The sequence below is a fragment of the Janthinobacterium sp. HH104 genome (assembly GCF_001758715.1).
GTDB classification, from domain to species: Bacteria; Pseudomonadota; Gammaproteobacteria; order Burkholderiales; family Burkholderiaceae_D; genus Janthinobacterium; species Janthinobacterium aestuarii.
On record NZ_LRIB01000052.1, the window covers coordinates 1 to 57,671 of the forward strand.

Sequence of the window (57,671 nt, forward strand, 5' to 3'; positions counted from 1 at the left end):
AGATGTGTATAAGAGCCCCCTCCCTGCCACCGCGCTTCCAGCTACCGCGTCTGCGCCTGGCTATGCGGCTGGCCGCTCCTGCTCAGCCTGCTGTTCAGCCTGCTGGGCATGGCGGGCGCGGCGCAGGCAACTCCCATTCCCCTGGGCAAGCAAGGCATCCACCATTTGGGCATAGGTGGGCAACTATTTCTCGCCGACAACGAAGCCGCGCCTGCCGATGCCGCCGCCCTGCCCGCCTGGCTGGCGCGCCAGCGTCCGGCCAGCCAGGTCGACCTGTTCGGCGGCGCCTACTGGCTGCATGCGCAGGTGCGCAACGACAGCGCTGAAACCGCCTGGGTCATCGACCCGAACGACACGCTGATCGACCTGGTAGACGTGCACGTGTATGGCCCCGGGCAGCACACGGCGCCGCAGACCTTGCTGACGGGCTACCAGCGGCCGCACGAGTATTTATTGCACTACGGCGGGAACGTGCAGCTGGCGCCGGGCGCCACCTACAATATCCTGATGCGCTTTTCCAGCCCGTATTACGCGCGCGCGCCCATGTTCGGCGTGAAGACGCAGCGCGATTACCGCAAGCTGGTGGGCAAGGAAAACTTCCTGATGGTGGCGTCCATCGGCGCCCTGCTGGCGCTGGGCCTGTTCAATTTCTTCATTTTTTCCATCACCCTGGAAAAAGCCTCGGCCTATTACACGCTGTACGTGCTGACGTACGGCCTAGCCTGGGCCATGACTTTCCACGTGTTTGCCGACCTGTTCGACTGGCATCAGTTGCAGCTCCATTACGTGCCGTTTTTCCTGCTGCCTGTCTTCAGCACGCTGTTCTACATGCATTTCCTGCGCCTGCGCGACTACTCGCCCCGGCTGCACAGCATCAGCAAGATCAACCTGGTGCTGCCCTTGCTGCTGCTGCCGAGCTGCTTCTTCGCCCTGTCGTATGCGCATACCTTGGCCACCATCGCCATCAGCATCTGGATGCTGCTGGCGCTCATCTGCGGCATCGTCGTCTGGCGCCGCGGCTACCAGCCGGCGCGCTTCTTCGTGCTGGCCTTCGTCGCCCTGATGCTGCCCGGCTTTCTGATCCTGCCGGCCAACCTGGGCCTGATGCCGGCCATGGTGGCCAACGCCCAGCTGGTGACCCTGCTCGGCGGCACGCTCGACGGTTTGCTGCTGGCCTTTGCCCTGGCCGACCAGATCCGATTGCTGCGCAATAACCTGGAACAGCGCGTGCAGGAACGCACCCTGGCGCTCACCCTCAGCAACGACGCCCTGCTGAAGGCCAAGGAGCACGCGGAAGTGGTCAGCCGCCACCGCATCGATTTTCTGTCGGCCATGAGCCACGACATCCGCACGCCGCTGGCCGGCGTGATCGGCATGCTGAAATTCGCGCTGCGCGACCAGTCCGTGCGCGGGCGCACGCAGGAATACCTGCGCATCGGCTTGCACAACGGCGTGTCGCTCTTGACCATCCTCAATGACATCCTCGATTTCTCGAAGATCGACGCGGGCAAGCTTACCCTGGAAACCGTGGACTTCGACCTGCTGGCGCTGATCGGCGACGCGGCCGGCATCGTGCAGGGCCAGGCCGACGCCAAAAGCCTGCTGCTGCGCCGCGAACTGGCGCTGGACCTGCCGCGCTACGTGCGCGCCGACCCCACGCGGCTGCGGCAAATCCTCATCAACCTGCTGGGGAACGCGCTGAAATTCACGGCCAATGGCGAAGTGCTGCTGGAAGTGCGGCGCGCCCGCACGCCGCCGCGCCAGGACGGCCGCAACGCCATTGAATTCATCATCAGCGATACGGGTCCCGGCATCGACGCGGACACCTTGCCGCGTTTGTTCCAGAAATTCGAGCAGGCCGACCATTCCACCACGCGCCGCTACGGCGGCACGGGCCTGGGCCTGGCCATCTGCAAGGAACTGGTCGAACTGATGAAAGGCACGATCGGCGTGGAAAGCCGGGTCGGCATCGGCTCGCGCTTCCATTTCACCTTGCCGCTGGAAGACGGCAGCGCGCCGGCGGCCGACGCGCGCCGGCCCGCACGCCACGCGCGCCACGCCTGCCGCCTGCGCATCCTGTGCGCCGAAGACGTGCGCACCAACCAGATCATCATCGGCACCCTGCTCGAAAGCATGGGGCATGAGGTGACCATCGTGGAAAACGGCGAGCAGGCGCTGCGCGCGCTGGGATCCGGCGCCTACGATTGCGTGCTGATGGATGGCCGCATGCCGGAGATGGATGGCGAACAGGCCGCGCGCCTGATCCGCGCAGGCGGCAACGCGCAATTCCCCATTGCCGACGCGCAGATTCCCATCCTGGCGCTGACGGCCAACGCCAGCGAACATGACCGGCAGCGCTACCTGGCGTCCGGCATGGACGACTTCCTCAGCAAACCCGTCGACGAAGCGCTGCTGTTCGAAAAAATCGACGCCATCATCGACCTGCTGCTGGCGCGCGGCCACGCGCTGCCGCCTGCCGCGCCCACCGAAGACGATACCCTGGCGCGCCAGTTCGGCCTGGACGGCGCCGACGACCAGTCACCCGCGCCGGCCGATCCCATGACGGCACCCGTGCACATCCTGCCGCTGGCAGGCCTGTCGCAACAGCACCTGCAGCGCATCGCGCAAGCGTTCCTGACGGAAGCGCCTCGGCGCCTGGACCTGGCCTGCCACGCCGTGCGCGATGGGAACGCCAGCGCGGCCGCTGCCGCCTTCCATGCCTTGAAGGGCAGTGCCGGCTACCTGAGCCGCCCCACCCTGCACGGCCTGTGCCACCAGATGGAAACCCTGGCCTCGAACGGCCAGCTCGATAACGTGGAACAGTTCCTGCCGCAGCTGCAAGAGGCGCTCGATGCGGCGCGGCGGGACCTGGAAGCTCAGCCAGCAGGCTGAGGCATCCAGCCATGCGCTTGCAGCCACGCCAGCAACAGCTGCGGCCACGCGGCCGGTTCGCTGTCCGGCTTGCCCAATCCCCAGCCATGCCCTCCGCTCTGGAACTGATGCAGTTCGACGGACGCGCCCGCGCGGCGCAGGGCGGCGGCCATCAATATACTGTTTTCGGGCGGCGACACGCGGTCGTCGAGCGCCTGCGCGATGAAGGTGGGCGGCGTGCGCGCATCGACGTGCAATTCCACCGATAGCGCGTCGCGCGCCGCCTGCGTGGGATGGGCGCCCAGCAGCTGTTTCTTCGCATGCGTCGTGTCGAATGGCCGCTGCATGGTCAGCACCGGGTACAGCAGCACGGCAAAGTCTGGCCGCGCGGAGACGCCATCCACCGCATCGACAGGCGCATAGCGGAGGGCATCGGGCTGCACGGCCGTCATGCCGGCCAGGTGCGCGCCGGCGGAAAACCCCAGCATGCCGATGCGCGCCGGGTCGATGCCCCATTCGGCCGCGCGCGCACGGATCACGCGCATGGCGCGCTGGCCATCCTGGAATGGCGCGGCTACCCCGCCGCCTTCCTGCGGCAGGCGGTACAGGAGTTCAAACGCCGTGATGCCCTGCGCCTGCAGCCAGCTGGCGGTGGGGCCGCTCTCCTTGCCCGCCTCGATATGCGCATAGCCGCCGCCGCTGACCAGCAAAATGGCGATACCGTTCGGCTGCGCGGGGCGGTGCGCGATCAGATACGGTTGCTCGACCTGCGTGATGGAGCCCTTGGCGTTGTCGCGCCGCGGACCCGGTGCCGCGCCACCGGGCGGCGCGCCCGGCCACAGCACAATCGCGCCGGACGGCGCCGCGCCCGCGTGCAGGTGGAGCAGGACTAGGCACGACAGCATCAGGCCTCGCATGCCTAGAAATCCGTCTCGCCCTGAATCACGGCCGGATAGCCCGTCATGGCACGCGAGGTCTGCATGCCGGCCATCACGGCCGCCTCGACGCAGCCAGCGTTGAGGCCCGTCTTGATCCAGTCGCCCGTGAGGAACAGGTTGCTGAAGCCTGACTGGTCGGTGGCCAGCCGGTACTGCGTGCTGCCCACCACCGACATCACGTAGCGCTCGGACGGGTCGACGTTGGCACGCCAGTACTGGCTGTCGAAGCGCGCCGGTCCCATACTCTCCTTCGCATCGACCAGCCATTGCCACGGGAACGCGCCCGGCGCGCCCGCCTCGGACCACAGCGCGCCGATCTCGCTCTCGAGCTGGTGCAGCGCGCCCTGCTTCGCCCTGGCCGCGCAGCGGGCGGGAAAATCCGTGTCGGTGACGGGCGGGTAGCTGTCGACGGGGAAGGCGCTGCAAAAATACGAGACGTTTTTCGGCTCCAGCCCGACCGGCCAGTCTTCGTGCGCCAAGAGTTGGTCCATCGGCGCCCACGTGTCGTACGGCTCCGTAAAAGCCGACAGCACCGGCTGCTGGTCTTTCGGCTGCGTGGTCCAGCCCATCTGCGCCAGATTCTTGTTGAGCCACACCTGGTAAGCCTGCGTGGCCACGGTTTTCACCTTGTCGGCCGCCAGCTGCAAGGCCGGGCTTTGCGCCAGCAACTGCGGGCACAGGGCCTGCAGCGAACCGATGGAAATGCCGAACACCACCTTGTCGAAATCGACGCCCTTCTTCAATACCGTGGCGGGCAGCGCGCGGCCGAACGCTTGCTGGTACTGCTGCGGCCAGGCGCTCCAGTACGACTCCAGGTTGACTTCCTGCGCCTGCAGCAGCGCCGCCTGGGCCGGTTCGATCTGCGCGTAATCGGGCGCGCTGGGCCAGCAGGCGAGGCCCTTGACGTCCACCAGCGGCGCGTAGCCTGCGGCGGGATCCTTCAGTTGCACCTGCTGCGTGATGCGGATGCTGTCGATGTCGCCCGCGCCCGGTACCAGTTCTTCCACGCGCTGGAAGAATTTGAATTCCACGCCCCTTTTCTTCAGCACCTCGTACATCGGCGTAAAGATGGTGTCGCCCATGCCGGCCTGCATCTTGAACATGATGCCGCCCTTGTAGGCCAGGCCGATGCGCGCCATCGAGCGCAAGAGCGTCCCCGCCTCGATGTTCGGCTTGGAAAAGTCGCCGCCCTCGTAGGCAAACACCAGATCGTAAAAGCCGCGCACGGGCGCCGAGTTGACGCTGAACTGCTCGTCGCCGCCATGCTTGCGCAGCCAGGCACGGAAATCGATGTCGTTGATGACGTCAAAGCCGTTCTTGAACACGCCATCCTCGAACATGCCTTTCATGACCGTGATGCCCAGGTCCAGGCAAGTGAACAACCGGCGCAATTCATCGTCGCCATCGATCAGGGCGCGGTAGCGCAGGCGCAGCCACGCGCGGATGCCGTTCAGGGTGCTGGCCAGCAGTTGGTGGCGGGCCTGGTCGTGGCGCGTGGAATCGGGCGCCAGATCGGCCACCAGCGCCACCAGCGCACCGACGGACAAGCCCACGTCGAGGCCCAGTTCATCGGCCTGTCCCACCACTTCATCGGCCAGGCGGCGCAGCCAGCCCGGCCACACGCCCTCGCCTTGCGACGCACTGGCGCGCACGATGCGCGCGTCGGCATCGGCCACCTGCCGGATCTGGCGTATCCACTGCTCGATCCAGCCCACCATGGCGATGGCCATCTGCCACAGCGTGATGTCTTCGCCCCCCTGGCCCGGCTCGCCCGGCAAGGTGGGAAAGACGATGGACCAGTTGCGCCACTGCCCCTTGACGTCTTCCGACAGGGCCACGTAATCGTGCTGCTTGAAGGCGTCGCGCCAGGTGGCCAGCGGCGCGCCGGGCGGACGCTCCAGGCTCGCATACGCTTCCTTGATCATCTTGAAAGCGTTCGCGTAGAAGCCGAACCAGATGTGCAGGCCGTGCTCCTCGATACGCTGGCCCGCTTGCGCATTGCGCCCGCTGGCGCCCTTGCCGCCCAGGCGCCAGCCCAGCTGGTAGACAGTGATGGCGTGCCGGTTCTGCCAGCCCGGCTGGTTCGTCAAGTAATACGCAGTGGTCATGGCCGCCACGCCGCCGCCGAGGATGGCGATCTTTTCCGGCGCGATGCGGGAATTGTCGACCAGCTCCTCGCCCGGCATGGCCGTGAAATCGAAGTTCACATTGAAGGGCAAAATCGCCGTTTGCGGTCCCAGCCGCAAGCCCAGGGTCTGGTCCAGCGGGAAGCTGTCGAAAGCGTGCACCGTGCATTCGTATTCATAACCGAGCAGGCGCGCGCTGTGCAGGCGGTTGATTTCGGCCGGCGCGGCCACGAGGGCCTGGTACACGGCTTTCACGCCCGCGCTGTCGGGGAATTGCTTGAGGAAAATCTGGTCGATGCGCGGGTTGCGCAGCAAGGACAGAATATCGGCCCAGCCGGCCTGGTCCATGTCAAAGAAATCGGGGATGGAGAGGAAAATCTGGAACGCCTGCTCGATGAGTTCCAGGAAACTGTTGACGGGCTTGTGCGGCCCCGTCTGCACGGTTGCGTTGACTTCCAGCAACGGGTGCAGCGCCAGTTTCGTTTCCGGTGAGAAATGCTGGAAGCCCTTGGCGGCGACGGAACAGCGCAGCGGCTCGCTGCCGGCGGCGGGAATCTCGTAGTCGCACAGGTATTTCGGATAGCCGAACAGCTCGCGCCCGTTGATCAGGGCCATCGCGTCATCGACGAAAATATGGCATGGGTACCAATAGATATGCGCGAGCTTGCCCTGCTCATCCATCTGGCCGACCATGATCCAGGTGACGATATCGACTTCCGTGATCCAGCCCTTGGCCTGGTCGACGGGGTTTGCGGAATCCGCATGGTTGACGCGCGTAAACGTCAGCATCACATACGGCGACAGGGCTTTCAGGGTCATCTTGCTGCCCGCCACCTGGTTCAAGGTGGTATTCACGGTGGCCTGCAGCTTGGCCAGGTCGCCCTTGACGAAATAGCCGTACATTTCCGACTGTTTCAATTGCAGCGGCGAGTGCATCATCACCGAACCGCCCTGATAGATATACGAAGGTCTTGCCGAAGGTTGCGCCGTCATTGCCCTGCCCCTGTGAAGTTTCAGAAAAACAAGATTGCTACAGTGTATTTTAGAAACAGCAAGAAATGATATGAAATAAATTAAAGGATTTGCCAAGATGCATAGCTTGGGCTTGCGCACGGCAGCCGGGGCAAGCCCATGCCATCGGGTGTACGATAAAGCCTCTTGAGCGTTCCGAGCACCATGCCATGGCAATGATTACCACCGACTACGTTTCCACTTACTCAGGCAACCGTTTTTATCCCTTGCGCCCGCATATCGACAAGGTCGCCATCGAGGACATCGCCCACGGCCTCGCCTACCAGTGCCGCTTCAATGGACAGACGCAGGTGTTTTACTCGGTCGCCCAGCACAGCCTGATCGTCGCCGAACTGGTGCCGCCACCCCTGCGCCTGGCCGCCCTGCTGCACGACGCGGCCGAAGCCTATCTGGGCGACATGGTGAAGCCCTTGAAAGTATTGCTGCCGGAGTTTGCCGTGCTGGAAGACAAGGTCAGCGCCATCATCGCCGCCACGTATGGGCTGGATTTCTCCGATTACGCGCCCATCAAGCGGGCCGACCTGATCGCGCTGGCGACGGAAAAGCGCGACCTGATGCCGCACTCGGCCGAGCGCTGGGCTTACCTTGACGGCATCGCCCCCTTGCCCGGTATAATCGAAGCCATGGGTCCGGCCGAAGCCAAGCAGCGCTTCCTGCATGCTTTCGCCCAGCTGAGCGGGCTTGGACTTGCCGCATGAATGCTACGACCCTGCCTCACGAACGGGCGCTAAGCCCCGGTTTTTGCACGGCTTTTTTAGATATCCACAGCAACTGTGGATAAAGTTGTTGATAAGCCCCTCTTGACAAGCCGCAACACCAGTATTGATGCGGGTTTCAACAATTTGCTGATTTCACAGGCAATTTTTTACCCCAATGAAATCAATGACTTGCAATCACGAATTTGCGCTGGAGCAAAGTTACTTCACCACCATGAAAATATATTTTGCTGTGCATAAGCAATCCTGGCGCCAGGCCGTCTTGCTTGAACAGCATTGTTTTGACAAACCCCGTAGACTGGCATAGTGTGGAGTAGCGAGCACGATCAACGGTGGATAAACGCATGAACATGGATAGCGATAGTGCCGCCAAGGGGGCGGACGAACCGGACTGGCTGGTCGACGAACCGCTAGAACGGGCAGACGCGGCGGCAGAGCCTGCCACCGCGGCGCCATGGCGCGTGCTGATCGTCGATGACGATGTCGACGTGCACGTGGTGACCAAATTCGCCCTCAGCCAGGCCAGCTTCCAGGGACGCAGGCTGAGCTTTTTGCACGCGTATTCGGGCGCCGAGGCGCTGGCCTTGCTGCGCAGCACATCCGATATCGCCGTGGTGCTGCTCGATGTGATCATGGAAACCCAGGATGCCGGGCTGCAAGTGGCGCGCCAGATCCGCGAAGATCTGCACAACAGCGCCGTGCGCATCATCCTGCGCACGGGCCAGCCCGGCCAGGCGCTCGAGCACCGCATCATCATCGACTACGACATCAACGATTTCTGGTGCAAGACGGACCTGACCACGCGCAAGTTGTTCACCACCGTGATCGCCTCGCTGCGCACCTACGCCACCTTGCGCGAAGCGGAGCAGCAAGTCGCCGAGCTGGCCGCAGCCCTGGCCCAGTGCGGCAACACGCCAGCGGCGCCGGCCGGCGGCACGCCCTGAACACGGCCGCTACTTTCAGTCATAAAACCAGAGCACTGGATAGGCATACAGGCTTGTGGCATGCCCCATTTTGGCCCATCCTGCCGGCCCATCGCATGTGCCGGGCGGCCCCCATTTCCTAAGTGGCGGATTGTTAAGCGCTTTTTCAGATATCCACACGGACTGTGGATATCTTTGTGGATAAGGGCCTATTGACAGCCCTCAAAGCCACAGCCCGTGCGGCTTTCAATAAACTGCTCAATCAAACAGCAAAAATAAAATCTATTAAAATCAAGCACTTGGAAACTCACACATAATCACAGGAAAATTATTTCAGCAATTTCGTTAACCCATCATTTGTGCATAACTGAGCCGTAATGATCAATCCGACAACACCGGGCTAACGCTGCCGGCAACACAGTTGCAATGCGGATACTCAATGCACGGTCTGGCGGCGCTGCTCCGGATGCAGCAGCACGCGCTCGATCAGCTCGGGGGCGATATTGTATGACTTCAGGTATTCCAGCGCGCACAAGGTGCTGAAGGCTGCCTGCACGGCGATGCCCAGGTTGACGATATCGCACATCTTCTGGTCGACGCGGGCATGCAGCGCCACGGGTTTGACGGGCATGTGCAAGGTTTCTTGGGAACTCAGCATGATGAATGACTCCTGCGGAAGGTAGACATGGCGGGACATGGCGGCGGAGAACGGCGCCGGGATGGCAGCGAGGAAGAGTGACAGCGAAAGTATTGCCGAAAAACGCGCGATGTCAATGCCAGCCAGTTATTCCCATGCAGTTTTTTTCTGATACACAAGGCCGCACGTCTAAGGCAGATCAAACGCAGCGCCTGTCGCCAGCCTAGTATGGAATGGCTGCCATCACGCGGCGTTCGCGCTGCATGGACGAGGAGACACGACATGAATACAACACCCGAACCAGCCAAAAATCCCGGCGACATCGCCCCTCCCGGCACCCCCGGCACCGGTGAAAACGTCTGCACGCATTGCCAGGGCCGGGGCGCCAGGGCCGATGGCCAGCCCTGCCCCATGTGCGGCGGCACGGGCGTGGTTATCGCCGGCATAGGCGGAGGCTGAGCCACGCCAGCAACTATGTATGGACATAAGCATGGACAAGGCGAAGCAGGCACGGCGATAATCAGCCATGCCCGCACCTTCCACGCTTCCGCCCGACCTGCCCCGTCCGCAACCAGCTTCGCTTGCCGACCTGTTCTTCTCGTTCACCTGGCTGGCCCTGCAAGGCTTTGGCGGCGTGCTTGCCGTGATCCAGCGCGAGATGGTCGAGCGCAAGCGCTGGCTGACGCAGGAGGAATTCCTCGAAGACTGGGCCGTGGCGCAAATCATGCCCGGGCCGAATGTCGTCAACCTGTCCCTGATGGTGGGCGGGCGCTATTTCGGCTTGAAAGGCGCGCTGACGGCGCTGGCCGGCATGCTGGCCGCGCCCCTCGTCATCGTGCTCGTGCTGGGCGTGCTGTACACGCGCTTTGGCGACAATCCGCAGATGGCGGGCGCCCTGCGCGGCATGGCGGCCGTCTCGGCCGGCATGATCGCCGCCACGGGCGTGAAACTGGCGACCGCGCTGACCAAGCATCCGCTGCCCCTGTGGCTGACCTTGTCCATCACCGTGCTCGGTGTGCTGATGGTGGCGATCTTGCGCTGGCCCCTGCTGTACATCCTGCTGGGCCTGGGCGGCATCGGCTGCCTGCTCACCTATCGAAAGCTGTCCCCATGAATCCGCCCTTGCAACTGGTATTGAGCGCGGGCGACTGGCTGAACCTGTTCGGCCACTACCTGATGCTGTCGCTGATGTCGATCGGCGGCGCCATTTCCACCACCTCCGAAATGCACCGTTTTCTCGTCGAACAGCATGGCTGGCTGACCCAGGCGCAATTCAACGAATCGATCGCCATCGCCCAGGCCGCGCCCGGGCCAAACGTGCTGTTCGTCGCCCTGATGGGCTGGAACGTGGGCATGAACGCGGGCAGCTACACGGCCGCCTACCTGGGCGTGTTCATCACCATGGTGGGCATCATGCTGCCCAGCACCACCCTTACCTACGTGGCGGCCCAGTGGGGCTACCGCAACCGCGACCTGCGCCCCGTGCGCGCGTTCAAGCAAGGCATGGCACCCATCGTCGTCGCCCTGCTGATTTCCACGGGCATGATTTTGGGCGGCGCCAACCATGACATCCGCACGGACTGGCCCCTGTGGAGCCTGTCCATCGTGACCGGCCTCATCATCTGGCGCACGAAGATCCATTTGCTGTGGCTGCTGGCGGCCGGCGCCGTGCTGGGCTGGCTGCAGCTGGTGTGAAAATTGTTTCCTTATATTTCTTAGACTGATACACCTGCCCAACCTTAAAGTTCCAATATCCCCATGTGATAATAGGTGCAGGGTAAATGTACTCCTTACCCCCGTTCGTTGCGACCGGTGCAAGGAGTACGTCCATGTTATGGCAAAATTCGATCTTTAGAGCGCCTAACAGAACCTCCGAATATATCGCCAGCAGATGAGTATGCAGGCAAGCGAGAGGAATGCCTGGTGGATATCGGCTCGGCGCTCGTAGCGGATACGCAGCCGGCGGAAACGGTGAAGCCAACCGAGTGTGCGTTCGACAACCCAGCGCCATTTGCCTAGGCGCTCGCGCGATTCGATGCCGTATCGAGCAATGCGCGGTGTAATCCCTCTGCTACGTAGCCAGGCCCGATGGGCACGTGATGCATAGGCCTTGTCGGCGTGCAGTTTGGCCGGACGTTTGCGTGGCCGGCCGCCAGGCCTGCCACTGACGGGACGGCTTCGAGCAGCGGGATCAGCATCCGGGAATCATGTACCTGAGCCCCCGATATGCTCGCCACCAGAGGCAGTCCGCGTTGGTCGACGAGCAGATGGTGCTTGCAACCGAGCTTGCCGCGGTCGGTGGGATTGGGGCCGGTATGCTGTCCGCCTAGGGGGGGATGGCACGCTGGCCGAGTCGACACTGGCGCGTTCCCATTGAATCTGGTCGTATTCCCGCAAGTGCTGCAGCATGGCTTCATGGATGCGTTGCCACACGCCAGCCTGTTGCCATGCATGCAGGCGCCGCCAGCAACTCATGCCGCTGCCACAGCCCAGTTCACGAGGAAAATATTCCCAAGGCAAGCCTGTCTTGAGGACAAACAGGATGCCGGTCAAGGCGGCGCGGTCGTCAATGCGAGGGCGTCCTCCCTTTGGCGAAGGATGATGTACTGGCAATAAAGGCTGGATCAGCGCCCACAGGTCATCAGGAAGAAGTGCTTTAGCCATGTGAACGGCTCCCGAAAACGATGTCAGGTGGGTTTGACCAGCTTCGGGGCCGTTTGTTTCTCTAGGCGACGTTTTGTTAGGAGTTCTTAATTGGCCTTCACAATATACTGGCCATATTCATTTTGAAGGCATGGATCGACATATATCAGTTGATGGTTCGTATTCAGCATAATGAGATGTGCATCGAGTGCCCTGTGCAAATCGGCCCGGAGAGGAATACCGTCATCTGCACCGTTATCGCCATCTTGCCAGCTTTTGCCAGGCAGATGGGCTGCTTCCAGAAGCGCGTCAACACTGCAATGGGTAACCACACACTTGAAGTTATTTTTAGCAAAAACAGCTTTCCTGAAAGCACTTTGCTGCAGCCTTACTTTGACTTCCGCCATACGGAAACATGGCCCACCCTGTCCAGCATCATCACTCGACCTTATATAATAGGAATAGGTAACAGCACCGTCCTGCTTCAGGATTGCCCGCAACGCACTTTGCGCGTCGCTGGCATCCTCCCAGTCCACAACTTCATAACACTGAACATTTGTCAAAATGAGCTTATTACGTCCGTTGGCCGGCTCACATGCTTCGAATCCCTGATAGTCCCCAGCATAAACCAATTTCTTTTTTTCAACAAAGTGAATACCAAATGCACTGCCTGCAGAGACCTGAACGGGTGTGCCACTCCAGTTGCCATTCAGATAGCGGTTATTTTGTTGATCGTAGTGAAAACGGTCTTCAGCTTTCGGATCAATGTTTTTGGTGATAACTGCTGGCCAAAGAACTGTTTGGAATAAAGAAAGCAGTTCCGCCGCGTCAATTTGTATAGGATTCAAATGTATCTCGCTATAAATAGGGCCATGTTAGCCGTGCTTTTATAGTAATGCATCGGGGAAATTAAATGAATTTTATTTTGAAATTCCGCTACCCCCTTCCAATCATCCATAACAAGATTGCTCTTTTAATGAATATTAATGGAGAATCCCACCTTAGCTAGCTGTCACACGGCCAGGTGCCGCTTCACGTCCTCGCCATCCATCTGTTCCGCCTTGCCGCTGGCGACGACACTGCCGCGCGACAGGACGATGAATTCATCGGCCAGCTCGCGGGCGAAATCGAAATACTGTTCGCACAGCACGATGGCCATGTCGCCACGCTGCTTCAGCAAGGAAATGACCCTGCCGATATCCTTGATGACGGAGGGCTGGATGCCTTCCGTCGGCTCGTCGAAGATGATCAGCTGCGGCTCGGCCAGCAGGGCGCGGGCGATGGCCAGTTGCTGCTGTTGCCCGCCGGACAAATCTCCGCCGCGCCGCTGCAGCATCTCTTTGAGCACTGGAAACAGCGCATACACGTGGGGATCGATGCGCGACGCTTGTTTGCCCCGCTTCACCGCCATGCCCATCAGCAAGTTTTCCTCGACCGTCAGGCGCGCAAAGATGTCGCGCCCCTGCGGCACGTAGGCGATGCCCAGCTTTGCCCGCGCATGCGGCGTCAGTTTCGTGATGTCGCGTCCCTGGAACGCCACCTTGCCCTGCGCCACGGGCAGCACGCCCATCAGGCATTTGAGCAAGGTCGTCTTGCCCACGCCATTGCGCCCCAGCAAGGCCAGGCATTCGCCCTTGCGCGCCGACAGATTGATGCCGCGCAAGGTGTGCGAGGAGCCATAGTATTGATTCAATTGCTCGACTTCCAGCATATGTGTTCACCTTCCCAGATAGACTTCGATGACGCGCTCGTCGGCTTGCACTTCGTCCATGCGCCCCTGCGCCAGCACGGAACCCTCATGCAGCACGGTAACGATGCCTTGCTGGGCAATTTCCGTCACAAAACCCATGTCGTGCTCGACCACCATGATCGAATGCTTGCCGCGCAATTCATTGAGCAATTCCGCCGTGCGCGCCGTTTCCGCATCGGACATGCCGGCCACCGGTTCGTCCAATAGAATCAGCTGCGGCTCCTGCATAAGCAGCATGCCAATTTCCAGCCACTGCTTTTGCCCGTGCGACAGCAAGCCGGCTGACCGCGCTTCCTGGCCGTTGAGGCGAATCAGGCGCAAAATCGCTTCGATCTTGCCCGCCTGCTCGGATGTCAAACGGGCAAACAGGGTGGGCGCCACGCGCTTGTCCATCTTCATCGCCAGTTCCAGGTTGTCGAACACCGTGTGCTGCTCGAACACGGTGGGGCGCTGGAACTTGCGACCGATACCCGCGTGGGCAATCTGCGCTTCCGTCATCGTCGCCAGATTCATGGTCTGGCCAAACCAGGCCGTGCCGGACGTGGGTCGCGTCTTGCCGGTGATCACATCCATCATCGTCGTCTTGCCCGCGCCGTTAGGGCCGATGATGCAGCGCAATTCGCCCACGGAAATGTCGAGACTGAGCTTGTTGATGGCCTTGAAGCCGTCGAACGACACGCTGATGTCCTCCAGATACAAAATGGCACCATGCGTCGTATCGACGCCCTCGCCTTTCACGCGCGAATAGCTGGCGCCCGTCTCTGTGCCGGCCATGCCGGGCAACATGCGGATACTCATGCGGCCTCCTCTGCCACGACGGCCGTTTTCTTGCGTTTGAGCTTGTTCAACACACCGAGCATGCCTTGCTGCATGAACAGGGTGACGACGATGAACAGCAAGCCCAGCGCGAACAGCCACAGTTCCGGCAAGGCGGCCGTGAACCAGCTTTTCAAGCCGTTGACGGTGAAGGCGCCCAGGATGGGACCGATCAAAGTACCGCGTCCGCCGACGGCCACCCACACGACCATTTCGATGGAGTTCGCCGGTGACATTTCGGACGGATTGATGATGCCCACTTGCGGCACGTACAGAGCGCCAGCGATGCCGCACAGCACCGCCGACAAGGTCCAGACGAACAGCTTGAACCACAGCGGGTTGTAGCCAAGGAACATCAAGCGCGCCTCGCTGTCGCGCACGCCCTGCAGCACCCGGCCCAGCTTCGAGCGGACGATGGCGCGCGCGCCGATCAAGGCCGCCAGCAGGAAGGCCAGTGTCAGCAGGAACAGCACGGCCCGGGTGGCGGGCGCCGTGATGTCATGGCCAAGGATGGTCTTGAAATCCGTGAAACCGTTGTTGCCGCCAAAGCCGGTGTCATTGCGGAAGAACAAGAGCATGAAGGCATACGTCATCGCCTGCGTGATGATGGAAAAATACACGCCCTTGATGCGCGAGCGGAATGCAAAGTAACCGAAGACAAACGCCAGCACGCCCGGCACCAGCACGACGAGGGCCATGCAGTACCAGAAATGTTCCGTGAAGGCCCAGTACCACGGATAGGTTTTCCAGTCGAGAAAGACCATGAAGTCGGGCAAGCTGCTCTGGTACTGGCCCTGCTCGCCGATGGCGCGCATCAGATACATGCCGTGCGCATACGCGCCCAAGGCAAAAAACACGCCGTGGCCCAGCGACAAGATGCCCGTGTAGCCCCAGACGAGATCCAGCGCCAGCGCGGCCAGCGCGTAGCACATGAACTTGCCCACCAGCGCCACCGTATAGGCGGATACGTGCAGCGCATGGCCTTCGGCAAACACCAGGTTAAAAATCGGCAACAGCGCCGCCAGCAGCGTGCATGCGGCAATCGCCAGCCAGACGGGCCGCGTGAACAGGCCCTGCTTGGATTGATAGGAGGTAATCATTCGACGCTGCGTCCCTTCATGGCAAACAGGCCCTGCGGCCGGCGCTGGATGAAAATGATGATGAACACGAGAATGGCAATCTTCGCCAGCACGGCGCCCGCCACCGGTTCGAGGAATTTGTTCACTTCGCCCAGCCCCAGCGCAGCGATGACGGTGCCGGCCAGCTGGCCCACGCCGCCGAGCACCACCACCATGAAGGAATCGACGATGTAGCTTTGGCCCAGGTCCGGCCCCACATTGCCCAGCTGCGACAGGGCCACGCCGCCGAGCCCGGCGATGCCGGAACCGAGGCCGAAAGTCAGCATGTCGACCTTGCCCGTGGCCACGCCCACGCAATCGGCCATGCGGCGGTTTTGCGTCACGGCCCGCACGAATAGGCCCAGCCGTGTCTTGTTGAGGATCAGCCACACGGCCACCACGACAAGGACGGCGAAGACGATGATGGCCAGCCGGTTGTACGGCAGCACGAGGCCGCCCAGCACCGTCATGCCGCCCGACATCCAGGCGGGATTGGCCACTTCCACGTTTTGCGCGCCGAAGATCGTGCGCACCATCTGCATGAGGATCAGGCTGATGCCCCAGGTGGCCAGCAGGGTTTCCAGCGGCCGCCCGTACAGCCAGCGGATCACCGTGCGCTCGAGCGCCACGCCCACCAGTCCCGCGACGAGAAAGGCGGCCGGCAAGGCGGCTAGCAGGTAGGCATCCTGCAGGCCAGGCAAATAGGTGCGGAAGAACAGCTGGCACAGATACGTCGTGTAAGCGCCTATCATCAGCAATTCGCCATGCGCCATATTGATGATGCCCATCAAGCCGAAGGTGATGGCCAGCCCCAAGGCGGCTAACAGCAGCACGCTGCCCAGCGAGATGCCGTAGAACACATTGCCCGCGAATTCCATGCGCGCCACTCGTCCCTTGATCTGGCCCATGGTGTCGATGGCGGCCAGCTGCACGGCTTCGTCCGGCTCGCCGCCCTTGTCCAGCATGGCTTGCAGCACGGGCAGCAGCCGCGCATCGCTGCTGCCCGCCAGGTCCTGTACAGCCTGCTTGCGCGTGGCGGCGTCTGGCGCATGCAGATTGGCGCTGGCGATCAGCACTTGCAATATCTGCTGGATCTCGGCATCGCTCTCTTGCGCCAGCGCCTTGTGGATCAGGGGCAGCTGCGCGGGATCGACGGATTGCTGCAGCGCCTGCGCAGCGGCCAGCCGTGTGGCCCGCTCTGGCGCCAGCAGTTTCAGCCCCGACAAGGCACCAGCCACGGCCGAGCGCAAGCGGTTGTTGACCATGACGCCGTCGATACCGTCCGGCAGCGGCACGCTCTTGCCGCTTGCCGGGTCATATGCCTGCTCGCCGTCGACGATGTAGACCTTGCCGTCGGGCGCTGCATACAGGCTGTCGTCTTGCAACGCTTGCAGCACCTTGGCAGCCTCGGGCGTGGCCAGGGCGGCGATCTGGGCGACGGCGGCGACTCTGGTATCTGGGTCGTCGCCGGATAGCGGTTTGAGCAGGTTGGGGGAAATGGCTGCCTGCGCAGACAGCGGCAACAGGCAAAGTAATAACAAAATACGACGTAGCAGACGCATGCGGAAAGACCTCTCATCGTTACTTCAGCCCAAGCGAAATCTGGGGTCAGACCCGTCGGGTCTGACCCCGGCCTTTCTGCTGCTAACTCATAACTTCTGCTTACCCTCATTCCCCTTGATAAACGGGCTCCAAGGCTGCGCACGTATCGGTTCCTTGGTTTTCCACACGACATTGAATTGCCCATCGGCCTTGATCTCGCCGATCATCACGGGCTTGTGCAGATGGTGGTTCGTAGCGTCCATGGTCAGGGTGAAGCCCGATGGCGCCTTGACGCTCTGGCCGGCCATGGCGGCGATCACCTTGTCCGTGTCCGTCGACTTGGCTTTTTCCACGGCTTGCGCCCACATGTGGATGCCGACATAGGTCGCTTCCATCGGGTCGTTCGTCACGACCGAACCCGCGTTCGGCAGCTTTTGCGCCACGGCATACGCCTTCCACTGCTTGATGAAGGCCGTATTCACGGGATTCTTGACGGATTCAAAATAATTCCATGCCGCCAGGTGGCCAAGCAAGGGCTTGGTATCGATGCCGCGCAGCTCTTCCTCGCCCACGGAAAACGCAACGACAGGCACGTCCGTGGCTTTCAAGCCCGCATTGCCCAGCTCCTTGTAGAACGGCACATTCGAGTCGCCATTGATGGTGGAAATGACGGCCGTCTTGCCACCCGTGGAAAACTTCTTGATATTGGCGACGATGGTTTGATAGTCGGCGTGGCCGAACGGCGTGTAGACCTCGCTGATATCGCTATCTTTGACGCCCTTGCTTTTCAGGAAGGCACGCAGGATCTTGTTCGTGGTGCGCGGATACACGTAATCCGTGCCCAGCAGCACGAAGCGCTTGGCGCCGCCGCCATCCTTGCTCATCAGGTATTCGACGGCGGGGATCGCTTGCTGGTTCGGCGCGGCGCCCGTGTAAAACACATTCTTTTCCAGTTCTTCGCCCTCGTATTGCACCGGGTAAAACAGCAGGCTGTTGAGCTCCTTGAACACAGGTAAAACCGACTTGCGCGACACGGACGTCCAGCAGCCGAACACGACGGCGACCTTGTCCTGCGCCACCAGCTGGCGCGCTTTTTCCGCGAACAAGGGCCAGTTCGACGCCGGGTCGACGACGACGGCTTCCAGCTTCTTGCCCAGCACACCGCCCTTGGCATTGATCTCGGCGATCGTCATCAAGGCCACGTCCTTCAGCGACGTTTCGGAAATGGCCATGGTGCCCGACAGCGAGTGCAAAATGCCCACCTTGATCGTGTCGGCGGCCAGGGCTGCCTGCATGTAAGTGGAGGTGGCAAGGGCCAGTGCGCCGGCGGCGGCCGCTTTCAGGATGATGCGTCGTGACATGGGGACTCCTGTGATGGGTTCGTGGGGGTCGAGCTGGGCATACGATGTTGTTAAAGCAGAATGCATGCCAGCACCAGCAGGTGTCCGCCATGGTGCACGCGGCTCTCGCCGCACGAAAAAAAACCTGGCTGCACAAGGACTGTGCAGCCAGGTTTCAAATTGCCGTAAAACGGTGCGCCGGACGCAAAAATCCCGGCATCAATCCTTGCGCGGTACGCCTCTCAAGCGGCGCCAGCCCTTGCGTCCCAGCGGGAACAGCAACACGAAAGCGATCAGCCACGGCAGGATGTAGGCCATGGCCGTGATGGCGTTGGCCACGCCTTCCGACAGGTTGTCCGTGAAATTGCCCAGCGAGCGCTTGACGGGCGTCCAGAACGATTGCTTGCCTTCCGCGCTGATGGCCACGTTCAGCAAGTCCGTATCGATGCGCTGCATCAACAGCGCGTCGGCCGCCGTCGCCTGCTCCAGCTCCACTTGCACAGTGGCCAGTTCCTTGGTCACCTTGATGAGGGCATCGACATTCGCGCCCGAGCGCTTTTCCAGGTCTTGCAATTGCGCCTGGTATTGCTTGAGCATCTCCAGACGTTTCTTGCTGTCGAGCACGGGGCGGCCCAGGTCTTCCACCTTGGTGCCCTGGCTGGTGACGTCGCCTTCGGCCGCGACCAGCGCGACAAGCTTCTTGATGCCGGCCGGCTTGGCGCGCATGCTGATGCGCGCATGCACGTAGCGCCCGCTGTCGAGGCTGGAATCGAGCAGCAGGCAGCCGTTTTCCGTATCGGCCTTGCAGGCGGCAACCACTTTTTCATACAGGGGCCGCACTTGCGCCTCGTGCGTATCGACGCTGACATTATGTTCATAGGCAAGAAACTCGCTGCCCTTTTCCTTGCCATCGAGACGCGCGGCGCTCGACTGCCCGCCGCTCTCGCCCTTGCCGCCGCAACCGGCCAGCAACATCAGGCCGATCAGACCTACATACACTTTTTTCATGATTTCTTTCCTGGATTATTTTTACAGCGGCAGCAATGTGATATCGGGCAGGTGCGCCGCCACGTCGTGCACGGTGGCGTATTGCGTCAGCAACGCCACCACCTGCGGCAGCGGTTCCGCCCAGATTTCCGGCAAGTCGCGCTCTTCGGGCGCCAGCACGGGAAAGGCCAGCTGCTCGCGTGGCGGCACAAAGGCGGCATCGACGCCGGGTTTGTTGCCGCGCGCATCGATGCGGTACCAGCCAAAGTCCTGCAGATACACGGCATTCAAGCCATGCAGGCAAAACGGCGGCCCCACTTCGCCGACAGCCAAGCGCTGGTAGCACAGGCCGGCAGGAATGCCGTTGGCGCGCAGCAGCGCGGCCAGCAGATGGCTCTTCGCATAACAGTATCCCGTTCCATGCTGCAAGACGTCGGAAGCGCGGCAAGTGACGGGATTGCGCTGGTAATCCCAGCTGTGGGCCACCTCGTCGCGCACGAAGGCAAAGCAGCGGGCCGCGATGGCGGCGTCGCCCACGGCACCTGCCGCCAATGCGGCCGCCTTGGCGCGCACGGCCGGATGGTCGCTGTCGATGTAGGTGCTGCTGGCTAGATATATGGAAAAGTCGGGGGAAAAGTCGGTAGACATGGCATAAAGGCAATGCGAAAAGATAATGCGCGATTTTAGTCGAAGCTTCGCAACATTCACCGTTTCTTTGCGCAGGAACAAAGAAAATCCACGCGTCAGGCTCGCCGTTCCGGGGGCGGCGACTTTGGCGCCGGCCCGGTAGCTGGTATCATGCGGGCAAACACAGCCGACCGTACAGGCCCGGCACAAGCACTACCCTGCGAAGCGGCCCCGCCACCGGGCGCGCCGCCGACGCCACCCTACAGATCAGAGAAACGAGTTCCCTATGAGCACTTCATCGTCCCACCCATCGTTCTGGCGCCGTGTCCCGCTGGCTTTCGGCGCTTTCTTCAGCACCCTGTCGGACGCAGCCTATGCGGCCCGCGTGGAAAAGCTGTCCCTGCCCGAGGCTGCTCCCGTCGCGCCAGCGGCCCCGGCGCCAGCCCCCGTGCCGACACCGGCCGCCGCCCCCGTCATCTTGAAAGAAGCCACGCCCGATGCGGCCTTGCAGTTGCTGGCCCTGCTGCAACGCGAAGCGCGCCTGATCGACTTCACCCAGGAAAATCTGGGCAGCCATGCGGACGCCGACATCGGCGCGGCCGCCCGCGTCGTGCATGAAGGCTGCGCCAAGGTCATGCGCGAATACTTCACCATCGACGCCGTGCGCCAGGAAGCGGAGGGCAGCCGCATTGTCCTGCAGGAAGGTTTTGATTCTGCCCAGGTACGCCTGACGGGCAACGTGGTCGGCTCGGCGCCATTCACGGGTACCTTGAGCCATCGCGGCTGGCGTGCGTCCAGCGTGCGCCTGCCGAAACTGAGCGCGCAGCACGACGCCGCCATCCTCGCACCGGCCGAGGTGGAACTGTGAACGACACAAGGAACGCCACCCCGAACACCCCGCGCTACGCCATCGGCATCGACCTGGGCACCACCCACAGCGCCCTGTCGTATGTGAACCTGGTCGAAAGCGACGGCGAGCAATCGAGCCACGGCGTGCTGAAAGTGCCGCAACTGTCGGCGCCGGGCACGGTCGAAGAATTGCCGCTGCTGCCATCGTTCGTCTACCTGCCGCACGCCGATGAAGTGGCGGCCGGCGACCTGGCCCTGCCGTGGGTCACCGAAGAAGCCGAAGCGCCATTCGTCGTCGGCGAAATGGCCCGCAGCCGCGGCGCCACCACGCCGATCCGTCTGGTATCGAGCGCGAAAAGCTGGCTGTGCCACCCGGGCGTGGACCGCCGCGCGGCCATCCTGCCGAACGACGCGCCGGCGGAAGTGGCGCGCATCTCGCCGATCACGGCCGCCACGCGCTACCTGACGCACTTGCGCCAGGCCTGGGACAACGCCCACCCGCAAGCGCCGTTCGCCGAGCAGGAAATCACCGTCACGATTCCCGCCTCGTTCGACCCGGCCGCGCGCGAGCTGACGATGGAAGCGGCGCAGGCGGCCGGCTACACCTCGCTCACTCTGCTGGAAGAGCCGCAAGCGGCCCTGTACAGCTGGATCCAGACGAGCGAAGGCCGCTGGCGCAAGGAAGTCAAGCCGGGCGACATCATTTTAGTGGTCGACGTGGGCGGCGGCACCAGCGACTTTTCGTTGATCGCCGTGCTCGAGCGCGACGGCGTGCTGGAACCGCACCGCGTGGCAGTCGGTGAACACATCCTGCTCGGTGGCGACAATATGGACTTGGCGCTGGCCCACCTGGTGGCCCGCAAGCTGGCCGCCAACGGCACCCAGCTCGATGCCTGGCAAATGCGCGCACTCACGTATGGCTGCCGCAGCGCCAAGGAAAGCCTTCTGGCTGACAGCGGCATGGAAACGGCGCCGATCGTCGTGCCGAGCCGCGGCTCGAAACTGATCGGCGGCTCCATCCGCACGGAACTGACGCGCGCCGAAGTATCCACCTTCATCCTCGACGGCTTCTTCCCGCAGGTGGAAGCATCGAGCCGCCCTGCCGTGCGCACGCGCGCCGGCCTGACGCAACTGGGCTTGCCGTATGCGCAGGACGCGGCCATCACGCGCCACCTGGCGGCCTTCCTGGGCCGGCAAGTAGCGGCGACTGCCGAACTGGAAGGCTTTGCTGGCCGCCAGGCGGACGGCGCCAGCTTTTTGCACCCGACGGCCGTGCTGTTCAACGGCGGCGTCTTCAAGTCCGACTTGCTGGTCCAGCGCATCATGGCGACCGTCAACGACTGGCTGTACATGGAAGGCGCGGAACCGGCGCGCATGCTGGCCGGGGCCGACCTGGACCTGGCCGTCGCGCGCGGCGCCGCCTACTACAGCTACGTGCGGCGCGGCCATGGCGTGCGCATCCGCGGCGGCACGGCCAGTTCCTTCTATGTCGCCATCGAGTCGGCCATGCCGGCCATCCCCGGCATGGAACCACCGATACAGGCCCTGTGCGTGGCGCCGTTCGGCATGGAAGAAGGCAGCGAACTGGAACTGCCGGGCCAGCAATTCGGCCTGGTCGTGGGCGAACCCGTGCACTTCCGCTTCTTCGCCTCGTCCACGCGCCGCAACGACCAGATCGGCGACTTGCTCGACTTCTGGGGTCCCGATGAACTGCAGGAACTGAGCGAAATCCAGGCGACGTTATCCGCCGAAGGCCGTCAGGCTGGCGACGTGGTGCAGGTCAAGCTGCACGCGCGCGTGACGGAAGCGGGCACCCTGGAACTGCTGGCCGTTTCCCCTGACGGCGCCGAGCGCTGGAAAGTGGAATTCGACGTGCGCGGCACGCCGCAGCCATAAGCATGCGCGGCGCTGAGGGCAAGCCGGCCTTCCTGGTCGGCATCGACCTGGGCACCACCAACACGGTGGTCGCCTATGCCAAGGCCAATGATGCGCAGGCTGAAATAAACCTGTTCGCCATCGAGCAGCTGGTCGCTCCCGGCGAAGTGGGTGCACGCCCGCTGCTGCCCTCCTTGCGCTACCATCCCGCCGCCGGCGAACTGGCGGCGGGCGACTTGCAGCTGCCGTGGCCACAGCAAGACCTGGAACATGCCGTGCTGGGCACCCTGGCGCGCCAGCTGGGCGCCCAGGTGCCGGGCCGCCTCGTTTCCAGTGCAAAGAGCTGGCTGTCGCACGCGAACGTGGACCGCCAGGCACCCATCCTCCCATGGGGCGCCGATGCCGACGTGGCCAAGGTCTCGCCCGTGGCGGCCAGCGCCAGCTACCTCGCCTACGTGCGCGCCGCGTGGAATCACCGCTTCCCGCATGCTCCGCTGGAGGAGCAGGAACTGGTGCTGACCATCCCCGCCTCGTTCGACGAGGGCGCGCGCGCACTCACATTGGCATCGGCGCGCATGGCGGGCTTGCCCACCTTGCGATTGGTGGAAGAACCGCAGGCCGCTTTTTATGACTTTCTGCAGCGCCGGCGCGCCACCCTGCGCGACGACCTGGCCGACACGCGCCGCATTTTAGTCTGCGACGTGGGCGGCGGCACCACGGATTTCAGCCTGATCGACGTGGCCTTCGATGACGACGGCGAACCGCAGCTCACGCGCAGCAGCGTGGGCAACCATTTGATACTGGGCGGCGACAATATGGATCTGGCGCTGGCCCACCTGGTGGAAACGCGCATGGCCGCAGGCGTCGAAGGCGGCATGAAACTGTCGGCAGCGCGCTTGTCGCAGCTGATGGAACGCTGCCGCGCGGCCAAGGAGCTGCTGCTGTCGCAGGACGCGCCGGACAAGGCCACCGTCACTTTGCTGGGCGGGGGATCACGTTTGATCGGCGGCAGCCGTTCCGCCGACGTCACGCGCGAGGAAGTGGCGGCCATGGTGGTCGACGGCTTCTTCCCGAAAGTGGAACTCACCGAGACGGCGAAAAAGGGCCGCGCGGGCATCGTCGAATTCGGCCTGCCGTATGCGCAAGACGCGGCCATCACGCGCCACCTGGCCAGCTTTTTGCAACAGCACCAAGGCGCACTGCCCGACACCCTGCTGCTGAACGGCGGCGTGTTCCGCGCCGACGCGCTGGCGCGACGCCTGGCAGAAACCATGGCGCACTGGCGGGGCCAGCCCCTGACCATCCTGCATAACGATAATCCCGACGTGGCCGTGGCCCGTGGTGCCGTCGCCTACGCGCTGGCCCGGCGCGGCCAGGCACCGCGCATCGGCGGCGGCTCGCCGCGCAGCTATTTCCTCGTGCTGGGCGAGGCGGGCAAGGATCACCGCGCCGTGTGCATCCTGCCCCGTGGCAGCGCCAGCGGCGAAGAAATCCGCCTGACGGAGCGCCTGTTCGCGCTGCGCCTGGGCCGGCCCGTACGCTTCCACCTGGCCACGTCCCTCTTTGAGGCGGGCACGCCGCCGCAACTGGGCGAGATCGTCGATCTGGACGCCGGGGAATACTTGCGCCTGCCACCGCTGGCCAGCGTGCTGCAAGCGGAAAGCGGCGACAAGCGCGACATCACCGTGCAGCTGGCAACCGTCATGACGGAAGTGGGGACGTTGGAAGTGCATTGCGTGGCCGAAGCCGATGCCAGCCAGCGCTGGCTGCTGGAATTCCAGCTGCGCGCTGATAAGGAAGAGCAAGGCGATGGCGAGGCTCAAGCCGTTTCGCCACGCATCAAGGAAGCCATCGAAAAGATCGAGCGCATCTTCGGCGGCAAGGCGCAAAAGGTCGACACCAAGGAAGTGCGCCAGCTGCGCCAGCACCTGGAACGCGGGCTGGGCGGACGCGAAAGCTGGGATACGCCGCTGCTGCGCCAGCTGTTCGACGCCCTGATGCTGCGCGCGCGCGGCCGGCGCCGCTCCGCCGAGCATGAGCGGGTCTGGCTGAACCTGACTGGCTACTGTTTGCGCCCCGGCTATGGCGATACGCTCGATCCATGGCGCATCGAGCAGCTGTGGGCCCTGTTCGACACGGGCGTCCAGCATCACAAGGATAACCAGGTGTGCGCCGAATGGTGGACCCTGTGGCGACGGGTGGCCGGCGGCTTGAGCACGGAGCAGCAATTGCGCCTGCTCGACGACTTCGCCTTCAACCTGCAAGCCGATGCGGCCCAGCGGGGCAGCCGCCCCGTCACCCTCGTCAACGGCAGCGACGACGACATGCTGCGCCTGGGCGCCTCCTTGGAGCGCATCCCCGGCGCCTACAAGGCCGAAGTGGGTGCCTGGCTGATCAAGCGGCTGGAGAAAGCCGGCCGCGAAGCGGCGGACACGAACACCCTGTGGGCGCTGGCCAGGGTCGGCGCGCGCCAGCCCTTCCACGGCAGCGCGCATGAAGTGGTCGACAGCGCCACCGTGGCCGAATGGCTGCACGTGCTGCTGGCGCTGGACTGGAAAAAGACGGAACCGGCGGCGTTTGCCGCCACCCACCTGGCGCGCATGACGGGCGACCGCTCGCGCGACATCGGTGACGAGCTGCGCGCCACTGTGCTGACCCGCCTGAAAGCCGTGGGCGCCCCACCGCTGTGGCAGGCAATGGTCAGCGAAGTGACGCAGCTCGACGAAGCGAATACCAAGCGCATGCTGGGCGAAGCGCTGCCGCCGGGGTTGAAGCTGATAGGCTGACATCATTGATCACGCAGGTCGGATTAGCCCGGAGGGCGTAATCCGACAACATCGTCGGCAGCACCTGTCGGATTACGCGGCGTGCCGCCGCTAATCCGACCTACCCCTCGCTACGCGCCCCACGATACTGCGGCAAACCATCGGCCAGTTTCACCCATTCCACTTGCGTGTCCGTATAGATATGGCTGTGCGGCGGCAAGCGCCCTGGCTCATCGAGACTGCCAGTGGTCAAGCCGACCTCGTCCGGGTCGCGCTCATCCTCGAACGTCAGCTGCGTGCCGCAGCGGGGGCAAAAACTGCGCGTGCAGTGTTCGCTGGACGCATACGGTGTGGCCTGCCCCTGCAGCCAGCGAAAATGCGCCCTCGGCACGCTGAACCAGGCGACAAACGGCGCACCTGAGGCGCGGCGGCACATCGAGCAATGGCAAGCCGTTTCATGGAAGGCGCCCGTGCCCGCTTCGTAGCGCACGTCGCCGCATAAACATCCTCCGCTCAGCATGGCATCCTCCTGCAATTGAAAAGGCGCCCAGTGTAACGCCGCTGCGGCGCCACGGTTTGCGCTAGATCACGGCGATGATCAACAGCAGCACCGCCAGCGGCGCCTGCACCAGCACGATACCCGGATGCGTGCGGCGCAGCTGGGCCCACACGGACAGGCCCGGCACTTCCTCATGCGGATGGTGGGCTTCGTCGCGCAGCGACATCGCGTGCAGGAACATGCCGGCGATCAGGGGGCCGGGATTGACCCACCAGCCCTGCTCGAGCAAGCCGCGCGACAAATAGATGGCCAGCGCGCCGATGGCAAACGGCGAGGCCCACACGAGCGCCAGCATCAAACGGATGCCATAGAATTCCGCCAGGGTGCCCATGCGGTGCAGGCGGCTGACATCGTGGTCTTCCATGCGCCGGTCGATGGCCAGCTCGGCGCGGCCGTACAGGGTCCACAGGCCGCCGAACAGGCAGCCCAGCAGCACGCCGATGACGATATCGGCCACGAACACCGCATATTTGTTGACGTCGGCCGTGCCGATGCCCAGCGACGTGTGGGCGGCCGCATGCAGGTGCAGGCCGGCCTGCTCGCCTTCGGCCGTCGTATAGCGGTCGCGCACGTCATAGGTGCTGCCGATATACACGACGTCCTTGCGCGGCGCTACGGCGTCCACACCGGCCTGGCCATCGATCAGTTTGACGCGCGTGCGCGTGGGGTTGAGGAATTGCGGCGCCACGGCGGCCGGGTGAAACGGCGCGGTGACGGCATTCTGTTCGGCCGCCGCCTTGGCGTCGCCGCGAATGACGGGTTCGAACGCCCAGCGCGCCAATACCTTTTCGCTGTCCGTGCGCCGCGCCAGCTGGCACACGCGGCTGGCCAGCGCCACCACTTCCTTTTGCTCGGACAAGGCGGCAGGCATGGGCTGCTTCTGCTCCTGCTCGTCGGCGCCATGCGCCAGCTCGAAGGCCACGGCCGCCAGCACGGGGCTTTTCAGCTCGATGCGCGTGACGGCGCCCATGCGTTCGCGGATGCGCGGGCTGGCAAAGTGGATGCCGGCCGCGCAGCGCGCGCGTATCCACGGCAGGTTCGCGTTGCGGTCCGACTGTTCGGGCAGGATCAGCACCAGTTGCCGGCCATCGGCAGCCAGCCGGTCGAGCACGCCGTCCAGGGGCCGCTCGCCCGCCTTGTGCTGCTCATACACGGCCGGCGCCAGGTCCAGGTCGATGGCCAGCACCTTGCTGCCACGCGCGGCGGCGCTGGCAATCAATTGCTCCAGGCGAGAACGCTCCAGCGGTTCGCGCTCGTCGAAGACCTGTTCGAACGCGGGCTGGTCGATTTCGATGATGCCGGGCCGGTAGGCGGCGCCCGGGTCCTTGCCACGGTCCAGCAGCTGTTCCTGCGCCGCGCTGGCCCGCAGCATGGCCGCATCGAGCCATTCGAGCACGTGAAAACCCTCGAGCGCCAGCATCAGCGCGGCGATCAGGCTGGCGCCGATCACGTGGTGCAGCAGATGCGTGCCCGTCAGCTTGAAGGCGGAACCCAGCTGGACGGCCGGCCACAGCAGGCGCCGCCAGAGCGGTGGGCGCGGTTGATCCGGCTGGCTGGTTTCCACGGTGCGCTCCCTTGCGTGCGATGCCTTAATTATCATTAAGGCAATAAATGATGACGAAAGGATAGTGTATTGCAGTTGTGTCCGTTTCGCCGCACGGCTGGCACGGGCCAACCTGGCAGCCTACTTCGGCCTGGCCAGCAGCAGCTTGCCCAGCGCTTCGAAGGCCGGCGTGGTGGTCGGATCGTTGGCCGCGTTGGCCGCCGTCGGCGTCGAGGCGAAACGCACGATCACCATTTCCGCCTTCGGATCGATGTAGATGCGCTGGCCGTACACGCCGCGCGCCATGTAGGCGCCATGGTCGTTATGCGTGACCCACCACATGTCGCGGTAGCTCCAGCCCTTGAGCAAATCGTAGCCGCCCTTGGCGAACAGCTGCTTGTCGCCGCCACGGCGGATATCGTCGACGGCCGCCTTCGGAATGATTTGCTGGCCGTTGTAGCGGCCATCGTTGCGCAGCATCTCGCCGAATCGGGCCAGGTCGCGCAAGCCCGCGCTCAAGCCGCCGCCGGCAAACGGCGTGCCCGTCGAATCGACCGACATGTAGCCATCCTGCTCGGCGCCCAGCTTTTGCCAGACATGCTCGGACAGGTAGTCGTTGACGTTCCGCCCCGTGACCCTGGCGATGATCCAGCCCAGCACGTCGGAATTGACCGTGCGGTAGCCGAAGCCCTCGCCATGTTTTCCCTCATGCCGCACCGTTTGCAGGTACTCGAAATAGCTGCGCGGCCCCGTGTAATCCTTGGGCTTAGGCAGCGGGTTGCCGGCCGCCGCGTGCTGCCACACTTCCGCATTCGGGTCGGCGTAATCCTCGCTGAATTTCAGGCCCGTGGTCATGTCGAGCACCTGGCGCACAGTGGCGTCGCCAAACGCGGATTTGGCCAGTTCCGGCACGTACTCGGCCACCTTCTTGCCCGGATCGAGCTTGCCTTCGGCCACCAGGGCCGCGCCGATGGTACCCATCACGGACTTCGTTACCGACATGGCGCCATGCTGGCCGCCCTCCTTCAGTACGCCGAAATAGCGTTCGTACACGATGCGGCCACGGTGCAGCACGACGATGCCGTCCGTGTAATTGGCGCCCAGCGACTGCTCCCACGTCATCGTATCCTTGGCGCCAAGCGGCGTGAAGCGCAGGCTGTCGATATCGTTGCGCAGCGCGCGCGGCAAGGGCACGGGCGCCTTCAAGCCGCGCGCCACCGCCACCGTCGGCATCAGCTGGCGGAAATGCGATACGCTCCAGCGCAGCTGCGGGAAATTGAAATAGCTGCCATCGTCGAAGCGGATGATTTTATCGGCCGGCGGCGGCGCGCCCACCATCCATTGCAATGCAGCCGGATCGCTGGCGGCGGCCGACAGCGGCGCCGTCGTCTCTGCCGCATGGGCGCCGGCGGCCAGCGCCAGGCAGGCTGCGGCCAGAGCCAGGCGGCGGATTGGTGGCAGTGTCGTCATGCACTTCTCCTGTCATGGCTGGCACCCGCGGCGGCGCTCGCTTCATCCGATGCATGCTAACAGAGAAACTTTTTATCTTGTTCTACGGCATCCTATTGTGCGGGCCACGCGCTGAGACGAACGTCTCAAGCGCGCGCCATGCTGCAGCGCAGGATGCGCGGCCCCGCGCTTCGTGCTAAAAACGAAAACACCATAAAAAACAGACACGAGACACTGGAGAGCGCCATGCCCTACGTCCGCCAGACCAGCCATATCGACCGCGTGCGTGACCTGATCGCCGGCCGCATCGTCAATCCAGGCGCCGATACGGCCAGGCTGGCGTCGTCGTACCGGCGTTCGCTCGACGACTACCGGCTCGATCCCGCGTCCACCACGGGGCCGCGTATCCTGACGGGCGCCGAACTGCGCGCCATCCAGCAGTCGGAAGAAGATTTTCTGCGCTCCACGGGCCAGTGCCTGCCGCGCCTGCACGCCATGGTGCGCGAAGCGGGTTACTGCGTCATCCTCGCCAATGCGCGCGGTGTGACGATCGACTATGTGGTCGACACGGACCAGCGCAAGGACTTCAAGAAGGCGGGCCTGTATCCGGGTTCGTGCTGGTCGGAAGAGGAGGAAGGCACGTGCGGCATCGCCTCTGTGCTGCTCGACCACGAAGCCATCACCGTGCACAAGACCGACCATTTTCGCGCCGCCTTCACGGGCCTGACCTGCAGCGCGGCGCCGATCTTTTCGCCGCACGGCGACTTGATCGGCGTGCTCGATGCGTCGGCCCTGCGTTCGCCCGACGCGCGCGACAGCCAGCGCCTGGTGAAACAACTGGTGCGGCAAGGCGCGACCCTGATCGAGGACGGTTTTTTTCTCAAATCCTACAGCCATTGCTGCATCCTGCTGGCGCACCGCAACCGCCACTTCGTGGAAGTGCAGCCGGAAATGCTGCTCGCCATCGACGAACATGGCGACATCGTCGCCGCCAACCGCTGCGCGCGCGACGTCATCGGGGGCATCGACAGCCTGCCGCGTCCCGTCGCAGAGGTACTGGAAGTGCGCACCGAACGGCTGTTCGATGCGCGCGCGGGACACAGTCTGCTGTCCTTGCGCCTGGCCGGCGGCAGCACCTGGCTGCATGCCCGCGTGCGCGCGCCGCTGCGCCAGGCCAAGGTGCGTCCGCGCACCATGCGCGAGTCGCCCGTCGCGCAAGATGTAGTGGCATACACGGCGCCGGAACTGGCCGAACGCACGCGCATCGAGCACGCAATGAACGCCGCCAAATGGCGCCCGCTGCAGGCGGCCGCCATGCTGGGCATCTCGCGCGCTACCCTGTACCGGCGCCTCAAGCAGCTGCACATCGTGGCGCCGCACCGCCAGTAACCCATCCGGAAAGCTGAGATTTCCGTCTCAAATTCAGCCATGCTGCGCTGCGCAATGCGGCGCCGGAACGCCAGTGTTACAACATCGTCAGCGGCAACACAGCCGCATCCCATCATAAAGTCAGCAGACTTGGAGGAGACACGATGCAAACCGATATCAACCCACACGACTTGGCCGTGGCCGGCATCCTGGAGCAGCTCGAAGGCTTTCTTCGCGCCAGTGACGGCACAGGCGCCGCGCAATTGTTCGAACAGGATGGCTACTGGCGCGACCTGGTGCTGTTTACCTGGAACCTGAAAACCCTGGAAGGCCGCGAACAGATCGCCGCCATGCTGGCCGCCCAATTAGGCGCCGTGCAGCCAGTCTCCATCCGCATCACCGATGGCGAGCATGCGGTGGAAGCCGGCGGCGTGCTGCAAAGCTGGATCACGGTGGAAACGAACGTGGCGCGCGGCGTGGGTTTCATCCGCATCCGCGACGGCAAGATCTGGACACTGCTCACCACCATGAGCGAATTGAAGGGTTTTGAAGAAGCCAAAGGCGGCCGGCGCCCCATGGGCGCGGAACACGGCGCGCGCACCAACCGCAGCAGCTGGCTGGAAAACCGCGAGCAGGATGCAAAGGAACTGGGCTATACGCGCCAGCCCTACTGCGTCATCATCGGCGGCGGCCAGGGCGGCATCGCGCTCGGCGCGCGGCTGCGCCAGCTGAACGTCCCCACCATCATCATCGAGAAAAATGCGCGCCCAGGCGACAGCTGGCGCAAGCGCTACAAGTCCCTGTGCCTGCACGACCCCGTCTGGTACGACCACATGCCCTACATCCCGTTTCCCGACAACTGGCCCGTCTTCACGCCAAAGGACAAGGTCGGCGACTGGCTGGAAATGTACACCAAGGTGATGGAGCTCAATTACTGGGGCTCGACTTCATGTGAGTCGGCCAGCTTCGACGAGAGCACGGGCGAGTGGACAGTGCAGGTGCTGCGCGATGGCCAGCCCGTCACCCTGAAACCGAAGCAGCTGGTGCTGGCCACGGGCATGTCGGGCAAGGCGAACATGCCGAAGTTCAAGGGCATGGACGTGTTCCAGGGCGAGCAGCAGCACTCGTCGCAGCATCCAGGGCCGGACGCCTATGTGGGCAAGAAAGTGGTCGTCATCGGCGCGAACAATTCCGCGCACGATATCTGCGCCGCCCTGTGGGAAGCGGGCGTGGACGTGACGATGGTGCAGCGCTCGTCGACGCACATCGTCAAGTCCGATTCCCTGATGGACCTGGCGCTGGGCGACCTGTACTCGGAACGGGCGCTGGCCGCCGGCATGACGACGGCCAAGGCCGACCTGACGTTCGCCTCGATTCCGTACAAGATCCTGGCCGACTTCCAGAAGCCCGTCTTCAAGGCCATCCGCGAACGCGACGCGGATTTTTACCAGCGCCTGGAAGAACGGGGCTTCATGCTGGACTTTGGCGATGACGATTCCGGCCTGTTCATGAAATACCTGCGCCGCGGTTCCGGCTACTACATCGACGTGGGCGCCTCGGAGCTGGTCGCCGACGGCAAGATCAAGCTGAAAAGCGGCGTCGGCGTGCAGGAGCTGAAAGCCCATTCCATCGTGCTGTCGGACGGCACGGAACTGCCGGCCGACCTGGTGGTGTACGCCACCGGCTACGGCTCCATGAATGGCTGGGCGGCGGACCTGATCTCGCCCGAGGTGGCGAACAAGGTGGGCAAGGTATGGGGCCTCGGTTCGGCCACGACGAAGGACCCTGGCCCGTGGGAGGGCGAACAACGTAATATGTGGAAACCCACGCAGCAGCAGGCGCTGTGGTTCCACGGCGGTAACCTGCACCAGTCGCGCCACTATTCCCAGTACCTGTCGCTGCAGCTGAAGGCGCGCATGGAAGGGTTGAACACGCCCGTGTATGGGCAGCAGGAGGTGCATCACCTGGCATGATCGTCTTGCATGCCGGCGCATGTCGGCTTATGTCGGATTACGCGCGGCTTTGCCGCGCTAATCCGACCTACTGTCGAAAAAGCGGTGGATTTTGGCCCGCCGCTTCTTGCGGCACCTGCAAAACCACGTAGGTCGGATTAGCGCGCAAGCGCGTAATCCGACACAATGTTGGCGCATACCGGATTACACACGAAAAAATGGCGGCGGACCGAAGTCCGCCGCCATTTTTACGTCATGCAGCCAACGATTACTGTTTGATGGCTTCGATGGCGAAAGTCAGGGTGACATCATCGCTGACAGCTGGCGCATATTTGCCGGCATTGAATTCCGAGCGCTTGATCTTGGCCGTGGCGTTGGCGCCGCAAGCGTCTTTCTTCAGCATCGGGTGCGGTGCGCAGGCGAACGAGGTGACGGTCAGGGTGACTGGCTTGGTCACGCCTTTCAGGGTCAGGTTGCCTTCAACGGAGGCCAGCTTGTCGCCGTCGAAATTGAACTTGGTCGATTTGTAGGTGGCGACAGGATACTTGGCCGTGTCGAGGAAGTCTTCGCCCTGGATGTGCGAGTTGAACAGGGTCGAACCCGTATCGACGGACTTGGTGTCGATCAGCACTTCGACGGCGCCCGTCTTGGCTGCGCGGTCCAGCGTGACCTTGCCGGTGGTGTTATTGAAACGGCTTTGCTGCGTCGAGAAGCCCATGTGGGTGTACTCGAAACGGGGGAAAGTGTGGCTGCCATCGATGACATAGACTTCTGGAGCGGCAAAAGCGGACAGCGAGAAGCCGGCGGCGGCGATAAAAGCGAGCAGTTTTTTCATAATGGATTCCTGTTAGGAGTGGAGGATGTCAAAACCGCAAGCAGCTACAGGCGGGAAACACTGCGGCTGATTGTCTGGCTTCAGTTGCAACAGATTATGCATGGCATGAAGATCGATGTAAAACGGAAAATATACCTAGTTAGCATCGAAAAAATCGATAATAAGAGCAATGATGTCCATGACAGCGTCTTCTGCTGCCGATTATTGTCTGCATTGCCAAAAATATCCAGCGTTATCAAATTCACAGATGAGAATGATTCTTGTTATTATTCTGTGCAATGGTTATCATCACGGCCCTGGCGCGTATGCAACGGGGCCTTGATTCATCCATAATAGAGCAGAATACAGCACAGAAAAAACATGACGGCCACCCGCCACACCCGCCACGATATGCGCATCTTGAACGCCCATCCCACCGCCTCCCCGCCCCGCAGCCAGGGCCTGACCGCCGGCGCCCTCGCCTGATGCGGGAGCCGCACGCCCAGCCGCCATTGCGCGAAGCGCACGGCGTGCGCCTGCGCCGCTGGGCCTGGACCGCCGCCGGCGCCCTGATGGTGCTGCTGGGGATCATCGGCGCCATGCTGCCCGTCATGCCGACGACGATTTTCCTGATCCTCGCCCTGGCCTGCTTCAGCCGCGCTTCGCCGCGCCTCGAGCACTGGCTGCTGCACCATCCCCGCTTCGGTCCGCCGCTGCGCCAGTGGCGCGAACACCGTGCCGTTTCGCGGCGCGGCAAGGCCATGGCTTGCCTGGGCATGGCCATCGGCTTTGTCGCCATGTGCCTGGGCCACCCGCCGTGGTGGGTCATCGCCATGGTGGGCGCCATGGAAATCGCCGTCCTCGTCTACCTGCTGCGGCGTCCCGAAGGCCCTGCCGCCAGCGGGGCAGAATCTGCCCGCGAAGAGAGTAATGGCGGGCAGTAAACCGCCCTGCCCGCCTCCAAAAAACGGCAAGTGAGCCGAACTGCACATAAAAGCACTGCGATGCATCCGCAGGGCGCGGCGAACTTTTCACCAAGATGCGGTGTCTTCGCGCCCCTCCACGTGATTAAATTCGGCAAGAACGCCGCTTTCCCGCTTTTTCAACCAACAAACACGCGCATAGACATTATTTGCATATTCAAAGCAAGATTCTGTCGTAGGAGTAATAACACGATCGGAGGTATACTACGCAACCGACGTAACAGGCTGGGCGATTTGGCCCCTGCAAGCGCGCCTGTCACGGTCCAATAAAAAAGGAAACACTGCATGACCACACCACACCGTACGCCGGTGATTCGCATCGATGGCGCGAACAAGACTTTTGCGCTACCCAAAGGCGAACAATTCCACGCGGTCAAATCGGTCACGCTGGAAGTCTATCCCGGTGATATTTTCGGCCTGATCGGCAAGAGCGGTGCCGGCAAATCGACCTTACTGCGCCTGATTAACCTGCTCGAGCGCCCTGACAGCGGCACCATTACCGTGGCCGGGCGCGAACTGACACGCCTGGGCAAGAGCGACTTGCGCGACGCGCGCCAGAATATCGGCATGATTTTCCAGCAGTTCAATCTGCTGCAAAACGCCAGCGTCTTCGACAACGTCGCCTTCCCCCTGAAAATCCATGGCACGACCAAGGGCGAGCAGATCGCCGCCAGGGTCGAGGAATGCCTGGCGCTCGTCGGCCTGTCCGACAAGCTGCACAGCTATCCGGCGCAATTGTCCGGCGGGCAGAAGCAGCGCGTGGCCATCGCCCGCGCGCTGGCCAGCCACCCCGACGTGCTGCTGTGCGACGAGCCGACGTCCGCGCTGGATGCGGAAACGACGCGCGCCCTGCTCGACACCCTGCGCGACATCAATGCGCGCCTGGGCGTGACCATCGTCATCGTCAGCCATGAGCTGTCGGTGCTGGGCGCCATCTGCAACCGCGTCGCCGTCGTGGAAAAAGGCGCCATCGCCGAACAATTCGATCTGAGCGACACGGCCACCCCGCGCAAGACGGCGCTGGGACGCGAGCTCGCTTATTACGGCACCGAGGCGTTTGAAGCCACCGCATGGAAGGATGCAACACATGTTTGAAGAATCGATCAATAACGTCATCAACCTGCTGCCGGAAATCTGGGTGGCGCTGGGCCAGACCATGACCATGCTGGGCATTGGCCTCACGGCCGCCATCCTGGTCGGCGGCCCGCTGGGCATCTTGCTGTTCCTCGTGTCGGAAGGCCAGTCGCTGGAAAACCGTCCGCTGTCGATGATCCTCGGCTGGCTGGTGAATACCGTGCGCAGCTTCCCGTTCATCATTCTGCTGGTCGCCCTGACGCCGTTTACACGCATCATCGCGGGCACCTCGATCGGCCCGCTGGCAGCTGCCGTGCCGCTGTCGTTTGCCGCCATCCCCTACCTGGCGCGCCTGGTGGAACAGAACCTGCGCGAAGTGCCGCGCGGCGTGATCGAAGCGGCGCACGCCATGGGCGCGTCGGAAATGCAGATCATCTTCCGCGTACTGCTGGTCGAAGCGCGTTCCGGCCTCGTGCTGGCGCTGACCGTGCTGTCGATCAGCTTCCTGTCGTATTCGGCCGTGGCCGGCGTGGTGGGCGGCGGCGGCATCGGCGACCTGGCCATCCGCTACGGCTACTACCGCTTCGAGACGGACATCATGGTCGCCACCGTGGCCATCCTGATCGTGCTGGTGCAAACCATCCAGTTCGCCGGCACGCGCATCGCCAAGCGCCTCGACAAACGTTAACTCATTTCAGTATTTCAGTACAAGGAAAAGCATGAACCACATTCGCCGTACCCTGCTCGTCGCAGCCACCAGCCTGGCCTTCACCACCGCCGCCCACGCCAAGGACCCGAAAGAACTCGTCATCGGCACCAGCTCCGGCCCGTATTCGGACCAGCTGAAGCTGGGCATCAAGCCTATCCTGGAAAAACAGGGCTACAAGGTCAAGATCGTGGAATTCAACGACTACGTGCAGCCGAACTACGCGCTGGCCGAAGGTTCGCTCGACGCCAACGTGTTCCAGCACATCGTGTATCTGACCAAGTTCGCCACCGATAACAAGCTGCCATTGAGCCCCTTGATCACCGTGCCGACCATGCCGATCGGCTTGTACGGCGGCAAGCAGAAAACGCTGGCCGACGTGAAGAACGGCGCCACCATCACCATGCCGAACGACCCGACCAACCAGGCGCGCGCGCTGGTGATGCTGGCCAAGATGGGCTGGATCAAACTGAAACCGAACGTCGACCCGCTGCGCGCGTCCGAACGCGACGTGCTGGAAAATCCGAAGAAGCTGAAACTGGTGCCGCTGGAAGCGGCGCAGCTGCCACGCTCGCTGGCGGACGCCGACTACGCTTTCGTCAACGGTAACTTCGCCCTGGCCGCCGGCATGAAGCTGACGTCGGCCCTCGCCGTGGAAAAGATCTCGGACAGCTACATCAACCTGGTTGCCATCCGCACGGCCGACAAGGCCAAGCCATGGGTCAAGGACCTGGAAGCGGCCTACCGCTCGCGCGCCTTCCTCGACGCGACGAACAAGTATTTGGCCGGCTACGAAAAGACGGACTACCAGCTGGCGCTGGAAAAAACGCTGAAAAAATAAAGCGGCACATGCCATGCAAAAAGACGGCCAGGTTCACACCTGGCCGTCTTTTTTATTGTCCGCGCCGCATGGGCGCAGCCGGTCACTGCTTAGAAGCGGTAGCCGACACCGACACCGATCAGGAGAGGATCGACCTTGACTTCGCTGGCCTTGGCGCCACCGATGAAGACGTCGCTGCGGATCTGCACTTTCTTGATATCGAAGTTCAGGGACCAGTTTTTATCCAGTTTGTAGTCGACACCGGCTTGCAGCGAGTAGCCCCAGCTGTCGTGCTCCAGGCGGCCGGCGCCGTTCAGCAATTTCACGTCGGAGATATTCGTGTAGTTGATGCCGGCACCCACGTAAGGGCTGAACTGTTTTTCAGGCATGAAGTGGTATTGCAGCGACAGGGTCGGCGGCAAATGCTTGAAGGTACCGATATTGTTGCCATCGAGCTTGACGTCATGCTTTTGCGGGTAAGTCAGGATCAGCTCGGCAGCGATATTCGGGGTGAAGAAGTACGAAATATCGATTTCAGGAATCGTCTTGCTGCTGACCGTCAAACGGTCGGATGCGCCGACGCCACCAACAGGAGCAGATTTATCGGCCGGATCGAGGTGCACGGCGCGCGCACGGACCAGCCATGGGCCTTCCTGTGCCATTGCGTTGCTGGCGAATGCGCCGATGGCGGCCAGGACGATTGCTGCTGCAGTTGCGGACTTTTTCATTCTAGTTCCCTCTTTTTGTCGTTAAGTAACGCTGCGAAGTCTAAGATTGCAGTGCAACAAAAACTTTGATCCACATCAAATAGTGCTAGATGGCATCACTAGAGGGATTTTTTCCTTTACCCAGGTCAAGAAAATGCCGCAGCGCGTCAATTCGCCTCGGCAAACACGCTGGCGACCCACTCGGCAAACGCGCGTACGCGTGGCGACAATTGCCGGTGATGGGGATACAGCACGGACACGGGCAGCGGGTCGGGACGCAAGTCCCGCAGCACTTCCACCAGCTCGCCCGCAGCTAGCGCCGATTCAAGGTGATACCGGGGCGCCTGGATCAGGCCCATGCCCGCGCGGCAGCAGGCGTGGTACGCGTCCGCATTGTTGACGGACACCGTGCCCGGCAAGGCCACGCTGTGCCGCTGCCCATCCACCTTGAAATCGAAGGGCCAGACCTTGCCCGTTTGGGCGGAAAAGAAATTGACGGCGCGGTGGCCCGCCAGTTGCGCCAGATTTTCCGGCGTGCCGTGCGCGGCCAGGTAGGCGGGACTGGCGCATGTCACTTGTTCGAGCAGCGCCACCCGGCGCGCCACCATCGACGAGTCGCCCAGTTCGCCCACGCGCAGCACGCAGTCGACGCCTTCGCGCACCAGGTCGACGAGGCGGTCGCCCATGCCGATTTCCAGTTCGATCAAGGGATAGCGGGCGCAGAACTGGTCCAGCACGGGCATGACGAAATGCATGGCCAGGGTCGCGTGCAAGTCGATGCGCAGTTTGCCGGCCGGCTGCTGCGCCGCCGAACTGAACACGGATTCCGTCTCTTCCAGGTCCGCCAGCAGGCGCACGCAGCGCTGGTAATACGCTTCGCCATCGGGCGTGGGCGTGACTTGCCGCGTGGTTCGCTGCAGCAGGCGCACGCGCAGCCGCGCTTCGAGCTGCTTGATCGCATGCGTGACCGTCGCTTTCGGGTAGCCGAGGTCATGCGCCGCCTGCGTGAAACTGCGTAACTCGACGATGCGCGTAAAGATCCGCATCGCATCAAATCGGTCCATGCCGTGCTCCATTGTTATTCCCTGGTGCACAGTGTAGCGATTCAACGGGTATTTTCCGATTCTTCATGATAACTGCCGGCACAAGTTGCCCGCCACGCAATCTCCACTTGCGCCGATGTCACTGGATTGCCGCCTGCCCGCACGGCATACTATTTCCGGTTCGCACGATACAAATGAGAATAGTAATGATTATCATTTGCGATATAATGAATGACCTCGCTAGGCGACTACAAAAAGGAATGGGAGACATGGATATATTGAGGGAACTGCGTGAATCGGGATTGAAAGTCACCATCCCCCGCTTGCGGATTCTGCAGCTGTTTCAAGAAGGCACGATCAAGCACCTGAGTGCGGACGATGTCTACAAACTCTTGCTGGCCGAAAAAATCGACGTGGGCCTGGCCACGATCTACCGCGTGCTGATGCAGTTTGCCGAAGCTGGCATTCTGTTTCGCCGCCACTTCGAATCGGGCCACGCCGTCTTCGAATTGAACGAAGGCCAGCACCACGACCACCTGGTCTGCACCGGTTGCGGCAAGGTCGATGAATTCGTCGATGAAGGCATCGAGCTGCGCCAGAACGAAATCGCCGCCGAACGGGGCTTCGTGCTGCACGAGCACGCGCTGTCGCTGTACGGCACCTGCGCCGAGTGCACGGCGAAGAAAGTCCCGCCGCGCAAAGCGTCCTGAGGCAGCGCGCAAGCTAGCGCCTGGCAAGCCAGCTGCGCTACACTGCGTACGCCGCAGCTCGATAAAAGGACAAGGACAAGCATGTACATCGGAGAAATCGCCCGCCTGGCGGGCACCTCGCCCAAGGCCTTGCGCCACTATGAAGCGCTGGGCTTGCTGGGGGACGTGCGCCGCTCGGGCGCCTATCGCGTCTACACGCAGCAAGACCTGGCGCAAGTGAAGCTGATACGCCAGGCGCAGGTCCTGGGCTTCCGCCTGGCCGAACTGCTGCCCGTCCTGGCCGGCGACGACACGGACTGGGCCGCCCTGTCGCAGCACATCGCCGCCAAGCGCGCGCAGGTGCGGCAGGATATCGCCCGCCTGCGCCAGCTCGACGCGCAATTGGCCGACATCGACACGGAAATCGGCGACTGCCTGGCACGCCAGCGTCTGCAAGAGGCCGCTTGACTCTGCCACTAGGGGCAGGCTTTAGCATGCAAGCTCTTCTTTAACGGACAGCCTGCATCATGACCAAGACGACACCCAAGCGCATTTTGATACTCCTCGGCCACCCGTCCAGCGACAGCTTTTGCGCCGCCCTGGCCGATGCCTACGCCGCCACGGCCCGCAGCGAAGGCCATACCGTGCGCGAGCTGCGCCTAGGCCAGCTCGATTTCGACCCCATCCTGCACGAAGGCTACCGCCAGGTGCAGCCGCTGGAAGCGGACTTGCTGGCCGCGCAGGAAGCCATCAGCTGGGCCGAGCATCTGGTGTTCGCCTACCCGATCTGGTGGGGCGGCGCGCCGGCCCTGCTGAAGGGCTTTGTCGACCGCGTCTTCCTGCCCGGCTACGCCTTCAAATATCGCCCGGGCAAGGCATTCCCGGCGCAGCTGCTGTTGGGCCGCACGGCCCAGCTCCTGGTGACGATGGATACGCCACCCTGGTATTTCCGCTGGGTCTACCACATGCCCGGCATCCACCAGCTGCGCAAGACGACGCTGGAATTTTGCGGCATCAAGCCCGTCAAGGTGGCCAGCTTCGGTCCCATTTTGAACTCCACCGAGCCGCAGCGCGCGCGCTGGCTGGAACAGGCGCAGGCGCTGGCCCGGCGCCTGTAGGTTGCTTGCCATGCAGCCATCTTGCATACGGTTTTGACAAGCTGGTAATCAAGCCGTCATATTCAAAGGCTACCATGATGATATTGCCTGTTTGTCAGTCGCCTTGCTCTCGCGACAACAAGGGTCCGACCGTCATCTAAAGGTAGCCGCTGTGGAGTTCAACGCTTCTCGATTGCATCTTCCCCGTTATCGCACGTCCGTGGCGTCCGACCTGTGCATCGCCACGGAATCCGTGCAGGCCGACGCCAGCAATTTCGCCGTGCTGGAACTGTTCACGGAACGGCGCGACATGATGAGCCTGCCCGTCACGGAACAGCACAAGCCCATCGGCTTGATCAGCCGCAACATCTTCATGTCGCAGATGTCCAAGCCCTTCTATCACGAGGTGTACGGCAAGAAGAGCTGCATCGCCTTCATGGACAAGGAACCGCTGATCGTCGACGGCGCCATGAGCATCGAAGACCTCACCTTCCGCGCCGTGGAAGCGGGCGAGAAGGCGCTGGCCGACGGCTTCATCATCACCGAAGATGGCGCGCTGGCCGGCGTGGGCTTCGGCTTGCAGCTGATGAACGTGGTCGCCACCATGCAGGCGGAAAAGAACCGGCAGATCATGCACAGCATCGATTACGCCAGCGTGATCCAGCGCGCCCTGCTGCGCACCTCCGATGCGGAACTGCGCGCCACCCTGCCCGACGCGCACCTGGAATGGCAGCCGCGCGACGTCGTCGGCGGCGACTTCTACTTTTTCGAACGCCACGCGGGCGGCTGGTTCGCCGCCATCGCCGACTGCACGGGCCACGGCGTACCGGGTGCCTTCATGACCTTGATCGCCTCGTCTGCCCTGAGCCAGGCCCTGCGCGAACTGGGACCGCACGATCCGGCCGCCCTGATCGGCGCCGTCAGCCGTGCCATCAAGACCTTGCTGGGCCAGGATGGCGCCAGCACCGGCCACCACGCCGGCTCGAACGACGGCATGGATTGTGCCTTCCTGTGCTACGACACGGCCAGCGCCAGCCTGCGTTTCGCGGGGGCGAAACTGGCGCTGCACGTGGTCGCGCCCGGCGAGGACAGCGTGCGCGCCATCGACGGCGCGCGCATGGGCGTGGGCTATGTCGACACGCCGGCCGGCTACTGCTGGCACAACGAGACGCTGACCATACCCGCCGGCAGCCTGCTGTTACTCACCACCGACGGCTTGCTCGACCAGATCGGCGGCGCGCGCGACATCGCCTACGGCAAGCGGCGCATGCGCGAGCAGTTGCTGGCGCGGCGCGACGCTCCCGCCGGCGACGTGGCGGCGGCCCTGCTGCAGGACAGCGCCGCCTGGCAGGGAGCGCAGCCGCGCCGCGACGACCTGACCTTTTTCTGTTTCCGCCTGTAGTTTTGGCGCCATCGAGCCACCTTATCAACAAGAAACCGGGTCACCGGCTAGCCAGGAGCACGGACGTGCTGTACGAAGAATTCAACGAGTTTTGGGATGTGGCACGCAAGCGCAACATCATCTTTTTTTACGTGGGCTATTTCTCGCAGCACGTGGTGAACGCCATTTCCGAAACCATCAAGGCGCGCCTCGACACCGCCGGCGCGGCCGGGCCCACGCGGCGGCGCATCTTTTCCTCGTTCATCGAGATGTCGCAAAACATCATGCACTATTCCGCGGACAGCCTGACGCCCGATGCGCAGCTGGACCAGCAGATGCGGCGCGGCTCGTTTTGCATCGGCACGCGCGGCGACAGCTTTTTTCTGCTGTGCGCCAATCCCGTCTCGACGGACAACGTGGCGCAGATCCGCGCCCGCCTGGAGCCGCTGCACACCATGACGATGGAGGAAATCCGCCTGGCCTATAAAAAGGCCCTGCGCGAGGAAGCGCCGGCCGACAGCAAGGGCGCGGGCCTGGGTTTTCTCACCATGGCGCGCGACGCCAGCGAGCCGCTGGAATTCGAATTCGTCCAGGATCCCCAGGAACCTGGCCACACCATCTTCTGCATCAAAGCCATCATTTGAAAGAGCCGACTCAGGAAAGCATATGCAATTACCGTCACCACTGTTCATCGCCGCGACCCCGAGTTCGCCCGAAATCGACTTCCGTTTCGAGCAGCACACCCTGTCGATCAAGGGCGAGTCGTATCCGGAAAACGCGGCCGCCTTCTATGGCCCGCTGATCGCCGCCGTGCGCGCCTACCTGGAAGGCTGCCGCGAAGCGGCCATCACCGTCAACGTCTCGCTGGCCTACTTCAACAGCTCGAGCACGAAGATGCTGTTTACCCTGTTCGACACCCTGAACCAGGCGGCCGTCGATGGCAACCAGGTACGTCTGAACTGGTACCACGACGAGGACGACGACACCATCCTGGAATTCGGCGAGGAGCTGCAGCAGGACTTCACGGCGCTGGACTTCCACGACCATCCCGTGCAGGGCAGCTAGGGCATGCGCGCCGCCCTCTCCGAGTCCGGCCTGGAGCCCGACCTGTTCACCGTGGAAGCGGCGGCGCTGGCTGCCGCGCGCCGCATGCACGCCGACGCCAATGCCTCGGGCGCGGAACAGCGGCGCGTGCTCGGTGAACTGATCGTCCACTACGAGCGGCTGATGCGCGAAACGCGGCGCCTGATCGGCCGCAGCGACCGCGCCGAGCGCGACATGCATCTGCTGAACCGCCAATTGCAGACCCTGGCCGGCCAGCTCGAATACCGTGCCACGCACGACCCGCTGACGGGCGCCCTGAACCGCGGCGCCGTCATCGACCACGCGTCGCGCTGCCTGGCGCAGGGCGACATGGCGCTGATCGTGCTCGATATCGACCTGTTCAAGCAGGTCAACGACGACTTCGGCCACCCGGCCGGCGACGGCGTGATCCAGGCCGTGGTCGACTGCCTGAAGGGGCTATTGGGACAGGAAACGGCCATCGGCCGGGTCGGCGGCGAAGAGTTTTCCGTTGTCTGGCCCACCTCCTCGCGCGACGACGCGGCGCAAGTGGCGCAGCGCATCTGCGAGACGGTCGGCCGCCAGCGCCATGCGGCGCCCATCACGCGCGCCATCACCGTCAGCGTGGGCCTGAGCTGGAACCGTGCCGGCACGCCGTTCGAGACGGCCTACAGCCATGCGGACCAGGCCCTGTACCAGGCCAAGCGCGAAGGACGCAACTGCGTGCGCCAATGGCTGGAGAGCTAAATCAGTGCACTGAATCAGCGCAGCTGTTCGCGCGCCATGCTGCCGTCGCGGCGCATGGCGGCCGCCGCGCGCTGCATGGCCGCCACCTGCGCATCGGGCAATTGCTTGTTGCAGGCGAGGTAAGTCTGCACGCGGTTGAAGGTCAGCAGCGGCACCACCTTGCCCTCCCACTCCTTGCCGACGAAAGGCTTGCTGCCCACCGCCATGCCGACGGCCCACAGGTCGATACGCCCCAGCAGCAGCTTTTGCGGATTGAGCCACTCCTGCGTCACGGGCGCCACGCTCATGCCGCGCTGGCGCAGGTAATCGTCGCGCGCGTCGCCGAGCACCGTGCCGATCACCAGGCCGCGCGCATCGGCCAGCGTGCGCAAGGTGAGGTGCCGCTCGGCCAGGCCATACAGTATCCATTCCGCTTCGTTGAGGGGACCGATCCAGCGAAATTGCGCTTCGCGTTCCTGCGTGCGGCTGGTGGAAAAGATGCAGGTGTCGGCTTCGCGCAGCGCCTGCGCATACGCGCGCTTCCACGGCAGCAATTCGATGCTGTAGGCGATACCGGCGCGCGCCATGATGCCACGCACCTTGAGCGTTTCACGCCCCACGACGACATTGCCTTCCATCATGCTCGATGGCGGCAAATGCTCGCCGACGATGCGCAGGCCGGCCGCCGCGGCCAGCGCCGGCATCAGCAGCGCCGCTGCCAGCAGCCGTGCCATGCTTGCTTGTTTCATGCTTGCTTTCTTCTGCTACAGGGGATTCAAGCCGATGTTACCATCGGCCCGCACTGGCATCGCCGCATATGGGCAATTCAATCAACTATTTTCGGCAGCGTGGCAACAAGCCAACGCCAGCAGAACGCCATGCGGGAGGGGATGGGAGGAAAAGTAACTGGCGGAAAACAGTAGGAGTCGAACCTACGGAAGAACGTCTGACGCCCTCCACCGGGTTTGAAGCCCGGCCACATCACCGGATGAGTGTGCTTTCCGCGGTGCCTGAGCTAGCTGTTGGGCGAGGCTGCCGTATAGGACCACAGCGCTTGCGGGCGCAATAGATGCCCATTACCAACACGGCGAGTATAACCGACGCGGTCAAAGAATTCCAGGACCTGGATCGCCCGCTTGCGGCCCAGGCCGCTGGCGTCGCGGAAGGCGGCCGCGCCCACGGCGCCCGCACCGGGCGCCAGACTCTCGTCGGTCTCCGCTTTTTCGGTCAGGGTGCGTACCAGTTGCGCCAGCTCGGCCAGCGCCGCCTGGTGATAAAACAGGTCGTGCACGACCTGGCTGATCTGGCCTGCCTTGGCAAGTTTGCGCAACAGCCTGCGCGTCTCGTCCTCGGCCAGACCGAAGCTGCGCGCCAGGTCGCGCGTCCATGGCGGATCGGCTCGCCCCTGCTCCAGCGCGGCCAGCAAGGGTTCGGCCACCGATTGTTCCTGCGGCGTCAGTTCCACGCTGTGCGTCGGCAGGTGCAGGCTGGCACCGCGCGCCAGGAGATCGCCGCGCGCCAGCAAGCCTTCGACCAGATGGCTCCACAAGGCGTCCTCCATCTCCGCGTCGACGATGCGTTTCAGCCGCCACAGTTCCGGCCCCGCCTCGTCGGGTGCGCGCGCGTGGAAATTTTCCAGTGCGGCCAGCACCCGCTCTTGCAGCGCCAGCAACGCCGGCGGCGCCACCAGCAAGGCGTCGCCGCCGCGCAGGGCGATGCGCCGCGTGTCAGGCGGCAGCGCGATGGCCGCCGCCGGCAGCAGGGACAGGCGCACGAGCAGCGACTCGCGCAGCCCCAGCGGGCTTTGCGCCAGCAGGGCCGCATAGTCGCCGTGCGCGATGAAGGCGGCCAGGGCATCGAGCCATGCCAGCCTGGCCGGGCTGCGCCGCTTGCGCGCGGGGCCGAACGGGTCGAGCACCATGCCGCCGCCCACCGTCTGCGTGGCTTGCGCGTTGCGCACGACGAAGCGGTCGCCCGGCACGCCGTGCATGGGCGACTCGAACACCAGCTGTACTCTTCCCGTCTGCCCCGGCGACAGGGTCTCGCCATCAAGCATCACGGCGCGCGCCAGCTGGTGCGCCGCGCCCAAGTGCACGTGCAGCGGCGACCAGGCTTTCAGCTGCACGCCGGCGTCGGGCAAGAGCGTCAGTTCCACGTCGAGGCGCTCGGAGCACTGCGCCAGCTCGGGCGCGACGATCCAGTTGCCCCGCTCGATGCGCTCGCGGTCGATGCCGGCCAGGTTCAGCGCCAGGCGCTGACCCGCCATGCCCGTCTCGGCCGCGCGGTTCTGCGCATGGATGCTGCGCACGCGCGCTTGTGCGCCACCAGGCGCCAGCTGCAGCATGTCGCCCACCTGGGCGCGGCCCGCCAGCGCCGTGCCGGTAACGATCGTGCCCTGGCCCGACAAGGTGAACACGCGGTCCACGCCCAGGCGGAACAAACGCTGTTCATCGCGTGGCAGCAGGCCGCGCGCCACCTGCGTCAGGTGCGCCAGCAAGGCGGCCACGCCGGCATCGTCGTCGCGATGGGCGGCAGTGGGAAAGATCGGACTGCCCGCCAGCGGCGTGCCGGCCAGCAGCGCCTCGATGTCGGCCTCCACCTGCGCCACGCGGGCGCCATCGGCGCGGTCGATCTTGGTCAGCGCCACGGCGCCGCGCGTCACACCGAGCAGCTGCAAGATGGCCAGGTGCTCGTGTGTCTGCGGCATGACGCCATCGTCGGCCGCCACCACGAGCAGGGCGAAGTCGATGCCCGTCACGCCGGAAGCCATGGTGCGGATGAATTTTTCGTGGCCCGGCACGTCGATCACGCCCAGCACCGTGCCGTCCGCCAAGGGCAGATAGGCGTAGCCCAGTTCAATCGAAATGCCGCGCGCCTGTTCTTCCTTCAGGCGGTCCGTGTGCACGCCCGTCAGCGCGCGCGTGAGGGTGGTCTTGCCATGGTCGATATGGCCTGCGGTGCCGACGATCATGCGGACAACTCGGCGAGTTGCGCGGTGAAGGCCGTCTCGTGCGCCGCTTCCAGGCAGCGCAGGTCCAGCCAAAGAGTGTCCTGGCCGATGCGCCCGATCACGGGGCACGGCAAGGCGCGCAAACGCTGTTCCAGCACGCCCAGGGGATTGCTCAGGCGCGAACCGGGCGCGCTGCGGATGCACAAGCCAAAGCTGGGCAGCTGGTCGACGGGCAAGGCGCCGCTGCCGATCTGGCTTTTCATGGCTTCGGCGGTGACCACATAGTCGGCACCGAGTACGCTTTGCAGCAGCGGCAGCACGGTTTCCGCCTGCGTGCGCATAGCGGCGGCGGGACGCGTCAGCAAACGCAAGGTGGTCAGCCGTTCGGCCAGCAAGTCCGGCGCGCGGTACAGCTGCAGCACGGGGGCCAGTGCGGCCAGGGTCAGCTTGCCGACGCGCAGTGCCCTTTTCAATGGGTTGCGCTTGATCTTCGCGATCAAGTCTGCCCGCCCGACGATGACGCCGCACTGCGGGCCACCCAGCAATTTGTCGCCGCTGAAGGTCACCAGGTCGGCGCCCGCTGCTATCGTTTCGCGCACCGTCGTTTCATGCGGCAAGCCATACTGCGCCAGGTCGACCAGGGTGCCGCTGCCCAGATCCACGGCCGTCGGCACGCCGTGTTTGAATGCCAGCGGCACCAGTTCGTCGAGCTCCACGCTTTTCGTGAAACCGGTAATCGCGTAATTGCTGCAATGGACCTTCATCAAGAGGGCCGTGTTCTCGTTCACGCCATGCGCGTAATCGGCCAGGTGCGTGCGGTTGGTGCTGCCCACTTCGCGCAGCACGGCGCCCGCGCGCGTCATGACGTCGGGGATGCGGAAAGCGCCGCCGATTTCCACCAGCTCGCCGCGCGAGACGACGACCTCCTTGTTCTGCGCGAGGGTATTGAGCATCAGCAGCACGGCGGCCGCGTTGTTGTTGACGATGGTGGCCGCTTCGGCCCCCGTCAATTCGCGCAGCAATTCCTCGACCAGGTCGTCGCGGTCGCCCCGCTTGCCCGTTTCCAGATCGAATTCCAGGTTCATCGGCCACTGCAGCGCTTCCACCACGGCTTGCACGGCCGTATCGGGCAGCAGTGCGCGGCCCAGGTTCGTGTGCAACACGGTGCCCGTCAGGTTGAAGATGGCGCGCAGCTGCGGGCGCGCTTGCGCTTGCAGCCGTTCGTCCATTTGCGCGGCGATGGCGGCGATCGATGCGCCCTCTTCGCACACTGCACCGGCCAGCATGGCCGTGCGCAGTTCGGCCAGCACGGCGCGCGCGCAGGCCAGGGTCTGCACGCGGCCATAGTGTGCTATCAGAGCCAGGCAAGCCGCGTCGCCCAAGATGCGGTCCACCGACGGCAGGCGCACGGTTTGCCCCGTCGTCATGACGGCTGATCCGAGCTTTTACCCAGCCACAGCAGCGGATTGCCGCTGGCGCGCTGGTAGCCCGCTTCGCCCACCAGCAGGTCGAGCATCAGGCTGGCCAGGTCGTCGGCCAGCGGCTCGACGTTGTAATCGTGTTCCTGGTTGAAGACCTTGCGGTAGGTGTGGCAGTCGTCGCAGGTTTCCGCGCGCGCCACCTTCTTCGGGTCGTTCGCCTTGTTGGGCAGCTTGTCGTCCTTGGCCGTCACGGGGTCGAACGGCTTTGCATCGGCCGCGTCCAGGCCCTGGTAGGCGATCTTGCCATTCTGTTCGCAGGTCGAGCACTTGACGCGCACCATATGCCATTCGCTTTCGCAAATGCCGCAGTGCAGATAGCGGTAGCCCTGCGACTGGCCGCCGATGCGGATCACGCTGGCGACCGGGTGCGAACCGCAGACGGGGCACAAAGTGCCCGTTTCCAGATCCGGCACGCGCGCAGCGCGCAATTCGCTGGCCGACACCGACCACAGAATTTGCAGGGCGGCCGCGACGAACGGCGCATGCATGGGATTGAGGTTGTCGCCGTTTTCATCAAGCACGGCATCGGCGCAGGCGTCCAGCGCTGGCGCATCGAGCGCGCGCAGCTGGGCCAGCACCTGCGTCAGGCCGCCGGACAATGCCGGCTGGCTTGCCGCCGTGGCGGCCAGTTCATCGAGCAGGCTGGCGAAAATGTCGCGCCAGACGGGCGGACGGGCGCCGCTGACGGGCAGCACCGGCATGCGGTGCTGGATGGCGCGTCGCAGCGCGTCGGGGTCGGCGGCAGGCACGGCGCCGGGCGCCAGTTTTCCCACCACGGCCGATTGCGCGTCGGCCAGCGCGGCCATCAGCACCAGGTAGCCCTGCATGCCCGCGTCGACGGGGATGCCCTTGATGTTACCTTGCGCCAGTTCGCGCAGGCGCAGGGCGCGCGCCGTAAACAGGCTGCCAGGCTGCGGCAGCAGCAGGCGCGGAATCGCGTTATGGTCCAGGCCTTCGATTTCGCCTGGCTGGAGTATGCGTTGTACCAATGGAGTTTTCCCATCAAAAAAGGCACAGCACGGCAAGCGGGTGTGACCATGCTGTCAAAGTATTTTAATCGATACAGTCATCGCAAGCCTCAAAGTAAAACAGGGGTCAGACCCGACGGGTCTGACCCCAGCTTTTGCACTTGGGGCAAAACGTACCCTAACTGCCTACTTTCTCGTATTGCGGATCACCGATTCAAACCACTTCGGATGGTGCTTGCGCGCCCAGCCGTAGGTGACGGTGCCGCGCACCATGGCGCCGATCGAGCCCTTGACCCACAGGGCCGCGTAGATGTGCACGATGATGGCGCAGATGATGGCGAACGCGCAACCGGCATGCAGCAAGGCGGCAAAGCGCACCACGTCGATCGGGAAATAGAACGCAAAATACGCGCGCCAGATCACGATGCCCGACAACAGCAAGCCGATCATGCTGGCCAGCAGCACGAAGAACAGGATCTTCTGGCCGGCATTGTATTTGCCGATCTTCGGAAGCTTGTCTTCGCGGTTGTTGAGCACGTCGTCCATCTGCTTCAGCCACTGCTTGTCGCCGTCCTCGAACTTGTTGTGGTGCCAGAAGCGCACCACGAGGATCGCGAACGAAACGAACATCACCAGGCCGGCGAACGGATGCAGAATGCGCGTCCATTGCCCGCCGCCGAACAGATTCGCCAGCCACGCCATCGACGGATGGAACATGGCCAGCCCGGACAGGGCCAGCATGACGAAGGTGATGGCCGTGACCCAGTGATTCGTGCGCTCGTTCGGGTTGTAGCGTTCGATCAAGGGATTGCCATCCTTGTCGCGCAGCTTGCCATCGTGAAGTTCACTATGCTTCATGCTGTTCCTCCCGGATGCGCCTGGCCTCTTCCAGCGCTTCGTGCTCTTCGTCCTTGCTCACTTCGTTCGGACCGACACGCGTGTAATGGAACAGGCCTGCCAGGGCCGTGGCGGCCATGCCGGCCACCGCCAGCGGCTTGGACCAGCCCTTCCAGAAGCCCACCATCGGGCTGATGCGCGGGCGTTCCGGCAAGTTCGAATACAGCTTCGGCTTGTCGGCATGGTGCAGCACGTACATCACGTGCGTGCCGCCCACGCCCAGCGGATCGTACAGGCCCGCGTTTTCGAAACCGCGCGACTTCAGGTCGACGATGCGTTCTTCCGCATGCACCTTCATGTCTTCCTTGGTGCCGAACACGATGGCGCCCGTCGGACACGTTTTCACGCAGGCCGGTTCCTGGCCCACGGCCACGCGGTCCGAGCACAAGGTGCACTTGTAGGCGCGGTCGTCCTTTTTCGAAATGCGGGGCACGTCGAAAGGACAGCCGGCCACGCAGTAGCCGCAGCCGATGCAGTTTTCCTGGTGGAAGTCCACGATGCCGTTCGTGTACTGCACGATGGCGCCCGGCGCCGGACAGGCCTTCAGGCAGCCCGGGTCCTCGCAGTGCATGCAGCCGTCCTTGCGGATCAGCCACTCGAGGTTGCCGTCATTGTTTTCGTGTTCGGCAAAACGCATCACCGTCCACGATTGCGGCGTCAGGTCCGTCGGATTGTCATAGGTGCCATGGTTTTCGCCGACTTCGTCACGCAAGTCGTTCCATTCCATGCACGCCGTCTGGCAAGCCTTGCAGCCGATGCATTTCGACACATCGATCAGCTTGGCCACGGTGCCCGTCACCGGGCTGCGTGCTTGCGGCGGGGTCACCGTGGTAGCCGACAGGCGCCGGATATCTAAGGATTGCAGTGCCATTATTGAGCTCCCATCATGCTTTTTCCACCTTCACGAGGAAGGACTTGAATTCCGGCGTTTGCGAATTCGCATCCCCCACGCCCGGCGTCAGGGTATTGATCAGATACCCCGGCTTGGCCACACCCGTAAAGCCCCAGTGCAGCGGCAGGCCCACGGTATGCACCGGCTTGCCTTCGATCATCAAAGCCTTGATGCGCTTGGTGACGACGGCCTTGGCGATGATGTGGCCCCGCTTGGAACTGACGCGCACTTCACCGCCGGCAACGACACCGATGCTTTTCGCCAGCTCTTCGCCGATTTCAACGAATTGCTGCGGCTGGATGATGGCATTCAGGCGTGCATGCTTGGTCCAGTAATGGAAATGCTCGGTCAGGCGGTAGCTGGTGGCCACATGCGGATATTCCTCATGCGTGCCGAACATTTTCCGGTCATCGGCGAACACGCGCGCGGCCGGATTGCTGGTCGCTTGCGGGTTTTTCGGATGCATGGGGTTGTAGCCGAGCGGATTTTCGAACGGCTCGTAATGCTCGGGGAACGGACCTTCGGCCATGGCGCCACGCGCAAAGAAACGCGCCACACCCTCGCCCAGCATGATGAACGGACCCATGCCATTTTCCGGCGGTTCATCGACCTTGAAGTCGGGAATATCGGCCCCGCTCCAGTTCGTGCCATTCCACTCGATGAGTTTACGGGTCGGGTCGAAAGGCTTGCCCTTCAAGTCGCACGAAGCGCGGTTGTACAGCACGCGGCGGTTCGCCGGCCACGCCCAGGCCCAGCCCAACGTCTGGCCGATGCCGGTCGGGTCGCTATTGTCGCGCCGTCCCATCTGGTTGCCCGCCTGCGTCCAGCTGCCGGCGAAGATCCAGCAACCGCTGGTGGTCGTGCCATCGTCGCGCAATTGCGCAAACGAGGCCAGCTGCTCCCCCTTCTTCACCAGCAGCTTGGTCGGATCCTTGGGATCGTACAAGTCGGCCAGCGCCTTGCCGTTGAATTCGCGGGCGATTTCTTCCGGCTGCGGGTTATGCGGCTGCGCATAATTCCACGTCAGGTTGACGATAGGATCGGGGAACTTGCCGCCCTCTTTCTGATACATGCTGCGCATGCGCAGGAACAGGCCCGACATGATCTCGAGGTCGCTGCGCGCCTGGCCCGGCGGTTCGGCCGCCTGCCAGTGCCACTGCAAGACGCGCGAGGAACTCACGAGCGAACCGCGTTCCTCGGCGAAGCAGCTGGTCGGCAGGCGGAACACTTCCGTCATGATCTTGGTCGGATCGACTTCGTGGTACTGCCCGTGCGCCTTCCAGAATTCGCCCGTTTCCACGGCCAGCGGATCCATGATGACGAGGAACTTCAGCTTCGACAGCGCTTCCGTGACCTTCTGCTTGTTCGGCGCGGACGCCAGCACATTGAAGCCCTGGCAGATATAGCCCGTCATCTTGCCTTGATGCATGTTCTCGATCGCTTGCATCAAGTCATACGGCTTGTCGAGCTTTGGCAGGTAGTCGAAGGCGTAGTTATTGTCCGCCGTGGCAAAGTCGCCCCACCACGTCTTCATGAAGCTGACGTGGAATTTGCGGTAATTGCTCCAGTAGCTGAGCTGGTTAGGCCGCAGCGGCTTGGTGGCGCGCGCGGCGATATAGCCATCGAAATCCTGCTCGGACTCGTTCGGCAAGGTCATGTAACCCGGCAACAGGTTCGACATCAGGCCCAGATCAGTCAGACCCTGGATATTCGAGTGGCCGCGCAAGGCGTTCATGCCGCCGCCGGCGATGCCCATATTGCCCAGCAACAGCTGCACCATGGCGCCCGTGCGGATGGTTTGCGCACCCGTCGAGTGATGCGTCCAGCCCAGCGCGTACAGGATGGTACCGGCGCGTCCCGGCACGGCGGTTGAAGCCAGGGCTTCCGCCACCTTGTGGAACTTGTCGGCCGACACGCCGCACGTACGTTCGACCATCTCGGTCGTGTAGCGTGCGTAGTGCTTCTTCATCATCTGGTAGACGCAGCGCGGATGCTCCAGGGTCGGGTCGACCTTGGCATAGCCGTCTTCGCCGATCTCGTAATCCCAGGTGGCCTTGTCGGTGTACTTGCCTTTTTCCTTGTCGAAACCCGAGAACAGGCCGTCCTCGAACGCATAGTCTTCGCGCACGATGAAGGGCATGTCCGTGTAGTTGCGCACGTACTCATGCTGGATCTTGTCGTTCGTCAGCAGATAATTGATGATCGCGCCGAGGAAGACGATGTCCGTGCCGGTACGCGTGGCGCAGTAGTAATCTGCCACGGATGCGGTACGGGTAAAACGCGGATCGACAACGATCAGCTTGGCCTTGTTATGCGCCTTCGCTTCCGTTACCCATTTGAATCCGCAAGGATGTGCTTCTGCTGCATTGCCGCCCATGACCAGGATCACGTCGGCATTCTTGATATCGACCCAATGATTCGTCATCGCGCCACGGCCAAACGTCGGGGCAAGACCTGCCACCGTCGGTCCGTGTCATACACGCGCCTGATTATCAAAGGTCAGCATCCCCATGCTGCGCACTGTCTTGTGGGTCAGATACCCGACCTCGTTGCTGCCGGCGGACGCGGCAAGCATGCCGGTGGAGAGCCAGCGGTTGACGGTCTTGCCGTCGGCATTCTTTTCGATCAGGTTGGCGTCACGGTCATCCTTCATCAGGCGCGCGATCTTGTCGAGCGCCACATCCCAGGAGATCGGTTGCCATTCCGTGCCGCCCGGTGCGCGGTATTCGGGCACTTTCAGGCGGTTCGGGCTGTGGATGAAGTCGACCAGGCTGGCGCCTTTCGGGCACAGGGTGCCGCGGTTCACCGGGTGATCGGCATCGCCTTCCACGTGGATGATGCTGGAGACGGCGTTTTTCGCGCCATCGCCCAATCCATACAGCAGGACGCCGCATCCTACCGAACAGTAGGGACAGGTATTGCGTGTCTCGGTCGTGCGAGACAGCTTGTATTGCCGCACTTCCGCCATCGCCTGGCCCGGTGCGAAACCGAGCAGGGCGAGGCTGGAACCAGCAATGGTCGCGCCAGTTACCCGAAGGAACTGGCGCCTGGACATCTGAACCATATTCAGGCCTCTATGATGTGAGTAAATAAAAAGTCATACGGCGTCGTAGTCGTGTCATATCACCAAGATATAAGCACCATGCCTGTGCCGTATGACATCATTTTACCCCTCAATCCTGATCAAGGCTCAGTTCGCAGGAGAAAGTTTCCTTTAGTCAACGTTAATTTGACGGTACCGAACGTTCCCTCTAAACAATGCCAGCCTGCCCGGAGGACTTGCACATCGCTACCCACCCATGCAAAAAACCCGCTCGCGAGCGGGTTTGGGGGAGTGATAAAAATTACAGGCTGTAGCGCAAGGTCAGCGCCACATTGCGCGGCGCGCCCGGCAGACTCAGGTTCGGGCTGGAACCGTGGCCCGACACGATGTAGCGCGTGTCGCCGATATTGTTGACGTTCAGCTGCACTTCATAGCGGCCCGTGCGGTACACGGCCATGGCGTCGGCCGTCACGTAGCCGGGCAGCACCACCGTATTGCCCGCATTGGCGAAACGGCTGCCAACGGCATTCGCGCCACCGCCCACGGTGAAGCCGTAGCCCAGGTCTTTCGTCAGCCACAAATTGGCCATGTTGCGTGCCGTCAGGGTGGCGCGCTTGCCTTTGACGTCAACGGAGCCAGCCGCATTCACGCTCGTGTCCTTGGCGATGGAGTCCGTGATGGTGGCGTCCAGCCAAGCGTAGCCGGCCATCATTTTCCAGCCATCGTGCAAGTCCGCATTGAAGGTCAGCTCCAGGCCATCCGTGCGCTGCGTGCCGATTGGGAAGATGCGGTTCGTGATCGGTTCGCTGCTCTTGATATTGTCGCGCTCCAGGCGGAACAGCGACACGGTGGCGTTGGCGCGGCCGCCCCACAGGTCGTACTTGGCGCCCACTTCCGTGTTGCGCGTGGTTTCCGGCGCCAGGTCGGCATTGTTGGCGGCCAGGGCGAAGTTCTCGCCACTCGGCTGGAACGAGCGGCTCCACGACGCGTAGTACGACTGCACGGCGCTCGGTTGCCAGACGAGCCCGGCGCGGGGGCTGAAGGCCGAATCCGTGCGCGACAGGTCCGCAAGCGTCAGTCCGGCCGCATTGGCCAGACGCGACTGCTGCTTGTAGCGGTCATAGCGCAGGCCGGCCAGCGCCTTCCACTCTTCGCTGATGCTGATGGCGTCCTGCACGTAGGCGGCGGCCGTATCGTAGGTACCGAAGGTATCGCCGCGCGCGCCCAGCTTGGTCCGGTCGACAACGGGTAGCACGGGATTGAAGATCGACACGGGATTCGCAGGTGTCGATACAGCGATGGCGGCCCAGCTCGACGCATCCTTGTTTTGCTTGCCGAATTCGGCGCCGTACAGCACTTCATGGCGCAAGGTGCCAGTGACCAGCTTTTGCGTCAGTTCCGTCTGGTTGAACCACCCGCTTTCGTCGCGGTTCAGCTTGGCGTGACCGAGGCTCATCGTGCCCTTGACTTCGTTGACGTTGCCGGAAATATTCGTGTTGTTGCGGTCCAGGTGGTAATCGTAATAGCGGAAGGCATTGCGCAGCGACAAGCTATCGCTGAACTTGTGCGTCAGGGTGGCGGCCGTGGACACGACGCGCGACTGGCTGAAGTCCGCATCGCGGGCGTTCGCGGCGCCAAAATAGGTGCGCGCATCGACGGCGACGGGACGGCCCTGGTAGGACGGGATGCCAAAGTCCGTCAGGCGGCGGTCTTCCAGGTAATCGCCCTGCAGCAGCAATTTGGTGGCGCTGGACAGGCGGATGGCCACGGAAGGCGACAGCGCCGTGCGGTTGATGAATTGCTGGTCGCGGTAGCTGTCCGACAATTCGCGCGCGCCCGTGAAGCGCCAGTCCACCGTCTCGCCGACACGGCCCACGTCGACTTCGCCGCGGCGCCCTGCCGTGTTGGTCAGGCTCAGGGCCACGTCCGTGATGTCCACGCCCGGCTTCTTGGTAATGCGGTTCACCAGGCCACCCGAGGAACCGCGGCCGTACAGCACGGCGGCCGGCCCCTTGATCACTTCTAGGCGTTCCACATTTGACAGGTCGCGGAAATACAGGGCGTCATCGCGGAAGCCGTCGACGAACTGGTCGCCGATGGCCGTGAAGCCGCGGATGAATATCTGGTCGCGCTGGCCGTCACCCGTGGACAAGCCCACGCCGGGGATGTTCTTCATGATGTCCTGGATCGACATGGCGTTCTGGTCGCGGATGACAGCGGCCGGCACCACGTTGATCGTCTGCGGCACGTCGCGCAGGGCCATTTCCGTCTTGGTGCCGCTGGCGGAGGTGGCGGCGACATAGCCATCCTTGTCCTTCGATGCCGTCACGGTGACGGCCGGCAAACTTTCCTGCGCCCAAGTCGCCAATGGCGTGGCGCCCAAGGTCAAGGCGCCCAGTACGGCGATGGTGATCGGTTTGAATCCTGGCTTGCGACGTTGCTGCATACAATTCCCTGGTCGATGTTTTAATACGAATGATTATCATTAGTATTTTATCAGGCAAGCCTGCGTAAAGTAAGCACTTCTGTAAGTGATAGTACTTATGGACTAGGTACTTGATGTAAAAACACAACAGGAAATCAATATCAAAAAATAATTAAAATTGCTTTGAAAAACTATTTCTCTGCGTCAATGCTATACTTGCGGCTTGCTGGACAGCGGTCAGCCTGACCGACATGCCCCTTGCTTCACCTCCAACGCCACGCTCAGCGCGGCGCGCCGCACAGCCATCACGCGGCACCCGAAGACCCCGATCCCCTGCGCCTTGCGGCGCCTGTCCGCCCCTGCTGGCGGCGGCGATCATGACTATTAAACTGTTAGGAATTACATGAAAAACCTGAACATCGGCAGCCGCCTTGGCGTCGGCTTTGCTGTCGTATTGCTGTTGCTTGCCGCCTTGACCATCACCGCCCTCGTGCGCATGCAAACGGCCAGCGACCTGACTTACCGCCTCATCAATACCAGCATCAAGAATCAGCGCATGGTGGCCGAATGGTCGAAGATCATTGAACTCAACAGCGTGCGCGGCGTCGCCTCGTTCGAGATTACCGATCCTGTCGTGCGCGCCAAGATCGAGGAAGACTTGAAAGTCGATGCAGAGCGTTCCAGCAAGCTGCAGGATGACATCGTCGCCTCCCTGCTCAACCCGGCCGTGATCGAGCAATTCAAGGTCGTGCGCAAGGTGCGCACCGACTACGTGACGACGCGCGCACGCGCCTTCAAGATGAAGGCCGACGGCGATATGGCGGGTGCCAAAGTCGTGTTCGACAAGGAAGTCGCGCCGATCACCGTGGCCTACCTGGCCGAAGTCAAGCGCTTTGCCACCATGCAGATCAAGGCTGCCGACGGCGTCGGCAACAGCATCATCGAAGCCTACAGCGGCACGCGCATCTTCCTGATCACCATGGGCGTGATGGCCGTGCTGATGGGTATCGGTTTCGCGTGGTGGATCACGCGCTCGATCACCGGCCCCATCCGCGCTGCCGTGAAAGTGGCGGAAACCGTGGCAGCGGGCGACCTCACCAGCACCATCATTGCGCAAGGCCGCGATGAAACGGGCCAGCTGATGCATGCGTTGAAAACCATGAACGACAGCCTCGTCGGCATCGTGGGCCAGGTGCGCAGCGGCACCGACACCATCGCCACGGCATCGGCCGAAATCGCCGCCGGCAACCAGGACTTGTCGTCGCGCACAGAACAGCAAGCCAGCTCGCTGGAAGAAACGGCCTCGTCGATGGAAGAACTGACCTCGACCGTCAAGCAAAACGCCGACAATGCGCGCCAGGCAAATAAACTGGCCGGCGACGCGGCCGGCATCGCCAGCCGCGGCGGCGCCGTGGTGGCCGAAGTGGTCGCCACCATGGGCGAGATCAATACCTCGTCGAAGAAAATCGTCGACATCATTTCCGTCA

47 protein-coding genes, 1 tRNA gene and 2 pseudogenes (1 of these 50 running past the window's edge) are annotated in these 57,671 nt (G+C 63.1%); 23 read left to right on the forward strand and 27 right to left on the reverse strand.

Going from position 1 to position 57,671, the window contains the following annotated elements; genetic code table 11:
- Positions 1–108: 108 nt before the first annotated feature.
- Positions 109–2,892 (forward strand): hybrid sensor histidine kinase/response regulator, encoded by a 2,784-nt coding sequence (locus JAB6_RS23970; RefSeq protein WP_070305095.1) that lies wholly within the window; start codon positions 109–111, stop codon positions 2,890–2,892.
- Here the strand turns inward: JAB6_RS23970 and JAB6_RS23975 are convergent.
- Positions 2,877–3,656 (reverse strand): annotated as a pseudogene (locus tag JAB6_RS23975) (alpha/beta hydrolase); the annotation flags it as partial. The gene JAB6_RS23970 and the pseudogene JAB6_RS23975 overlap by 16 nt on opposite strands.
- Before the next feature lie 134 nt (positions 3,657–3,790).
- Complete coding sequence (locus JAB6_RS23980) at positions 3,791–6,928, reverse strand: NAD(P)-binding protein (protein WP_070305099.1); 3,138 nt, start codon at positions 6,926–6,928, stop codon at positions 3,791–3,793.
- Between the two features lie 188 nt (positions 6,929–7,116).
- On the opposite strand from JAB6_RS23980, the gene JAB6_RS23985 reads away from it, so the two are divergent.
- Both JAB6_RS23985 and JAB6_RS23990 read left to right on the forward strand, forming a co-directional pair.
- The gene (locus JAB6_RS23985; protein ID WP_051991807.1) at positions 7,117–7,665 is read left to right on the forward strand and encodes a phosphohydrolase; all 549 of its coding nucleotides are present in this window, start codon (positions 7,117–7,119) and stop codon (positions 7,663–7,665) included.
- A gap of 362 nt (positions 7,666–8,027) precedes the next feature.
- On the forward strand, positions 8,028–8,627 hold the full coding sequence (locus tag JAB6_RS23990; protein WP_235194314.1) for a two-component system response regulator: 600 nt from the start codon (positions 8,028–8,030) through the stop codon (positions 8,625–8,627).
- Positions 8,628–9,042: 415 nt separating this feature from the next.
- Here JAB6_RS23990 and JAB6_RS23995 read toward each other — a convergent pair whose 3' ends face one another.
- Entirely contained in the window at positions 9,043–9,264 is a 222-nt protein-coding gene (locus JAB6_RS23995) for a hypothetical protein (RefSeq protein ID WP_051991806.1), read from the reverse strand.
- Between the two features lie 261 nt (positions 9,265–9,525).
- Between JAB6_RS23995 and JAB6_RS29460 the strand changes: the two genes are divergently transcribed.
- From JAB6_RS29460 to JAB6_RS24005, 3 genes are all read left to right on the forward strand, one after another.
- On the forward strand, positions 9,526–9,702 hold the full coding sequence (locus tag JAB6_RS29460; RefSeq protein WP_175444610.1) for a hypothetical protein: 177 nt from the start codon (positions 9,526–9,528) through the stop codon (positions 9,700–9,702).
- A gap of 67 nt (positions 9,703–9,769) precedes the next feature.
- Positions 9,770–10,357, forward strand: a complete 588-nt coding sequence (locus JAB6_RS24000) for a chromate transporter (protein ID WP_034756758.1) — start codon at positions 9,770–9,772, stop codon at positions 10,355–10,357.
- Positions 10,354–10,938 carry a chromate transporter gene (locus JAB6_RS24005; RefSeq protein ID WP_070305102.1) on the forward strand — a complete coding sequence of 195 codons (585 nt, stop codon included), beginning with the start codon at positions 10,354–10,356 and terminating at the stop codon, positions 10,936–10,938. Before JAB6_RS24000 ends, JAB6_RS24005 begins: the two co-directional genes overlap by 4 nt.
- 165 nt (positions 10,939–11,103) lie before the next feature.
- Here the strand turns inward: JAB6_RS24005 and JAB6_RS28605 are convergent.
- The 9 genes and pseudogenes from JAB6_RS28605 to JAB6_RS24045 form a co-directional block, all read right to left on the reverse strand.
- Positions 11,104–11,907, reverse strand: a pseudogene (locus tag JAB6_RS28605) (IS5 family transposase).
- 86 nt (positions 11,908–11,993) lie between these two features.
- Positions 11,994–12,734 (reverse strand): HNH endonuclease signature motif containing protein, encoded by a 741-nt coding sequence (locus JAB6_RS29150; RefSeq protein WP_139143493.1) that lies wholly within the window; start codon positions 12,732–12,734, stop codon positions 11,994–11,996.
- A 164-nt stretch (positions 12,735–12,898) separates the two neighbouring features.
- Positions 12,899–13,597, reverse strand: coding sequence for an urea ABC transporter ATP-binding subunit UrtE (gene urtE / locus JAB6_RS24015; RefSeq protein ID WP_070305105.1), 699 nt, complete (start codon positions 13,595–13,597; stop codon positions 12,899–12,901).
- A gap of 6 nt (positions 13,598–13,603) precedes the next feature.
- Positions 13,604–14,434 carry an urea ABC transporter ATP-binding protein UrtD gene (gene urtD / locus JAB6_RS24020; RefSeq protein ID WP_070305107.1) on the reverse strand — a complete coding sequence of 277 codons (831 nt, stop codon included), beginning with the start codon at positions 14,432–14,434 and terminating at the stop codon, positions 13,604–13,606.
- Positions 14,431–15,552: an urea ABC transporter permease subunit UrtC gene (gene urtC, locus JAB6_RS24025; protein WP_139143494.1), complete on the reverse strand. Its 1,122-nt coding sequence runs from the start codon at positions 15,550–15,552 to the stop codon at positions 14,431–14,433. Before urtC ends, urtD begins: the two co-directional genes overlap by 4 nt.
- Complete coding sequence (gene urtB / locus JAB6_RS24030) at positions 15,549–17,132, reverse strand: urea ABC transporter permease subunit UrtB (protein WP_070305109.1); 1,584 nt, start codon at positions 17,130–17,132, stop codon at positions 15,549–15,551. The genes urtC and urtB overlap by 4 nt, the downstream gene beginning before the upstream one ends.
- Positions 17,133–17,219: 87 nt before the next feature.
- On the reverse strand, positions 17,220–18,473 hold the full coding sequence (urtA, locus tag JAB6_RS24035; RefSeq protein WP_070305111.1) for an urea ABC transporter substrate-binding protein: 1,254 nt from the start codon (positions 18,471–18,473) through the stop codon (positions 17,220–17,222).
- Between the two features lie 198 nt (positions 18,474–18,671).
- A complete protein-coding gene (locus JAB6_RS24040) occupies positions 18,672–19,460 on the reverse strand; it encodes a DUF4349 domain-containing protein (protein WP_070305113.1) in 789 nt (262 codons plus the stop codon).
- A 21-nt stretch (positions 19,461–19,481) separates the two neighbouring features.
- Entirely contained in the window at positions 19,482–20,087 is a 606-nt protein-coding gene (locus tag JAB6_RS24045) for a transglutaminase family protein (RefSeq protein WP_070305157.1), read from the reverse strand.
- 265 nt (positions 20,088–20,352) lie between these two features.
- Between JAB6_RS24045 and JAB6_RS24050 the strand changes: the two genes are divergently transcribed.
- From JAB6_RS24050 to JAB6_RS24060, 3 genes are read left to right on the forward strand one after another with little or no spacing between them, the layout of a single operon-like run.
- Positions 20,353–20,934, forward strand: a complete 582-nt coding sequence (locus tag JAB6_RS24050; RefSeq protein ID WP_070305115.1) for a DUF2760 domain-containing protein — start codon at positions 20,353–20,355, stop codon at positions 20,932–20,934.
- Positions 20,931–22,811, forward strand: a complete 1,881-nt coding sequence (locus JAB6_RS24055) for an Hsp70 family protein (RefSeq protein ID WP_070305116.1) — start codon at positions 20,931–20,933, stop codon at positions 22,809–22,811. The genes JAB6_RS24050 and JAB6_RS24055 overlap by 4 nt, the downstream gene beginning before the upstream one ends.
- 2 nt (positions 22,812–22,813) lie before the next feature.
- On the forward strand, positions 22,814–25,576 hold the full coding sequence (locus JAB6_RS24060; RefSeq protein WP_070305118.1) for an Hsp70 family protein: 2,763 nt from the start codon (positions 22,814–22,816) through the stop codon (positions 25,574–25,576).
- Between the two features lie 100 nt (positions 25,577–25,676).
- Here JAB6_RS24060 and JAB6_RS24065 read toward each other — a convergent pair whose 3' ends face one another.
- The 3 genes from JAB6_RS24065 to JAB6_RS24075 all read right to left on the reverse strand — a co-directional run bounded on the left by JAB6_RS24065 (position 25,677) and on the right by JAB6_RS24075 (position 29,127).
- The gene (locus JAB6_RS24065; protein ID WP_070305120.1) at positions 25,677–26,075 is read right to left on the reverse strand and encodes a GFA family protein; all 399 of its coding nucleotides are present in this window, start codon (positions 26,073–26,075) and stop codon (positions 25,677–25,679) included.
- Positions 26,076–26,136: 61 nt separating this feature from the next.
- Positions 26,137–27,678 carry a CHASE2 domain-containing protein gene (locus tag JAB6_RS24070; RefSeq protein WP_070305121.1) on the reverse strand — a complete coding sequence of 514 codons (1,542 nt, stop codon included), beginning with the start codon at positions 27,676–27,678 and terminating at the stop codon, positions 26,137–26,139.
- Between the two features lie 120 nt (positions 27,679–27,798).
- On the reverse strand, positions 27,799–29,127 hold the full coding sequence (locus tag JAB6_RS24075) for a serine hydrolase (protein WP_070305123.1): 1,329 nt from the start codon (positions 29,125–29,127) through the stop codon (positions 27,799–27,801).
- 225 nt (positions 29,128–29,352) lie between these two features.
- Here JAB6_RS24075 and JAB6_RS24080 point away from each other — a divergent pair, with 225 nt between their 5' ends.
- Complete coding sequence (locus tag JAB6_RS24080; protein ID WP_070305124.1) at positions 29,353–30,495, forward strand: sigma-54-dependent Fis family transcriptional regulator; 1,143 nt, start codon at positions 29,353–29,355, stop codon at positions 30,493–30,495.
- Between the two features lie 143 nt (positions 30,496–30,638).
- Entirely contained in the window at positions 30,639–32,447 is a 1,809-nt protein-coding gene (locus JAB6_RS24085; protein WP_070305125.1) for an NAD(P)/FAD-dependent oxidoreductase, read from the forward strand.
- Positions 32,448–32,694: 247 nt separating this feature from the next.
- On the opposite strand, the gene JAB6_RS24090 is transcribed toward JAB6_RS24085, so the two are convergent.
- Positions 32,695–33,261, reverse strand: coding sequence for a YceI family protein (locus JAB6_RS24090; protein WP_034756709.1), 567 nt, complete (start codon positions 33,259–33,261; stop codon positions 32,695–32,697).
- Between the two features lie 464 nt (positions 33,262–33,725).
- Between JAB6_RS24090 and JAB6_RS24095 the strand changes: the two genes are divergently transcribed.
- The 4 genes from JAB6_RS24095 (at position 33,726) to JAB6_RS24110 (ending at position 36,844) form a co-directional block, all read left to right on the forward strand.
- Positions 33,726–34,184, forward strand: coding sequence for a YbaN family protein (locus JAB6_RS24095; RefSeq protein ID WP_083292965.1), 459 nt, complete (start codon positions 33,726–33,728; stop codon positions 34,182–34,184).
- Positions 34,185–34,508: 324 nt separating this feature from the next.
- Positions 34,509–35,318: a methionine ABC transporter ATP-binding protein gene (locus JAB6_RS24100; protein ID WP_070305126.1), complete on the forward strand. Its 810-nt coding sequence runs from the start codon at positions 34,509–34,511 to the stop codon at positions 35,316–35,318.
- Positions 35,311–35,985: a methionine ABC transporter permease gene (locus JAB6_RS24105; protein ID WP_034756701.1), complete on the forward strand. Its 675-nt coding sequence runs from the start codon at positions 35,311–35,313 to the stop codon at positions 35,983–35,985. Before JAB6_RS24100 ends, JAB6_RS24105 begins: the two co-directional genes overlap by 8 nt.
- Before the next feature lie 31 nt (positions 35,986–36,016).
- Positions 36,017–36,844, forward strand: a complete 828-nt coding sequence (locus JAB6_RS24110) for a MetQ/NlpA family ABC transporter substrate-binding protein (RefSeq protein ID WP_070305127.1) — start codon at positions 36,017–36,019, stop codon at positions 36,842–36,844.
- Between the two features lie 89 nt (positions 36,845–36,933).
- On the opposite strand, the gene JAB6_RS24115 is transcribed toward JAB6_RS24110, so the two are convergent.
- Positions 36,934–37,551, reverse strand: coding sequence for an OmpW family protein (locus tag JAB6_RS24115; protein ID WP_034756695.1), 618 nt, complete (start codon positions 37,549–37,551; stop codon positions 36,934–36,936).
- 146 nt (positions 37,552–37,697) lie between these two features.
- The gene (locus tag JAB6_RS24120; protein ID WP_070305162.1) at positions 37,698–38,594 is read right to left on the reverse strand and encodes a LysR family transcriptional regulator; all 897 of its coding nucleotides are present in this window, start codon (positions 38,592–38,594) and stop codon (positions 37,698–37,700) included.
- 248 nt (positions 38,595–38,842) lie between these two features.
- Here JAB6_RS24120 and fur point away from each other — a divergent pair, with 248 nt between their 5' ends.
- The 7 genes from fur to JAB6_RS24155 all read left to right on the forward strand — a co-directional run bounded on the left by fur (position 38,843) and on the right by JAB6_RS24155 (position 43,549).
- Positions 38,843–39,283 carry a ferric iron uptake transcriptional regulator gene (gene fur, locus JAB6_RS24125; RefSeq protein ID WP_034756687.1) on the forward strand — a complete coding sequence of 147 codons (441 nt, stop codon included), beginning with the start codon at positions 38,843–38,845 and terminating at the stop codon, positions 39,281–39,283.
- An 81-nt stretch (positions 39,284–39,364) separates the two neighbouring features.
- Positions 39,365–39,730 (forward strand): MerR family transcriptional regulator, encoded by a 366-nt coding sequence (locus JAB6_RS24130; RefSeq protein WP_034756684.1) that lies wholly within the window; start codon positions 39,365–39,367, stop codon positions 39,728–39,730.
- A gap of 59 nt (positions 39,731–39,789) precedes the next feature.
- A complete protein-coding gene (locus tag JAB6_RS24135) occupies positions 39,790–40,380 on the forward strand; it encodes an NAD(P)H-dependent oxidoreductase (RefSeq protein ID WP_070305128.1) in 591 nt (196 codons plus the stop codon).
- A 172-nt stretch (positions 40,381–40,552) separates the two neighbouring features.
- On the forward strand, positions 40,553–41,761 hold the full coding sequence (locus JAB6_RS24140) for a SpoIIE family protein phosphatase (RefSeq protein ID WP_070305129.1): 1,209 nt from the start codon (positions 40,553–40,555) through the stop codon (positions 41,759–41,761).
- 65 nt (positions 41,762–41,826) lie between these two features.
- Positions 41,827–42,384 carry a SiaB family protein kinase gene (locus JAB6_RS24145; RefSeq protein WP_034756676.1) on the forward strand — a complete coding sequence of 186 codons (558 nt, stop codon included), beginning with the start codon at positions 41,827–41,829 and terminating at the stop codon, positions 42,382–42,384.
- A 22-nt stretch (positions 42,385–42,406) separates the two neighbouring features.
- Positions 42,407–42,805 carry a DUF1987 domain-containing protein gene (locus JAB6_RS24150; RefSeq protein ID WP_070305130.1) on the forward strand — a complete coding sequence of 133 codons (399 nt, stop codon included), beginning with the start codon at positions 42,407–42,409 and terminating at the stop codon, positions 42,803–42,805.
- Positions 42,806–42,808: 3 nt separating this feature from the next.
- Positions 42,809–43,549, forward strand: coding sequence for a GGDEF domain-containing protein (locus JAB6_RS24155; protein ID WP_070305132.1), 741 nt, complete (start codon positions 42,809–42,811; stop codon positions 43,547–43,549).
- Positions 43,550–43,563: 14 nt separating this feature from the next.
- On the opposite strand, the gene JAB6_RS24160 is transcribed toward JAB6_RS24155, so the two are convergent.
- From JAB6_RS24160 to JAB6_RS24205, 9 genes are all read right to left on the reverse strand, one after another.
- Positions 43,564–44,277, reverse strand: a complete 714-nt coding sequence (locus tag JAB6_RS24160; RefSeq protein WP_070305134.1) for an ABC transporter substrate-binding protein — start codon at positions 44,275–44,277, stop codon at positions 43,564–43,566.
- Positions 44,278–44,435: 158 nt separating this feature from the next.
- Positions 44,436–44,531, reverse strand: a tRNA-Sec gene (locus JAB6_RS24165).
- A 12-nt stretch (positions 44,532–44,543) separates the two neighbouring features.
- Positions 44,544–46,499 (reverse strand): selenocysteine-specific translation elongation factor, encoded by a 1,956-nt coding sequence (gene selB / locus JAB6_RS24170; RefSeq protein ID WP_070305136.1) that lies wholly within the window; start codon positions 46,497–46,499, stop codon positions 44,544–44,546.
- A complete protein-coding gene (selA, locus tag JAB6_RS24175) occupies positions 46,496–47,905 on the reverse strand; it encodes an L-seryl-tRNA(Sec) selenium transferase (RefSeq protein WP_070305138.1) in 1,410 nt (469 codons plus the stop codon). Before selA ends, selB begins: the two co-directional genes overlap by 4 nt.
- Positions 47,902–48,948 (reverse strand): formate dehydrogenase accessory protein FdhE, encoded by a 1,047-nt coding sequence (fdhE, locus tag JAB6_RS24180; protein ID WP_070305140.1) that lies wholly within the window; start codon positions 48,946–48,948, stop codon positions 47,902–47,904. The genes selA and fdhE overlap by 4 nt, the downstream gene beginning before the upstream one ends.
- A 165-nt stretch (positions 48,949–49,113) precedes the next feature.
- Positions 49,114–49,785 (reverse strand): formate dehydrogenase subunit gamma, encoded by a 672-nt coding sequence (locus tag JAB6_RS24185; protein ID WP_070305143.1) that lies wholly within the window; start codon positions 49,783–49,785, stop codon positions 49,114–49,116.
- Positions 49,775–50,695: a formate dehydrogenase subunit beta gene (fdxH, locus tag JAB6_RS24190; protein ID WP_070305145.1), complete on the reverse strand. Its 921-nt coding sequence runs from the start codon at positions 50,693–50,695 to the stop codon at positions 49,775–49,777. The genes JAB6_RS24185 and fdxH overlap by 11 nt, the downstream gene beginning before the upstream one ends.
- 13 nt (positions 50,696–50,708) lie before the next feature.
- A complete protein-coding gene (gene fdnG, locus JAB6_RS24195; RefSeq protein WP_083292970.1) occupies positions 50,709–53,780 on the reverse strand; it encodes a formate dehydrogenase-N subunit alpha in 3,072 nt (1,023 codons plus the stop codon).
- Between the two features lie 280 nt (positions 53,781–54,060).
- Entirely contained in the window at positions 54,061–56,205 is a 2,145-nt protein-coding gene (locus JAB6_RS24205) for a TonB-dependent siderophore receptor (protein WP_070305149.1), read from the reverse strand.
- A 382-nt stretch (positions 56,206–56,587) separates the two neighbouring features.
- Between JAB6_RS24205 and JAB6_RS24210 the strand changes: the two genes are divergently transcribed.
- Positions 56,588–57,671 carry the 5' portion of a methyl-accepting chemotaxis protein gene (locus tag JAB6_RS24210; RefSeq protein WP_070305151.1) on the forward strand. The gene runs 632 nt beyond the window's last position, so only the first 1,084 of its 1,716 coding nucleotides appear in the window; it begins with the start codon at positions 56,588–56,590; the stop codon falls past the right edge of the window.

Excerpts from the sequence above, each read along its gene's own strand:
- JAB6_RS23970 (WP_070305095.1), top strand. The coding sequence starts at position 109 with ATGGCGGGCGCGGCGCAGGCAACTCCCATTCCCCTGGGCAAGCAAGGC.
- JAB6_RS23980 (WP_070305099.1), bottom strand. The coding sequence starts at position 6,928 with ATGACGGCGCAACCTTCGGCAAGACCTTCGTATATCTATCAGGGCGGT.
- JAB6_RS23985 (WP_051991807.1), top strand. The coding sequence starts at position 7,117 with ATGGCAATGATTACCACCGACTACGTTTCCACTTACTCAGGCAACCGT.
- JAB6_RS23990 (WP_235194314.1), top strand. The coding sequence starts at position 8,028 with ATGAACATGGATAGCGATAGTGCCGCCAAGGGGGCGGACGAACCGGAC.
- JAB6_RS23995 (WP_051991806.1), bottom strand. The coding sequence starts at position 9,264 with ATGCTGAGTTCCCAAGAAACCTTGCACATGCCCGTCAAACCCGTGGCG.
- JAB6_RS29460 (WP_175444610.1), top strand. The coding sequence starts at position 9,526 with ATGAATACAACACCCGAACCAGCCAAAAATCCCGGCGACATCGCCCCT.
- JAB6_RS24000 (WP_034756758.1), top strand. The coding sequence starts at position 9,770 with ATGCCCGCACCTTCCACGCTTCCGCCCGACCTGCCCCGTCCGCAACCA.
- JAB6_RS24005 (WP_070305102.1), top strand. The coding sequence starts at position 10,354 with ATGAATCCGCCCTTGCAACTGGTATTGAGCGCGGGCGACTGGCTGAAC.
- urtE (WP_070305105.1), bottom strand. The coding sequence starts at position 13,597 with ATGCTGGAAGTCGAGCAATTGAATCAATACTATGGCTCCTCGCACACC.
- urtD (WP_070305107.1), bottom strand. The coding sequence starts at position 14,434 with ATGAGTATCCGCATGTTGCCCGGCATGGCCGGCACAGAGACGGGCGCC.
- urtC (WP_139143494.1), bottom strand. The coding sequence starts at position 15,552 with ATGATTACCTCCTATCAATCCAAGCAGGGCCTGTTCACGCGGCCCGTC.
- urtB (WP_070305109.1), bottom strand. The coding sequence starts at position 17,132 with ATGCGTCTGCTACGTCGTATTTTGTTATTACTTTGCCTGTTGCCGCTG.
- urtA (WP_070305111.1), bottom strand. The coding sequence starts at position 18,473 with ATGTCACGACGCATCATCCTGAAAGCGGCCGCCGCCGGCGCACTGGCC.
- JAB6_RS24040 (WP_070305113.1), bottom strand. The coding sequence starts at position 19,460 with ATGAAAAAAGTGTATGTAGGTCTGATCGGCCTGATGTTGCTGGCCGGT.
- JAB6_RS24045 (WP_070305157.1), bottom strand. The coding sequence starts at position 20,087 with ATGTCTACCGACTTTTCCCCCGACTTTTCCATATATCTAGCCAGCAGC.
- JAB6_RS24050 (WP_070305115.1), top strand. The coding sequence starts at position 20,353 with ATGAGCACTTCATCGTCCCACCCATCGTTCTGGCGCCGTGTCCCGCTG.
- JAB6_RS24060 (WP_070305118.1), top strand. The coding sequence starts at position 22,814 with ATGCGCGGCGCTGAGGGCAAGCCGGCCTTCCTGGTCGGCATCGACCTG.
- JAB6_RS24065 (WP_070305120.1), bottom strand. The coding sequence starts at position 26,075 with ATGCTGAGCGGAGGATGTTTATGCGGCGACGTGCGCTACGAAGCGGGC.
- JAB6_RS24075 (WP_070305123.1), bottom strand. The coding sequence starts at position 29,127 with ATGACGACACTGCCACCAATCCGCCGCCTGGCTCTGGCCGCAGCCTGC.
- JAB6_RS24080 (WP_070305124.1), top strand. The coding sequence starts at position 29,353 with ATGCCCTACGTCCGCCAGACCAGCCATATCGACCGCGTGCGTGACCTG.
- JAB6_RS24085 (WP_070305125.1), top strand. The coding sequence starts at position 30,639 with ATGCAAACCGATATCAACCCACACGACTTGGCCGTGGCCGGCATCCTG.
- JAB6_RS24090 (WP_034756709.1), bottom strand. The coding sequence starts at position 33,261 with ATGAAAAAACTGCTCGCTTTTATCGCCGCCGCCGGCTTCTCGCTGTCC.
- JAB6_RS24095 (WP_083292965.1), top strand. The coding sequence starts at position 33,726 with ATGCGGGAGCCGCACGCCCAGCCGCCATTGCGCGAAGCGCACGGCGTG.
- JAB6_RS24100 (WP_070305126.1), top strand. The coding sequence starts at position 34,509 with ATGACCACACCACACCGTACGCCGGTGATTCGCATCGATGGCGCGAAC.
- JAB6_RS24105 (WP_034756701.1), top strand. The coding sequence starts at position 35,311 with ATGTTTGAAGAATCGATCAATAACGTCATCAACCTGCTGCCGGAAATC.
- JAB6_RS24110 (WP_070305127.1), top strand. The coding sequence starts at position 36,017 with ATGAACCACATTCGCCGTACCCTGCTCGTCGCAGCCACCAGCCTGGCC.
- JAB6_RS24115 (WP_034756695.1), bottom strand. The coding sequence starts at position 37,551 with ATGAAAAAGTCCGCAACTGCAGCAGCAATCGTCCTGGCCGCCATCGGC.
- JAB6_RS24120 (WP_070305162.1), bottom strand. The coding sequence starts at position 38,594 with ATGGACCGATTTGATGCGATGCGGATCTTTACGCGCATCGTCGAGTTA.
- fur (WP_034756687.1), top strand. The coding sequence starts at position 38,843 with ATGGATATATTGAGGGAACTGCGTGAATCGGGATTGAAAGTCACCATC.
- JAB6_RS24130 (WP_034756684.1), top strand. The coding sequence starts at position 39,365 with ATGTACATCGGAGAAATCGCCCGCCTGGCGGGCACCTCGCCCAAGGCC.
- JAB6_RS24135 (WP_070305128.1), top strand. The coding sequence starts at position 39,790 with ATGACCAAGACGACACCCAAGCGCATTTTGATACTCCTCGGCCACCCG.
- JAB6_RS24150 (WP_070305130.1), top strand. The coding sequence starts at position 42,407 with ATGCAATTACCGTCACCACTGTTCATCGCCGCGACCCCGAGTTCGCCC.
- JAB6_RS24155 (WP_070305132.1), top strand. The coding sequence starts at position 42,809 with ATGCGCGCCGCCCTCTCCGAGTCCGGCCTGGAGCCCGACCTGTTCACC.
- JAB6_RS24160 (WP_070305134.1), bottom strand. The coding sequence starts at position 44,277 with ATGAAACAAGCAAGCATGGCACGGCTGCTGGCAGCGGCGCTGCTGATG.
- selB (WP_070305136.1), bottom strand. The coding sequence starts at position 46,499 with ATGATCGTCGGCACCGCAGGCCATATCGACCATGGCAAGACCACCCTC.
- selA (WP_070305138.1), bottom strand. The coding sequence starts at position 47,905 with ATGACGACGGGGCAAACCGTGCGCCTGCCGTCGGTGGACCGCATCTTG.
- JAB6_RS24185 (WP_070305143.1), bottom strand. The coding sequence starts at position 49,785 with ATGAAGCATAGTGAACTTCACGATGGCAAGCTGCGCGACAAGGATGGC.
- fdxH (WP_070305145.1), bottom strand. The coding sequence starts at position 50,695 with ATGGCACTGCAATCCTTAGATATCCGGCGCCTGTCGGCTACCACGGTG.
- JAB6_RS24205 (WP_070305149.1), bottom strand. The coding sequence starts at position 56,205 with ATGCAGCAACGTCGCAAGCCAGGATTCAAACCGATCACCATCGCCGTA.